Consider the following 55,124-nt stretch of genomic DNA (forward strand, 5'->3'; position numbering starts at 1 on the left):
GCTCAACTGGCTTCGAGCCGGCGTGCTCGGCGCGAACGACGGCATCGTCTCCGTCGCATCCCTCGTCGTCGGCGTCGCCGGTGCCGGCGCCGGCGTGCCCGCGATCCTGGCCGCGGGCGTCGCGGGGCTGGTGGGCGGGGCCATCTCGATGGCCCTCGGCGAGTACGTCTCCGTCAGCAGCCAACGCGACAGCGAGCGCGCGCTCATCGCGCAGGAGAAACGCGAGCTGCGGGAGATGCCGGAGGAGGAGCTGGCGGAGCTGGCACTGATGTACCGCAGACGTGGACTGACGGAGGCGACCGCCGAACAGGTCGCCCGGGAACTGACCGCGCACGACGCGCTCTCGGCGCATCTCGAGGTCGAACTCCACATCGATCAGGACGACCTCGTCAGTCCCTGGCAGGCCGCCGCCTCGTCCGCGCTCGCCTTCACCGTCGGCGCGCTCCTGCCGCTGCTGGCCATCCTGCTGCCCGCGCCGGAGTGGCGCGTGCCCGTGACGGCCGCCGCCGTCCTGGTCGCCCTGGCGATCACCGGAACGATCAGCGCTCGGCTCGGCGGCTCGTCCGCCCCCCGTGCCGTCGTCCGACTCGTCGTCGGTGGCGCACTCGCCCTGGCGGCCACCTACGCGATCGGTGCGCTTCTCGGGACGACGGGCGTCGTGTGACGCCCAGACCGCGTCAGTTCGAGGTGAATCCGACGAGCAGGCCGCCGCTCACCTTGACGGCGAGGTTGTAGATCCCCGCGATGACCGCGCCGAGCACGGTCACGACGATGAGGTTCAAGATGGCGACGATCGCAGCGAACGCCATCACCTGCGGCAGGCCGATGAAGGTCTTGATCGACACACCGCCGTCCGAGAAGCTCGTGAAGAACTCGTCGACCTGGTCGATCAGACCGGTCGTGTTGACGACCATGAACACCAGGAAGAACGACACGACGGTGACGATCGCGAGCGCGACCGCCGCGAGGAACGACAGCTTCACTGCCGACCAGAAGTCGACGTAGACCAGACGTAGGCGAACCTGCTTCGCGGTCGTCTTGTGCGTCGATTTCTTGGCGAGCTTGTCGGCTACCGTGCTCATTCGTCCGCGCTTTCCTCAGGTGTCTCGGTCGGCTCTTCGACAGACTCGGTTGTGGGCTCGGGAACAGGATCTGCGACCGCGTCGGCATCTCCGTCGGATTCGGATGCTTCGGCCAGGCCGCGCTCTCCGTTCCGGGCGATCGCGATGATGCGATCATCGCCTCCGGCACGTGCGAACACGACTCCCATCGTGTCACGACCCTTGGCGGGCACCTCGGCCACGGCAGAGCGTACCACCTTGCCGCTGGCAAGAACCACAAGGATCTCGTCGTCCGCGGAGGCGATGAGACCGCCCGCGAGATCGCCTCGATCGTCGCTCAGGCGCGCGACTTTGATGCCGAGTCCGCCGCGGCTCTGGGTGCGGTACTGGTCGACCGCGGTGCGCTTGGCGTACCCGCCCTCGGTCACGACGAAGACGAATCCGTCGTCGCTGACGAGCGACGCGGACAGCAGGCTGTCGTCGCCGCGGAACGACATACCCTTCACGCCTTCGGTCGCGCGCCCCATCGGACGCAGCGAGTCGTCGGTCGCGGTGAACCGGAGCGACATACCGTGCCGGCTGATGAGGAAGACGTCGTCACCCTCATCGGTGAGCAGGGCGCTGACGAGCTCGTCGCCGTCTTCTTCGTCCGCACCGCGCAGCTTGATCGCGATGACACCGCCCTGACGGTTGGTGTCGTACTCGGTCAATCGCGTCTTCTTGACGAGGCCGCCGCGCGTAGCCAGAACGAGGTACGTTGCGACGTTGTAGTCGCGGATGTCGAGGATCTGAGCGATCTCCTCGTCGGGCTGGAGGGCGAGCAGGTTCGCGACGTGCTGGCCCTTCGCATCCCGTCCGGCCTCGGGGACCTCGTAGGCCTTCGAGCGGTAGACGCGGCCCTTGTTCGTGAAGAAGAGCAGCCAGTGGTGCGTGGTGGTGACGAAGAAGTGCTCGACCACGTCGTCCGCGCGCAGCTGCGCGCCCTTCACACCCTTGCCGCCGCGGTGCTGCGAGCGGTAGTTGTCGCTGCGCGTCCGCTTGATGTAGCCCTCGCGCGTGACGGTGACGACCATCTCCTCCTCGGGGATGAGATCTTCGATCGACATGTCGCCGTCATACCCCGGCAGGATCTCCGTGCGGCGGTCGTCGCCGTACTTCGCCACGATCTCCGTGAGCTCGTCGCGGATGATGGAACGCTGACGGGCGGGGTCGGCGAGGATCGCCTTGAAGTCGGCGATCTGAAGTTCGAGCTCGGTCGCCTCGTCGATGATCTTCTGACGCTCGAGGGCGGCCAGACGACGCAGCTGCATCTGCAGGATCGCATCGGCCTGGAGACCGTCGATGTCGAGCAGCTCGATCAGGCCGGTGCGGGCGTCGTCCACCGTGGGGGAGCGCCGGATCAACGCGATGACCTCGTCGAGGGCGTCGAGGGCCTTGAGATATCCGCGCAGGATGTGGGCGCGCTCCTCGGCCTTGCGCAGACGGAACGTCGTGCGACGGACGATGACGTCGACCTGGTGGGCGATCCAGTAGCTGATGAAGCCGTCGAGCGGCAGAGTGCGTGGCACCCCGTCGACGATCGCGAGCATGTTGGCGCCGAAGTTGTCCTGCAGCTGCGTGTGCTTGTACAGGTTGTTGAGCACGACCTTGGCGACCGCGTCGCGCTTCAGCACGATCACGAGGCGCTGACCGGTGCGGTCGGAGCTCTCGTCGCGGATGTCGGCGATCCCGGTGATCTTGCCGTCGCGAGCCAGGTCGCGGATCTTCACCGCGACGTTGTCGGGGTTGACCTGGTAGGGCAGCTCGGTGATCACGAGGCACGTACGGCCCTGGATCTCCTCGACGTTGACGACGGCGCGCATGGTGATCGAACCGCGACCCGTGCGGTAGGCATCCTTGATGCCGCGCGTGCCGAGGATCTGCGCCGCGGTCGGGAAGTCGGGCCCGGGGATGCGCTCCATGAGCGCCTCGAGCAGCTCTTCACGACTGGCCTCGGGACGCTCGAGCGCCCAGAGCGCGCCGGCGGCGACCTCGCGCAGGTTGTGCGGCGGGATGTTGGTCGCCATACCGACGGCGATACCCACCGAGCCGTTGACCAGGAGGTTCGGGAAGCGGGCCGGGAGAACGACGGGCTCCTGCGTCTGCCCGTCGTAGTTGTCCTCGAAGTCGACGGTCTCCTCTTCGATGTCGCGCACCATCTCGAGCGCGAGGGGAGCCATCTTCGTCTCGGTGTAGCGCGGGGCGGCCGCACCCTGGTTGCCCGGGGAGCCGAAGTTCCCCTGTCCGAGGGCGAGGGGGTAACGCAGCGACCACGGCTGGACGAGGCGCACGAGGGCGTCGTAGATCGGGGCGTCACCGTGCGGGTGGTACTGGCCCATGACCTCGCCCACCACACGGGCGCACTTCGAGAACGACTTGTCGGGCCGGAACCCGCCGTCGTACATGCCGTAGATGACACGGCGATGCACGGGCTTGAGGCCGTCTTCGACGCGCGGCAGCGCGCGACCCACGATGACGCTCATCGCGTAGTCGAGATAGCTCCGCTGCATCTCGAGCTGCAGATCGACCTGGTCGATGCGGCCGTGGTTGTGCTCGGGCGTCGAGCGTTCTTCGTCAGCCATGTGTTCTTTCCGTTGATCGGTCCCTGAGCATGCCCCGGGGCGCGAGTGAACGCGTCAGATGTCGAGGAAGCGCACGTCTTTGGCGTTGCGCTGGATGAAGCCGCGACGCGACTCGACGTCTTCGCCCATGAGGACGGAGAAGATCTCGTCTGCTGCCGCGGCGTCGTCGATCGTCACCTGGAGGAGGGTGCGCGTCTGGGGATCCATGGTGGTCTCCCACAGTTCCTTGGCGTTCATCTCGCCGAGACCCTTGTAGCGCTGGATGCCGTTGTCCTTGGGCACCCGCTTGCCGCTGGCGATGCCCTCCGCGAGCAGCGCGTCGCGCTCGCGATCGCTGTACACGTACTCGTGCGGGGAGTTCGACCACTTCAGTCGGTAGAGCGGCGGCTGGCCGAGATAGACGAATCCCGCCTCGATGAGGCCGCGCATGTAGCGGAACAACAGCGTGAGAAGCAGGGTGGTGATGTGCTGGCCGTCGACGTCGGCATCGGCCATCAGCACGATCTTGTGGTACCGCGCCTTCTCGATGTCGAAGTCCTCACCGATGCCGGTGCCGAAGGCCTGGATCATCGCCTGGACCTCGTTGTTGCCGAGAGCCCGATCGAGACGGGCGCGCTCGACGTTCAGGATCTTGCCGCGGAGGGCGAGGATCGCCTGGATGTGCGGGTCGCGACCCTGCACCGCCGAACCGCCGGCCGAGTCTCCCTCGACGAGGAAGATCTCACTGATCTTCGGGTCTTTGCTCGTGCAGTCCTTGAGCTTGTCGGGCATCGATGCCGACTCGAAGACGCTCTTGCGTCGGGCGGTCTCGCGAGCCTTCCGCGCCGCGAGGCGGGCGGTGTTCGCATCCATCGCCTTGCGCACCACGTTCTTGGCCTGCGTGGGGTTGCGATCGAACCAGTCGCCGAGTCGGTCGCCGACGGCCTTCTGCACGTAGGCCTTCGCTTCGGTGTTGCCGAGCTTGGTCTTCGTCTGACCCTCGAACTGCGGCTCCGAGAGCTTGACCGAGATGACGGCCGTGAGGCCCTCGCGCACGTCTTCGCCGGAGAGGTTCTCGTCCTTCTCCTTGAGGAGGTTGTTCGCCCGGGCGTACTTGTTGACCAGGGCCGTCAGTGCCGCACGGAAGCCTTCTTCGTGCGTTCCGCCCTCATGGGTGTTGATCGTGTTGGCGAAGGTGAAGACGTTCTCCGTGTAGCTCGTCGTCCACTGCATCGCCATCTCGAGCGCGATCTTGCGCTCGGTGTCTTCGGATTCGAAGTCGATGATGACGTCGTTGACGACGTCGGCGCGGCGCACCTTGTTCAGGTACTCGACGTAGTCGACGAGCCCGCGCTCGTAGAGGAAGCTGTCGTTCGGGTGATGCGGCGTCTCTTCGCCGTCTTCGCCGGCCTCGACCGAGAGGTGATCCGGACGCTCGTCGCGCAGCGTGATCCGGAGCCCCTTGTTGAGGAAGGCCATCTGCTGGAAACGCGTGCGAAGGGTCTCGTAGTCGAAGTCGACCGTGTCGAAGATCGTGGCGTCCGGCCAGAAGGTGATGGTCGTACCGGTGGTGTCGCTCGGCTCCGCCTGAGCCAACGGGGCCTCGGGCACTCCGCCGTTGCGGTAGGACTGACGCCAGAAGTAGCCCTGACGCTGGACGGCGACCTCGAGACGCGATGAGAGGGCGTTCACCACCGATGAGCCGACACCGTGCAGACCGCCCGACACCGCGTACCCGCCGCCGCCGAACTTTCCACCGGCGTGCAGCACCGTGAGTACGACCTCGACGGTCGACTTGCCCTCGGTGCGGTGCATGTCGACGGGGATGCCTCGACCGTTGTCGACGACGCGGACGGCGCCGTCTTCGAGGATCGTCACCTCGATGGTGTCGCAGTACCCGGCCAGGGCCTCATCGACCGAGTTGTCGACGATCTCGTACACGAGATGGTGGAGTCCTCGGGCACCGGTGGACCCGATGTACATACCTGGGCGCTTGCGAACCGCCTCGAGGCCTTCGAGTACCTGGATCTCATCGGCGCCGTAGTCGTTGTGAACTTTCTCTGCGGGCCGGGATTCGGGTTCTTCAGGAACGCTGTCGGGGTTCACGGAGGTCATAGGTTTCGCGCGCTCCACATCGGTCATCGGTAACTCGGCCAGTCTACCCTGTGCCGACCACATCCCGACGCTTATACGCCTCTGTGGCGCGATGAAAAGGCCGTGACCAAGATCGGACCTGGCTCAACCGTAGGTATCGCGCGGACCACGGCCCTGAATCGCTCTGGGACCCCATTTCCAGGAGGGGACGTCAGGGCCGATGAAGCGGATGCTGTCGACCCCCGCCTCCGGGAACCTTCGAACGATCTCCGACAGGATCTGTGCACGCATGAGCTGGAGCTGCTTGGCCCAGGCCGTCGAATCGGCCTGCACCGTCAGCATCCCCGCGTCGAGGGCGACTGGACGGGTGTGTTTGGCCGTCTCTTCGCCGGCGACGTCGTCCCATGTGCGCACCAGGTCTTCGCGGGCGAGGGCGGAATTCCATCCGGCGGTGCGGGTCAGGTCTGCGAGCACGTCGCCGACACCGTGCGGATCGCGACCCGCGGTGAAGGGCACGTTCTCGTCGGAATCGGCCGAGCGTCGCTGGCGTCGCTTGCGCCGATACGGGGAGGGCTCCAGTCCGCGCAGCCGGAGGTAGGTCGCCATCGATTCCGGGAGCTCGGCCTCATCAGACATCGGGGGCCTCGACGATCCGGCCGGAATCGACGCGAACCAGACGCGCGCGCAGCGCGTCGGGGACATCTTCTTCTACGGCAGACGTGACGATGACCTGTTCGTAGCCGCCGACCAGGTCGGCAAGACGCGACCGACGACCGGCGTCGAGTTCGGCGAACACGTCGTCGAGGATCAGCACCGGGTCACCGAGACGGGACTCCGCGCGCAGCAGTTCCGCGGACGCGAGTCGGAGAGCGAGCGCGACCGACCAGGATTCACCGTGCGACGCATAGCCCTTCACCGGCAGGCCCCGCACACGCAGCACCAGGTCGTCGCGATGGGGTCCGACGAGGGTCAGCCCTCTCTCGAGCTCCGCGGGACGCCGCGCGGCCAGTGCGGTACGGAACTGCTCGGCCAACGAGCCGGAATCCGTCGGCTCGCCGTCGACCGACTCGTCGTCTTCGGGATCCCCGCCGCGCACCGACAGCGCCCAGTCGAGACGCGGATCGTGGTCGGCCCCGGCGATGGCGGTGTAAGCGGCGGCGACGGGCGCCGCGAGATCGCGAGCCAGCGAGAGCCTGGCCTCGATGACCTCGGTGCCGAGTGCGACGAGCTTGTCGTCCCACACGTCGAGAGTCGACAGAGCATCGCCGCGCACCCCGCGGGCCTTCGCGGACTTGAGCAATGCGGTGCGCTGCTTGAGCACACGGTCGTAATCGCCGAGCACACCCGCGAGACGGGGGGTGCGCTGCACGAGGAGCTGATCGGCGAACTTGCGCCGGGAGGACGGGTCTCCGCGCACGATCTGGAGATCTTCGGGGGCGAACAGGATCACCTGCGCATAGCGCGGCAGTTCGGCCGTCCTCACCGCCGCACCGTTGACCCGTGCCTTGTTGGCGCCCTGACGGTTGACCTGCAGTTCGAGGAGGACGCTTCTCTCACCGTGCACCAGACGTGCTCTCACGATCGCGGCCTCTGCGCCGTCGCGCACCAGCGGAGCGTCGTTCGACACCCGGTGCGAGCCGAGGGTGGCGAGGTAGGCGATCGCCTCGGCGAGATTCGTCTTCCCCTGACCGTTGCGTCCGACGAAGACGTTGGCGCCGGGACCGAGCGACACGTCGGCGACCGCGTAGTTGCGGAAGTCGACGAGACTCAGCTGCTCCACGATCACCGGGGAAGCCTACCCGCGACGTCCGACGTCAGCGCAGGAGGAGGTTCGGCTGCAGCAGGTACTTGAACGACTCCTCGCCGCCCGACGTCTGGGGCGTGACCAGCACGGGGCTGAGCTTGTTCGCGTTCTCGCTCGAGGTGAAGGTGACCCGTGCGAACTCGCTGCGGACGGCACCGAGCGACTCGAGCAGGTACTGCGGGTTGAGGCCGAGGGTGACATCCTCGCCGACGAGCGTGGCGTCGACCGACTCGGAGGCGCGCGCCTGCTCGGTTCCGGAGGCGTCCATCGAGACGCCGTCGGAGGTGAACGTGAAACGCAGCGGTGCGGAGCGGTCGAGCACGAGCGCGACACGACGAACCGCTTCGGCGAGCTCTGCGGTGTTGACCACCGCGTGATGCTCGGTCGCCTCGGGGAAGAGTCGGCGGACCGGTGGGAAGTTGCCCTTGATCAGCAGCGACGTCACGGTCTTGTTGCCCGCGGTGAACGCGATGATCTCGCGGTCGCCCGACCCGGAGAAGGCGATCGAGATGTCGCCGCCGTGTGCGAAGGTCTTTCCGACCTCCTGCAGGGTGCGGGCGGGGACCAGTGCCGTCGTCGGCTCATCGGAGGCTGACGTGCCGCCGTCCCACGGGATCTCGCGCAGCGCGACGCGGTAGCGGTCGGTGGCCACCAGGCTCAAACGTGTTCCGGACACCTCGAGCTGAACGCCGGTGAGAACGGGCGTGACGTCGTCGCGCGACGCGGCGAAGGCGACCTGGGCGATGGCCGTCGCGAAGTCTTCGGCGGGAACGAGTCCGGATTCGCCGTTGACCTCGGGAATGGCGGGATATTCCTGGACCGGCATCGACGCCAGCGTGAAGCGGGCCGAACCGCAGGTGAGCACGATCCCGCCGTCGTCGTCGACGACGATCTTGATTGGTGCGTTCGGCAGGCGGCTCGCGATCTCGGAGAGCAGACGCCCGTGGACGAGGATCGTGCCCGGTTCGTCGACCGTGGCCTCGATCGTGGTGCGAGCGGATGCTTCGTAGTCGAACGCGGCCAGCGACAGACCCTCGTCGCTCGCTTCGATCAAGACTCCCGCGAGGATCGGCTGCGGGTTGCGCTGCGGCAGGAGCTTGACGACGAACGACACGGCTTCGCTGAACACATCACGATTGATGTGAAATTTCACGGGTGCTCCCTCGACGTCGGGCTTGGGTTACTCATGCTAGTGCCCGCTCCCGGATGATCCGGAAAGCCCGCTTCCGCCGTAAAGGTGATCGACCCGGCTTGCTTAACAATTTTTGTTCTTCATCTTGTTAACAGCTGTGGAAACTGTGGACAACTCGGTGGATACCTGTCGCGACATGGGAACTACACGCGTGTGAGATGTGGAGTCGGTGAGGAAACCGCCCCCAACGCGAGGTCGTCGGGATGACAGCATCCGGCCCTCTGTCCACAGGTCTATCCGATCCGTACACATCCGTCGCACGGGAAATCGTAGTTATCCACACGTTTTCCACATGTGCAGAACGCCTCATGAGAGGGCTTCTGGGCGGCCGTCGACGCACGAAGAAGCCCCTGGGACCCGCGGAAGGGGTCACAGGGGCTCAGACGGAGACGGTCAGCGTGAGCGGCCGAGCTGCGTGGTGATCTCCGTCACCTGGTTGTAGATCGACCGGCGCTCCTTCATGAGGTCGCTGATCTTCTTGTACGCGTACATCACGGTCGTATGGTCGCGGTTGCCGAACAGCTGACCGATCTTCGGCAGCGACAGGCTCGTGCGCTCACGGCACAGGTACATCGCGATCTGGCGGGCGATCGCTATCGACTGGGAGCGGCTCGACCCGTAGAGATCGTCGACCGAGAGCTTGAAGTACTGCGCGGTCGCGGTGATGATGTCGGTCGGTGACACGACGTTCTGGTCGTCCTGGTCGATGATGTCGCGGAGCACCGTCTGGGCCAGCGACATGTCGAGTGTCGAGCGGTTCAGGCTGGCGAACGCCGAGACGCGGATGAGGGCGCCCTCGAGCTCGCGGATGTTCGACGAGACGACGGTCGCGATGTACTCCATGACCTCGTCGGGGATCTGGAGGCGTTCGCTCTGCGCCTTCTTTCGCAGGATCGCGATGCGCGTCTCGAGGTCGGGCGCCTGCACGTCGGTGATGAGGCCCCACTCGAAGCGGCTGCGCATGCGGTCTTCGAAGCCGGTGAGGTGCTTGGGCGGCACGTCGCTCGTGATGACGACCTGTTTGTCGTGGTCGTGGAGCGTGTTGAACGTGTGGAAGAACGCTTCCTGGGTCTCTGCGCGTCCCTGAAGGAACTGGATGTCGTCGATCAGCAGGATGTCGACATCGCGGTACCTGGCCTGGAACGCGGAACCGCGGTTGTTCACGATCGAGTTGATGAAGTCGTTCGTGAACTCCTCGCTGGAGACGTAGCGCACCCGGATGCCGGCGTACATGCTGACCGCGTAGTCGCCGATCGCATGGAGGAGGTGCGTCTTCCCCAGTCCCGAGTCGCCGTAGATGAAGAGCGGGTTGTAGGCCTTCGCCGGCGCTTCGGCGACGGCGACCGCCGCGGCGTGCGCGAACCGGTTGGACTGCCCGATGACGAAGTTGTCGAACGTGTACTTCGGGTTGAGGCGGGTGTCGTTGCGCGAGGCGGGTGAGGCCGACTCGGACGTGTCGTCCATGTTGGGGCGCGAGTGGGGCACCGTCGCGGGCGCGGGCGTCGGCGACGGTTCGTGGTCGATCTCGGGATGCGGCGAATTCGCCGGTGAGCTCAGGTGCGCGTCGATGAGGTCGGGGTTCACGGCGACGCGGAAGGATGCCGCGGGTTCGGGGGCGTCGACCCTGGTGAGGGCCTCGAGCAGAGGAAGACGAAGACGCTTGTTGATCTGCGCGGCGGTCAGATCGTTCGGTACGTCGAGATAGAGGACACCTGCGTAGACACCACTGGGGACGACGAGGTTGAGGAACCCCCGGAGCTGGGGAGTCACGCGGTCGTCGCGGTCGAGCATCTCGAGAACGGCGGGCCAGATGGGGACGTCGGCGACCTCGTTCGGTGACATCGTCCCCCCGGGAGCTCGCGCGTCTCAGATCGACGGGCGCGCCGAACCTGTGGATAACTATCGGAGACACACGTTAGTCAGCGGTCGTCACGAGAGCAAAACCCACTGTAGATCCGTGCGGCGTGTCATTGCCAGGGGGAACCCCACAGGTTGGGGATAATCGCTCTTTGGCCTCGAGTGGGTTTGAGTTCTCAGGAACTCCGGCTTAGTCTTAGTCGGTTGACTTATGCCCTCGAGGCAGTCCCCACCGTCTGGGCCCGGATGATCGCCCGGGCGGCATCCGATACCGGAGTTATCTCATGAGCAAGCGTACGTTCCAGCCCAACAACCGTCGTCGTGCCAAGAAGCACGGCTTCCGTGCCCGCATGCACACGCGTGCCGGTCGCGCCATCCTTTCGGCTCGGCGCGCCAAGGGGCGCACCGAGCTCTCGGCCTGACCTCACCCGGTCTCACCCACCCCGTGCTCGCGAAGCCGAACCGACTCACGCGCGGATCGGACTATAAAGCCATCGTCCGGCGCGGTGCTCGGTGTGCGGGAACGCACACCGTCACCTACGTCGGTGGTGGCGGAGATGCGCCGGCCCGGTTCGGTTTCATCGTGAGTCGGCAGGTCGGTTCCGCCGTCACGCGCAATCTCGTGCGTCGTCGCCTGAAGGCCGTCTGCGCCGAGGCCCTCGAGGGCGTTCGCCCCGGGGCCGATGTCGTCATCCGTGCCCTGCCCGGTTCGGCGACCGCGGACTTCTCGGAACTGCGAGACGACGTCGTCCGCTGTCTGAAGCGGAGGGCCGCGTGAGCACCTCCACTCTCCCCACCTCCTCTACGGGGAACGCGCACTGGGTCGCGACGGATGTCGTGCGCTCCGCTCCTCTTCTCCCACGCAACACCGCGCTGACCGTTCTTCATGCGTATCGCGCCACCATCTCCCACGTCTACGGCGACGTGTGCAAGTACTACCCCTCTTGTTCGGCGTACGCGGTTGGTGCGGTGCAGCAGCACGGGGTCGTGAAAGGCGTGGCTCTGGCGGCCGCGCGACTCGCCCGATGCCATCCCTGGGCTCAGGGTGGCATCGACGACGTGCCGCCTCACCGGGCCTTCCGCTATGAGCTCACCCGGCACGGTTTCGTCGTGCCCCCCGGAAAGGACTGACTCTTGGGCTTCGACCTGATTGGAACCATCCTCTGGCCGCTGAAGTGGCTGGTCGAACTCGTGCTGGTCGCGTGGCACTGGGTGTTCACGGCGATCGGTCTGGCGCCGGCAGCCGGTCTCACCTGGGTGCTGTCGATCGTCGGTCTGGTGATCGTCGTGCGGGCCGCGCTGATTCCGCTGTTCGTTCGGCAGATCAAGAGCCAGCGAAAGATGATGGAAATCGCTCCTGAACTGCGAAAAGTTCAGGAGAAGTACCGCGGCAAGAAGGATCAGCTCTCTCGTGAGGCCATGAGCCGGGAGACGATGGCGCTGTATAAGAAGCACGGCACGACGCCGGTGTCGAGCTGCCTGCCGCTCCTCGTGCAGATGCCGGTGTTCTTCGCGTTGTTCAGCGTGCTCAACGACGTGCAGAAGATCGCCGCGAACCCCAGCTTCAGTGGTGTCGGATTGCTCGACAACCGCCTCACGCAGGAGTTCTACGACGCGAAGCTCTTCGACGTCGCATCGCTGCACGTCAACCTCACCACCGCGTGGAGCCAGCCCGACGGTCAGGTGTCGGTCATCATCCTGATCATCCTCGTGGTGCTCATGATCGCGTCGCAGTTCTTCACCCAGCTGCAGATCATCTCGAAGAACCTCTCCCCCGAGGCCAAGACCGGCCAGGCCTACCAGATGCAGCGCATCATGCTCTTCATCCTGCCGCTGGGCTTCATCTTCTCCGGTGTGTTCTTCCCGCTGGGCGTCGTCATCTACTGGTTCGCGAGCAACCTGTGGACGATGGTTCAGCAGTTCATCGTCATCCGTGAGATGCCGACACCCGGGTCCGAGGCCGCCAAGGCCCGCGAGGAGCGCCTCGCGCGAAAGGGCAAGGCGATCGATTCGAACGGCAAGGTCGTTCCTCTCGAGAAGTACCAGGCCGAGCAGCAGCGACTGCTCGAAGAAGCGGAGCGCGCCCGTGCGGCAGCCCCGAAGCGTCAGCAGCCGGTCGGCAAGCAGCGTGCCAAGAAGCAGAGCACGAAGCCGACGGCGGCTCGTCCGGCAGCATCTCCGCCGCCGTCGACCGACGCTCCTGACGCCCCCACACCTCGCTGACCGCCTCACCTGAAAGACGATCATGACGACTTCCGAGCAGACCGAAGCACCCGTCCCCGCCACCGATGAGCAGCTCGAGCAGGAGGGCGACATCGCCGCCGACTACCTCGAAGCGCTGCTCGACATCGCCGACATCGACGGCGATCTGGCGATGGATGTGCGCGCCGGGCGCGCGTACGTCTCCGTCGAGGCGGATGCCGCGGGACCCATCGCGCGCTTGGCCGAGCCGGAGACGGTGCGGGCCCTGCAGGAGCTCACGCGTCTCGCGGTGCAGAACAGCACCGGGCGATTCTCGCGTCTGATCCTCGACGTGGGTGGATCGCGCGATGCGCGTCAGCGTGAGCTCGAGGTACTTGTCGATCGCGCCATCGCGCGCATCGATGAAGGTTCGACTCAGGCGTCCCTGCCGGCGATGTCGAGCTATGAGCGCAAACTCATCCACGACATCGCGGCCGACCGTGGTTACGCGTCGGAGTCGTTCGGCGAGGGTGCGGACCGTCACCCCGTCATTCGACGCGCCTGACGTGTTTCACGTGAAACATCCATGACCTCTCTCGAAGCTGAGCCGTCCTCCGCATCCCGGATCTTCGGCGTCAGGATCGATCTGGCCCGCCGGTTCACACGCAATCTCGCCGACCACGGCGAGGAGCGCGGTCTCATCGGGCCCCTCGAACTCCCCCGACTCTGGACGCGGCACGTGTTGAACAGCGCCGTCGTCGCTCCTCTCTTCTCTGGGCGCGTAGGTGACGTGGGCTCCGGGGCCGGCCTGCCCGGGATCGCGCTTGCGATCGCACGGCCGGATGTCGAATGGGTTCTCATCGAGCCGATGGAGCGACGCACCGCATGGCTGGCCGAACAAGTGGATGAGCTCGGACTCAGCAACGTCGAGATCGTTCGTTCGCGCGGCGAGGAATGGTCGGGTGCCGGAACTCTCGACATGGTCACCGCGCGGGCGGTCAGCGCGCTGAGGACGCTCCTCCCCTGGACGGCGCCTCTGGTGCGCGATGGAGGCGAGCTCATCCTCCTCAAGGGCGCGAATGCACAGAACGAGATCGGCGCCGCGACCAAGCAGCTTCGTGCCCACAGGGTGACGGACGCGCGCGTCGAGGTCGTCGGCTCGGACCTCCTGGATGAGCCGACGCGCGTCGTTCGCGCACGGGTTCGCGCATAGAACCCACCCGGCCCGTGTTTCACGTGAAACATCGGAGCGGGATGGGCTGGTGAAGACCGTCACACACCCTCACGCGATGTTTCACGTGAAACAACACGTCGAATAGTCGCTGTCGGGCCCCTGACGTAGACTCGAGCGGGTGTGCCGAACCGGCGAGAAGGAGAGAGTTTCACGTGAAACATCCCGATGACCGGTCGCCGATGGATGCTTTCGACGACTCGCCCATCGCCCGTGAGATAGCCAATCTCTCCGCCCGCCGACGCGCTCTCGAGGGGGTCGAGGTGCAGCTCTCGGGAGAGACCCGTATCATCACGGTCTCGAACCAGAAGGGTGGTGTTGGAAAGACGACAAGTGCCGTCAACGTCGCCGCTGCCCTGGCGCAAGTCGGCGCCCGGGTGCTCGTGATCGACCTCGATCCCCAAGGCAATGCCTCGACGGCTCTCGGGGTGCCGCACAATGCGGAGGTCTCCAGCATCTACGACGTTCTGATCGACGAGGTCCCTCTCGCGGAGATCGTCCAGAACAGTCCTGAGTCCCCTCATCTCTTCTGTGCTCCGAGCACGATCCATCTCGCCGGGGCGGAGATCGAGCTCGTCTCTCGCGTCGCACGCGAGCACCGCCTGCGTACTGCTCTCGACGAGTACCTGAACGAGTCCGACCACCGTATGGACTTCGTGATCATCGATTGCCCGCCATCCCTGGGACTGCTGACCATCAACGCGTTCACCGCGGCGCGCGAGGTCTTGATCCCGATCCAGTGCGAGTACTACGCGCTGGAGGGGCTGAGTCAGCTCCTCGGCAGTGTCCACATGATCCAGAAGCACCTCAATCCGAATCTCCGTCTGTCGACGATCCTCCTGACGATGTACGACGGACGCACGCGCCTCGCCCAGCAGGTGGCAGATGAGGTGCGAGAGCACTTCCCCGAGGAAGTGCTGCGTACGGTCATCCCGAGATCGGTGCGCGTGTCGGAGGCGCCGAGCTTCGGGCAGACCGTCATCGCTTACGATGGACAGTCGGCCGGCGCCATTGCATATCGCGAAGCGGCGATAGAGATCATCCGGCGCGATGCCGTTGACCGGAAGGAAGCCTGATGGCGAAGAGAACTGGCCTGGGCAGAGGGATCGGCGCGCTGATCCCCACGGCGGAGCAGAGCGAATCGCGTCCTGTCGACGTGTTCTTCCCCGACGGGCAGGCGCAGGCGGCGGCCGACCAGGCAGCGGTCGCGCGCGCCGAAGATGAGGCCGCCCAGCTCGTGAGCGTACCGGGCGCACGGCTGATCCAGGTCGACCCTCACCAGATCGTGCCCAATCCCCGGCAGCCCCGCACGAACTTCGACCCCGACGACCTCGCCGAGCTCGTGCACAGCGTCCGCGAGTTCGGCGTGCTCCAGCCCGTCGTCGTCCGTTCGCTGGATGACGGCACGTACGAGCTGATCATGGGGGAGCGACGCACTCGCGCGTCACGCGAGGCTGGGCTCGAGACCATCCCGGCGATCGTGCGCGAGACATCGGACGAGAATCTCCTGCGTGACGCTCTCCTCGAGAACCTCCACCGTTCTCAGCTGAACCCCCTCGAGGAAGCTTCGGCGTACCAGCAGCTTCTCGAAGACTTCGGGATCACCCAGGACGTACTCGCGACCCGCATCGGACGCTCCCGTCCGCAGATCAGCAACACCATCCGTCTTCTGCGGCTGCCGGTCCCCGTACAGCAGCGGGTCGCGGCCGGAGTACTCACCGCCGGACACGCGCGGGCGATTCTCTCGGTCGATGGACCCGACGCCATGCAGCGCCTGGCAGACAAGATCGTCAACGAGGATCTGTCGGTGCGTGCGGCGGAGGCTGCGGCGAAGACCCCCGAGCTCAAACGCGCGGCTCCGAAGGCGGGTGCTCGCCGTGGGCACCTCGACGAGGTCGCGGAGCGACTGGGTGACCGGTTGAATACGAAGGTCCGGATCGCGTTGTCGGCACGTAAAGGCCAGATCAGCATCGATTTTGCGACCATCCAGGATCTCAACAGGATTCTGGCGGAGATCGGTGAAGAGGGCTACGGCGCCTGAAGTGCGAGGGTCATCGCCCCTCTTCGCCACGGGCGGCGCCGGAGGGCGTTCTTGTTGCGTACCCTTGATGGATGGCCACGCATGACGACCAGCCCCGGAGGAGGGCGAGCCTCGAGCTGCTTCGCGCGGAGGCAGCCGATGAACTCTCGGTGCTCGTCCACGAAAGGCTCCGCGACGGCGAGGATCCGTGGGATTTCATGGAAGACCTGCCCACCGTGGATGAGCTCGTCGTTCTCATCCTGCGGGCCGAGAACATCGCTGAGAACGGTGGAGCGCGGCCGAATCGGGCGCGGCACTACCGGGTTCTCCGTCAGATCGCGCTCGACTACCCCCCACTGACCCGTGCCGTGTGGCGTCTCCTCGGCAACGAGGAGAACCATCGTCGATGGGATGCGGCGATCCGCCTCGACGCGCAGTGACTCGACCCGCGGGCAGGTGACCCCGGCCGACGGATGCCGGTGCGGGAATGCGAGAATCCCCCGCAACCACGAGGGTTACGAGGGATTCTCGGAGGCTTCGCGTATCTATATGCGCGAGTCGGTATTCGTCAGCCGATGAACGCTGCGAGGTCCTTCTCGAGAGCGAACTTCGGCTTCGCACCGATGATGGTCGTCTGGACCTCGCCGCCCTGGAAGACCTTCATCGCCGGGATCGACGTGATCTGGTACTTCATCGCCAGATCGGGGTTCTCGTCGACGTTGAGCTTCAGAACCGTGATCTTGTCAGAGTTCTCGGACTGGATCTCGTCGAGGATCGGTCCGACCATGCGACACGGGCCGCACCACTCCGCCCAGAAGTCGACCAGGACGGGTCCGTCTGCGTTCAGGACGTCCTGCTCGAATGTGGCGGACGTCGTCGCCTTAGCGCTCATTGCATCTCCTTAGTGAAAAGTTCTGCTCGTGATAACGCCGATCAGGGCCCGAATGTTCCTCAGGCCGCGTCGGCGTCGGGGAGGTCTTCGATCTGGTCGGCCGTGACTTCGGGGGCGCCGGCCTCGCCGCGCGCCGCCAGGTAGTGCTCGACGTCGAGGGCGGCGATCGTTCCCGTGCCGGCAGCGGTGATCGCCTGACGGTAGGTCGGGTCGATGACGTCACCGGCGGCGAACACTCCCGACACCGACGTGCGCGACGAGCGTCCGTCGACCCAAATGGTGCCTTCGGGTGTGAGGTCGAGCGTGCCGTGCACGAGGTGGGTGCGCGGATCGTTGCCGATGGCGACGAACAGTCCATCGAGATCGAGGTTGCGGGTCGAGCCGTCGACGGTGTCTCGGAGTTCGACGCCGGACACCGCGTCCTCACCGAGGATGTCGGCGACCTCGGTGTTCCAGATGAACTCGATCTTGTCGTTCGCGAAGGCGCGCTCCTGCATGATCTTCGAGGCGCGCAGGCTGTCCTTGCGGTGGATGATGTAGACCTTCGACGCGAACTTCGTGAGGAACGTCGCCTCCTCCATCGCAGAGTCGCCGCCGCCGACGACGGCGATCGTGCGGTCGCGGAAGAAGAACCCGTCGCACGTGGCGCACCACGAGACGCCGCGTCCGGACAGGCGCTCCTCGCCCGGCAGGCCGAGCTTGCGGTACGCGGAACCGGTCGCATAGACGACCGAGTACGCCTCGTACTCCTTGCCGCTGCCGAGGGTGACCTTCTTGATCGGTCCGTTCAGGTCGAGCGACACGACGTCGTCGTAGAGCACTTCGGCGCCGAAGCGCTCGGCCTGCTCCTGCATCTTCGTCATGAGATCGGGACCCTGGATGCCCTCGGGGAACCCGGGGAAGTTCTCGACGTCGGTGGTGTTCATGAGCTCGCCGCCGGCCTCGACGGAGCTCGCCACGACGAGCGGCTCCAGGTTCGCTCGAGCTGCGTAGATCGCGGCGGTGTATCCCGCCGGGCCCGATCCGATGATGATGACGTGACGCACGTGCGTCGCCCCCTTCGTTGGTCCTACGGCGTAAGAACTCATCGTAGCCCGGCGGTATTCCGTCCCCGGCAGTGCCCATCCGCGCAGCGGAAGAGCGTGTGTCGGCGACCTCAGCGCCGGGGGAGGAATCGCTGGACGATCGCGACAGCCGGGCGCAGCTCGGGCGCGCGGAAGATCGCCAGCACCGCCCCGTAGACCGCGAGAGTGACGATGCCGATGAGCGCTGCGCCGAGCGCCCCGAAGATCTTGTCGGTCGTCGTCCACCCCTCGTTGCCGCCGGTCAGGAGGAAGACGCCCCAACCGGCCGCCGCGGCCGGAACGGCTGCGAGCGCGAAACGTGCGATCGACGACATCCAGGAGCCCACGCCGATGCCGCCGAGCCGACGGTTGAGCAACCAGGTCGCCACGATCACCTGCGCGATGCTGGCGAGCGACTGCCCCAGGGCCACTCCGATGGCGACATGCTCCGGCGGCAGGGTCGCGCCGGCGACGAGCGCGGACGAGACGACGAGAACTCCCTGGAACAGAGTGAAGAAGAACGGCGTGCGGGTGTCGTTGTACGCGTAGAAAGTGCGCTGGACCACGAACAAGACGGCCAGCGGCACGAGCGAGACGAGATACGCGATGAGGACGGCGCCGACGGCGGGTGCCGTCGTGGCCTGGTCGGTGAAGATGCGAGAGGCGGGAACGGCGGCGACGGCCAGAGCCGCGGCGGCGACGACCGTGAACAGGCCGAGGATACGGATGCTGCTGACGATGTCGGCCCGCACCTCGTCGTGCCGACCGGCGTTCGCGTGCTCGCTCAACCGAGTGAAGTAGGGCGTACCGATCGACAGCACGATGATCGAGTACGGGAGCATGAAGACCAGCCACGCGTTGGCAGAGGCGAAGTTGGCCACGGCGTTCCCTGACGCGGGTGCTAGGACGTTCGATTGCACGATGCCGGCGATCTGGCCGACGACGACCATGAGGAACGTCCATCCGGCGAGGCGGCCGATGTGGCGCAGCCCCACTCCGCGCCACCGGAAATCGGGGCGGATCCGCAACCCCGCACGACGCCAGAAAAGGACCAGCACCAGGCATTGGATGACGATGCCCGCCGTCGCGGATCCTGCCAGGACGGCGATCATCGCCGGGGTCCACTCCTCGACGACCGTGATGGGACCGCCGAAGAGGGCGATGAAGATGAGGAAGCCGGCGATCGACACGATGTTGTTGACGATCGGGGCCCAGGTGTACGGGCCGAACACCCGCCGAGCGTTCAGAATCTCGCCGAGGAGGGCGAACAGACCGAAGAAGAAGATCTGGGGCAGCAACCAGTAGGCGAAGGCCGTGGCGAGGGCGTGCTGCTCCGGGGGGAACTCGCGTGCGTAGAGGCCGACGAGGAATGGCGCGACGAGCACCGCGACGCCCGTGGCCGCCACGAGGATCGTGGCGCCCAGGGTGAACAGCTTCGAGATGAACGCGTGGCCGCCGTCGGAATGAGACGCCGCCTTCACGATCTGCGGCACGATCACCGCGGTCAAGAGCCCCGTCGAGATGATCGCGTAGGCGCTGTTGGGCAGCGAGTAGGCGACGGCCCAGGCGTCAGCGGCCTGGCTGACGCTCCCGATCGCCGAGACGAGGACGATGGTGCGGAGAAGACCGGTCAGGCGCGAGATGATCGTGCCCGCTCCGATCAGGGCGCTGGCGCGTCCGAGGCCGCTCATTCGCTCACCTCCGTCTCGTTCTCGGTAGTGGCCCGGGCAGCCCTGCGGCGCCGGAGCACGGTGCGGACGATGCCCGCACCGACGAAGATCACGAGAGCCGCACCCAGGATGGCGAGGCCGATGTTCTCCCAGTCGGCATGCACCTCCACGGCGATGCTCGTCGGTGTTCCGATCGGCTCACCGGTGGGACTGACCAGGCGCATGTCGACGGTCACGGTTCCGTTGGCGATCTGCGCCTCGACGGGGACGGCGACACGGGTGTTGCTGTCGGCGGGCAGAGATGTGGCGTCCGTGCGGGTCTGCACGATGAGCCGCGGGTTGTTGGGCTGCGCGATCAACGTCACGTTGATCGGCCAGGGGAGGCCGTTGCGGACGTACGGGCGGTAGTCCGCGCCGTAGCTGAGGAGGTTCACGTCGGAGGCCAGGATTCCGACGGAGTCGAGCGTGGCCGTCGTCGCGGATCGATGATCGGCCACCGCTGCCTGGGCGGCCGCAGCATCCGCTCGCCATGCCGTGCTCAGCAATTGCAGGATCTCCGCCCGCTGGCGTCCGGTCAGAAGCGTCGGGTCGTCGAGGATCGTGGCGAACCGGCCGATCGTCTGCTCCTCGGCGAGGAGGGTGGTGAGGTCGGCGACACGTGCATCGTCGGCCGGCGCGTCGGTGATCTCGACGGCAGCGGTGGCCGGCGACGCGACGATCTCGTCGAGTGTGGCGGGCACTGCGCCGGGCGCTCCCGTCGCCGCCAGGATCGTGGCGCGGAGGTTCGAACGCGATCGGTCGGTTCCACGATCCACCGTCACGAGCAGAGGCGTCGACGCGTCGACGAACGCGATCTGCGCCGTCGCCTGGGCGAGGGATGCGTCGCGCTGGACGGAATCGTTCGCGTCGCTCGCGGTGCGCAGCAGATCGGAGATGGTCGAGTCGTAGGCGAGCAGGGCGGATGCCGGCGAGTCGACCCTCGCGCCGACGCGGGCGCCGCCGGCACCGGCCGACGTGCTGGAGGAGGGCACGAGTGTCAGCGCCGGCTCTTCGGCCGTACCCAGCGCACCGAGGGTCGCCGCGACGCTCGGACCGGCGGTACCCGTCGCGGGCCAGTACACGTTGCCCCGCGCATCTCCGATGTCGGTCGGGGCGACGGTGGCGGCGGTGCCGGACTCGGTCGTGGTGGGTGTGGGCGTGGGTGTCTCGGGCGTCGTTCCGTCTGGCACGTACGACACGAGGGAGAGCGGGTCGAGGGGGTCGGTGAGTCCTGCCTGCACCTGCGTGGCGAGGTCGGCGTCGCCGAACTGCAGGGCGAACCGCGAATTCGGCAGGTTCATGAGCCGGTCGAGCCAGGCCCGTGCGGTGCCCGGAGCAGCATCGCCCAGCACGCGGATCGCGGCGGGGATGGCGGGGTCGATGGCCAGGATCGCGGTGGTGCCGGCGACCGCATCGAGCTGCGCGGTGAGGTCGCCGTCGGCCGCGGTGAGCTCGGCGAGCGCGTCGGAGGTCAGCAGTCCGCGCGAGATGGCGGGCCCGGTGATCGGCACCACGACGCCGATGCTGACCGGGGCGCGCGGGCCGAGGACGACGACCGCGCTCGTGGAGACGAGCGTCGCGCCGCTCGCGGTGGTGGTCGTCGCGACGATCGGGTAGACCCCGGCCGGACGGTCGAGCAGAGCGGGGTTCGCCGCCGCGACGCGGATCGGGGCGCTCGCCGAACCGGTCGTCCCCTGCGCGTCGATCGCCACCGACCCGACGTCGGCGACATCGACCCCGTCGCGCTCGCCGCCGGTCCACCTCGTCAGGGCCGCGCGGTCGGCCAGCGGCTGAGCCCCGATGGCCAGGGACACGGTCGAGGGGCCGCCCCCGGCGGTCAGCGAGACCGTCACGGCGAGATCGGCCCCCGGCGCGAGAACCCCGTTGTCGGCGGGGACGAGCGTGAGGGCCGGCGCGGGCGCCGCGGTGGCGGTCGGCTCGGGCGTCGCGGCCGCGAAGGCGGGCACCGCCCCGCCGAGCACGAGGGCGAGGATCGCGCCGGTCGCCGCAAGACGCCGCAGGGGTCGGCGGCGCGACGCGCGAACGCGCGGGACGTGAGGAGTCTCGATCATGCGGGGCTTCTGCTCGGGTGCGGATGGAGGCCGCACCGGTGCGATTGTACGGTCCACGGCTCTGCGAGCCCTGCGCGCGCGACGGGAAACGGGAGAATGGACGGATGCTTCCCCACCCCGATCCCGTCGCGGTTCCCGCGCTCGCCGCCGATCTCGCCGCGGCGGGTTTCACGACCGACGCGGTGCGCGGTGCGTGGGGCGAGGAAGCCGACGACGCCATCGCCCGGGGCCTGCGCACACCGGCCCTTCGAGCACTGGGCTCACGCGACGACGCGCTCGCCGTGCTCGCCCGTCTGCTCGCGCTCGGCATCCCCCAGCCCGTCGCCCATGTCGATGCCGCCCTCCCCGTCACCCGATCTGCCGGGCTCGTCGGGCTGGGCCTGGCGACCGTGGAGGACGACACGGTGCGTCCCGCGGTGCTGGTGCGACCGCAGTCGTTCTCCGACGACACCGGCGACGGCGAGTGGTGGATCGCGAGCGACCTCGACGAGGCGGCCCTGGGCGGGGCCCTGCCGGAGGATCACGTGCTCGGCGTGGGCGGAGCGTCGCTGACCCTGGCGCGCCTGCAGTCGGTCGCCCCCGCAGCATCCGGTCTCGACATCGGCACGGGGTGCGGCATCCAGGCACTGCGCATGCGGCGAGTGGTCGACCGCGTCGTCGCCACCGATGTGTCGGTGAGGGCCCTCCGCTTCGCGGAGCTGAATGCGCTGCTCAACGGGGTAGACGGCATCGAGACGCGTCTGGGCAGCCTCTTCGACCCGGCGGGCGACGACGTCTTCGATCGCATCGTCTCCAATCCGCCGTTCGTCATCACGCCGCGGGTGACCGGCGTGCCCGCGTACGAGTACCGGGACGGCGGCATGGTGGGCGACGCCCTGGTGTCCACGTTCGTCCAGGGGGTCGGAGAGCGACTGGCGCCCGGCGGTGTGGCACAGCTGCTCGGCAACTGGGAGACCCGCGACGGCGTGGAGGGACTCGACCGCGTGCGCGAGTGGGTGGCCGCCTCGCCCGTCGCGCTCGATGCGTGGGTGGTGGAGCGGGAGTGGCTCGACCCCGTGGCCTACGCCGAGCTCTGGATCCGCGACGGCGGCACGCTGCCCGGCTCGCCCGGCTTCGCCGGTCTGGTCGACGCATGGCTCGACGACTTCGCGGCACGGGGTGTGACCGGCATCGGATTCGGCTACATCGTGCTGCGGCGGGCAGCTGCGGGTGCGACGCCCCTCGCCCGGTACGAGACGGCCTTCGGTGCGGGGGACGGCGCGCTCGGCGCCCATGTCGACGCGGTTCTCGCCGCCCACGACCGCCTGGCAGCGCTCGACGACGACGCGCTCGCCGGTGAACGACTGGTCGTCGCTCCCGACGTCACCGAGGCGCGCCACCACCGACCGGGTGACGAGGAGCCCACGATCATCGAGCTGCGTCAGGGCGGCGGCTTCGGCCGTGCGCTGTCGGTCGATCCCGGGCTCGCGGCGCTCGTGGGAGCGTGCGACGGCGATCTTCCGCTCGGCTCGCTGATCGACGCGATCGCGCAGCTGCTCGAGGTCGACGCGGTCGCTCTGCGAGCCGACCTGCTGCCGCGCGTGCGCGAGCTCGTGCTCACCGGCTTCCTCGGCTGGGCCCGCGGATAGGCTCGTTCAATGCTCAACATGGCCGAGGGCGTCGCGCGTCTGGGTGCGCTCGCCACCTCTCCGACCGTCGCGACTCTCGCGCGCGCCTTCGCCGACGCCGGTTTCGAGCTGGCGATCGTGGGCGGGCCCGTGCGCGACGCGCTCATCGGTCGCGCGGTGAACGATCTCGACTTCACCACGAACGCCCTCCCCGACGACATCCTCCGCATCATCACCCCGATCTCGACCGCGCGATGGGACATCGGGCGCGATTTCGGCACGATCGGCGCCCGCGTCCGACTACCCGAGGGCGGAACCGAGCAGGTCGAGGTCACGACCTACCGCGCCGACAGCTACGACGGGGTGACACGCAAACCGACGGTCGAGTTCGGTGACACCCTCGAGGGCGATCTCGTGCGCCGTGACTTCACGGTCAACTCCATGGCGCTGCGGGTTCCGGCCCAAACCTTGGTCGACCCGACCGGCGGCGTCGAAGACCTCCTGGCGAGAACCCTGCGCACTCCTGCCGATCCCGCCGTGAGCTTCGGCGACGACCCGCTCCGGATGCTGCGCGCCGCCCGATTCGCGGCGCAGCTCGGGTTCGACGTCGCGCCGCCGACGCTCCACGCGATGGCGGAGCTCGGCGAGTCGCTGAGGATCGTGAGCCCGGAGCGCATCCAGGGCGAGCTGGTCCGACTGCTGCAGAGCGACGATCCGGTGCGGGGTATCCGCATCCTCGACGAGACGGGCCTCCTCGCGCGCTTCCTGCCGGAGGTTCCGGCGCTCCGACTCGAGGTCGACGAGCACCACCACCACAAGGACGTCTACGAGCACTCGCTGACGGTGCTCCGGCAGGCCATCGAGCTCGAGCGGTCGCGGCATCCGGATTCTGCGCCCGACGTTCCGCTGCGTCTCGCGGCCCTGCTGCACGACATCGGCAAGCCGGCGACCCGCCGACTCGAACCCGGCGGCGGCGTGACCTTCCACCACCACGACGTGCGCGGCGCGCGCCTCGCGCGCAAGCGCCTGCAGGAGCTGCGGTTCGACTCCGACACGATCGGCGTGGTCTCGCGGCTCGTCGAGCTGCACCTGCGGTTCTTCGGCTACGCCGAGGGTGCGTGGACCGACTCGGCCGTGCGCCGGTACGTGCGCGATGCGGGCGACGAGCTCGAGCGGCTGCACATCCTCACGCGCGCCGATGTGACCACGCGCAATCGCCGCAAGGCCGACCGCCTCTCGTTCGCCTACGACGACATCGAAGCGCGCATCGCGACCCTGCGCGAGCAGGAGCAGATCGACGCGATCCGCCCCGAGATCGACGGCAACCGCATCCAGCAGATCCTGGGGATCGGCCCGGGTCGCGAGGTCGGCGAGGCCTACCGGTTCCTGCTCGAACTCCGGCTCGACGAGGGTCCGCTCGGCGAGGATGCCGCGGAGCAGCGTCTTCGCGAATGGTGGGCCGCCCGCGGCTGAGGTCGGCCACCGGCGTCGGAGGATCGCGCGGGTGTCGGAGGATTCCTGGCCGAGGCTCCGACGCAGATGCGATTCTCCGACCCTCGCGGAAGGGGCGGATGCTGCGGTCGCGGGTTACGGCGCCGGGGACGCCGTGGGGTCCGCATAGACGGTCGCCTGCGGAGCGGGCGATGCGCTCGCGGAGGGTTCGCTCGTGCTCACGGCGGGCACCTGCGGGAACGGGAACGTCGGATCCACGGCGTCGTCGATCGCGGGTTCGCCGGTGAGCCAATCCTCGGCGGGGACCTCCTGCAGCGGGAAGACGTTCCACACCGGCTGGCGACCGATCTCCCTCTCGCCTACCGGCGTCGGTCCGCCGCCGCCGTAGAAGTACCAGTCGAACTCGTCTGTCTGGCCCGTCTGACCGACGGTGGTGAGCGGCCGCCCGCTCTGGTCGAACAGCTGCACCTTCTGGATCGGGTTGCCGTCGGCGTCGTAGGCGAAGACGTTGCGCACGCGCTCGCCGTCGATCGCGAGGCCCGGGGTCCACGGCTGAGAGCCGACGTAGGCCGACGAGCTGTAGTCGCGCCACTGGGCGTAGGTGGTCATCGCGCCGAAGACCAGCAACGGCAGGAGCACCCACGCGGCGAGGTTGACGGTCGCGAGGATGCCGCGGCCCCACGCGGCAGGGAGCCACCGCCCGCGTCCCCACTGGACGCTCACGATCACGGAGGCGACGAGGATCACCACGCCCACCAGATCGAGCTGCAGCCACTCGCCGCGGCCGAAGACGGTGATCGCCTCGAAGACGACCACCGCGCGGAAGAGCCACCACGCCGGGCGCACCGCCGCGAGGAAATCCCACGTCGCGGATGCCGCGGGGTGGGCGCGCAGCCGGCTCGTCAGCGTCCGCGACCGGCGCGCGGCGCGCTCCACGAGACCCGGATGACGACCGGGCTCCGCGCGCGGCGGAAGGCCCGCGGCCGCACGAAGCTCGTCGGCGTAGGCCGCGGCATCCGGCAGTGCGAACTCGGCACCGCTGTCGGCGGCCTGATCCGCCATGTCGGCCGGGAGACCGTCGACCAGCTCGTCGACCTCGTCGGCCGGCAGATCGTCGAGATGACGGCGCACCGACGCGGCGAACGTCGCGATGTCGGCCTCGACGGGTGTGATGTCGATCGTGCTCATCGGGCTTCTCCGATCGTGCGCAGTTTCGTGGGGGCTTTCTCGTCGAGGAGGCGTGTCATGGCGATGCTGAAGTCGGTCCAATCGCTGCGTTGGGCGGCGAGCATGTCGCGGCCCTGCGGCGTGACGGCGTAGTACTTGCGGTGCGGGCCGCCGTCGGAGGGGACGACGTAGCTCGACAGCGCCCCGGCGCTGTACAGCCGGCGGAGGGTGCCGTAGACCGAGGCGTCGCCGACGTCTCCGAGCCCGGCGTCGCGGAGGCGTCGGACGATGTCGTAGCCGTACCCGTCGTCGTGCTGGACGACGGCGAGCACCGCCGCGTCGAGCACCCCCTTGAGCAATTGCGTCGTGTCCATGCGGCTCCTCTCGATCGAACGGTACCACGCACTGCGTAATAGCGGAATGGTGGCGACCTAGCCGAGCGTCGGGGCCCCGCCTACACTGGCGGCAGCCCCATCACCGTTGATCGGAGCATCTTGTCCTCATCGTGGTCTCCCCGGCCGCACGTGGCGCCCGACACCTCGCGGCTGCTCATCGAGCGCGCTCATGAGGAGTTCCTCGCCGGCAACCCCGGAGACCGCAGGGTCGGCGACGTCCGCGGCATCGTGCGCGAATCGTGGAGCCGTTCGCTCGCGTCGCTCGTGGGGGCGGAGGCGCTGCCCCGCCTGGAGCTCGTGGGCGCCGAGCTCGAGGCCTACCGCCGCACCCACCCGCTCGCGAGCGTGATGGAGATGGTGCGGGCGCTGCTGATGCCCGGCACGGCGGAGGAATCGGGGGTGGTCGTCGCGGTCGGCGACGCCGCCGGCCGACTGCTGTGGGTCGAGGGCGATAAGCACGTGCGATCCCTCACCGGAGACATGGGGTTCGTGGAGGGGACGAATTGGGCGGAGGACGCCGTCGGCACCTCGGCCCCTGGAACGGCGCTCGCTCTCGGCCGCTCGGTGCAGATCCGCGGTGCGGAGCACTACAACCGCCTCGTGCAGCCGTGGTCGTGCACGGCGGCCCCGGTGCACGATCCGGAGACGAGACAGCTGCTCGGAGTGATCGACGTGACCGGAGGGGTCGAGGCGGTCACACCGCAGGCCCAGCTGCTCGTCGACGCGACGGCTCGGGCTGTCGAGGGCGAGCTGCTCGTCGCCCGCCTGCGGGCGCGGGCGGCGGCCGGCGGTCGCGCACCCGTGAGGCGTCGGCCGCCGGTGCGCCAGGACGCGATGCTGCGCACCCTCGGGCGCGATCGGGCGCTGCTGGAGGTGACGGGCGACGGCATCGAGACGGCAGTCGAGATCTCGGCACGGCACGCCGAGATCCTCCTCATGCTCGCGGTGCACCGTGAAGGGTTGTCGGCCGAGGCCCTGAGCGAGCTCGTCTACGACCACGCGACGACCGAGACCCTGCGTCCGGAGATGGTGCGCCTGCGGCGCGTGCTCGAACCGATCGCACCGGGTCTCGTGCCGACCTCACGGCCCTACCGCCTGCCATCACCGCTCGAGACCGATGCCCACCACGTCCTGTCGCTCCTCGACCGCGGGGCGCACCGGGTCGCCTTCGCCGCCTACCGCGGGCCCGTCCTCCCCGACTCGACATCGCCCGGCGTCTCCGAGGTGCGCGAGTCGGTGCGGCTCGCCCTTCGGGAGGCGCTGATCGCGGAGGCGGGCGTCGACGTCCTCCTCGCCTACGCCGACACCGCCGACGGACGGGACGACGACGAGGTCCTGCGCCTGTGCCTGGCTCTGCTGCCCGCGCGCTCGCCCAAGCGCGCCGGACTGGTCGCGCGGATCGAACGACTCGGCCAGCCCTGACCGCCGTACATCGCCGGGGAGCCGTCAGCGGCGGTCGTTACGCTGAACCCATGGACGAACAGACCCTCGACATCTTCTCGGCCGCCCGTGCTCGCCGTGACGTCGCCCGCATCCGCGAGGCGCTCGCCGAGGTGCGCTCCGGCGACGTCGCCCGGGTGATCGTGCGCTCGCCGCGCTACGGGCTGTACGCCGTCGAGGGTCCGGTGCGCATCGGGGTGGGCGGTCAGCCGATCGTCGGCGACGTGATCCTGGCGACGAGTTCCGAGATCCAGCGCATCGAACTCGGGGTGGCCGCTCCCGAGGCCGACGCCGATGCGGAGGTCGTCGACCCCGGCTCGCTCTCCCACGGCACCCCGGTGCGCGCCATCCTCCAGACGCCCACGCACGGGGTCTTCGCGGTGACCGGCCCCGTCACCTCCGGCAACGACGCCTTCCTCCTGGTGGGCAGCTGGATCGTCGCCGACGGCGGAGCCATCGCGCCCCGCGTGGTCTCGATCGAGCGCCTCGACGGCGTCGACCTGCACGAGGGCAACGTGCCGCCGCTGCGGTCCGTGCTCGTCGACGCCGAGGTGTAGTCGGCTCTCCGGATGCCGCGGCGTGCCCGTCGCAGCATCCGTTCGTCTCCTCCGTATCCGCGCAACCCGATGCAACCTGCGCGGACGTACCGTCGGGGCATCGCCGCCGTGAAGCCGACGCGGCGACTCATGACCGTCGAAGGAGACACAACATGACCATCGTCGAAGAGGGCGTCTCGAGCGTCTACGCAGCCCCCGGCCAGCGCGGAGCGCTCGCCGAGTACCGCAACCGGTACGGCCACTACATCGGCGGCGAATGGGTCGCCCCGGTCAAGGGCGAGTACTTCGAGAACATCACCCCCATCACGGGGAAGGCGTTCTGCGAGGTCGGTCGAGGCACCGCCGAAGACATCGACCGGGCCGTCGACGCCGGGTGGAAGGCGTTCGCGAGCTGGGGCAAGACCACGCCCGCCGAGCGCAGCATCATCCTCAACAAGATCGCCGACCGCATGGAGCAGCATCTCGAGTCGATCGCGGTCGCCGAGACGTGGGAGAACGGCAAGCCGGTGCGCGAGACGCTCGCCGCCGACATCCCGCTCGCGATCGACCACTTCCGCTACTTCGCCGGCGTGCTGCGTGCCCAGGAGGGCACGCTCAGCCAGCTCGACGAGAACACCGTCGCGTACCACTTCCACGAGCCGCTCGGCGTCGTCGGCCAGATCATCCCGTGGAACTTCCCGATCCTCATGGCGACCTGGAAGCTCGCCCCGGCGCTCGCCGCGGGCAACTGCGTGGTGCTCAAGCCCGCCGAGCAGACGCCGGCGTCGATCCTGTTCCTCTTCGACCTCATCGGCGACCTGCTTCCGGCCGGCGTCGTCAACATCGTCAACGGCTTCGGCATCGAGGCCGGGGCACCGCTGGCCTCCCACAAGCGCATCCGCAAGATCGCGTTCACCGGCGAGACGACGACCGGTCGCCTGATCATGCAGTACGCCTCGCAGAACCTCATCCCGGTCACGCTCGAACTCGGGGGGAAGAGCCCGAACGTGTTCTTCGAAGACGTCGCGCGTTCGACCGACGACGCCTACTACGACAAGGCGCTCGAGGGGTTCACCCTCTTCGCCCTCAACCAGGGCGAGGTCTGCACGTGTCCGTCGCGGGCGCTCATCCAGCGCTCCATCTACGACGGGTTCCTCGCCGACGGGCTCGACAGGGTCGCGAAGGTCAAGCAGGGCAACCCGCTCGACCCCGAGACGATGATCGGCGCGCAGGCCTCGAACGACCAGCTCGAGAAGATCCTGTCGTACATCGACATCGGCAAGCAGGGCGGTGCGAAGCTCCTCACCGGTGGTGAGCGGGTCGACCTGGGAGGCGAGCTCTCGGGCGGCTACTACGTCGCGCCGACCGTCTTCGAAGGCACGAACGACATGCGGATCTTCCAGGAGGAGATCTTCGGGCCGGTGCTGTCGGTGACCTCGTTCGACGACTTCGACGACGCCATGTCGATCGCGAACGACAGCCTCTACGGGCTGGGCGCCGGTGTGTGGAGCCGCAACGGCGACACCGCCTACCGAGCGGGTCGGGCGATCCAGGCCGGACGCGTCTGGACGAACACCTACCACCAGTACCCCGCGCACGCGGCGTTCGGCGGCTACAAGCAGTCGGGCATCGGGCGTGAGAACCACCTGCGGATGCTGGACCACTACCAGCAGACGAAGAACCTGCTCGTGTCGTACGCCGAAGGCGCGATGGGCTTCTTCTGATCAGCCACGCGTTCGATGTCCCACTTGCGCCGGGTAAGCGCGGGTCATTCCCGGCGCGAGTGGGACATCGGGGAGGAATGGAGACGAGTATGACCGACTATTCGCGGGTCGACGTGACGGAGGCCGCCGCCTCGCTCCTGCGCGACCTCACGAAGCAGCACGGTCCGCTGATGTTCCACCAGTCGGGCGGATGCTGCGACGGCAGTTCGCCCATGTGCTACCCGGTGGGCATGTTCCTCACCGGGTCGGGCGACGTGCATCTCGGAGCGATCGACGCCGGGCTCGACGATTCGATCGAGGTGTACATGTCGGAGTCGCAGTTCGAGTACTGGAAGTACACGCACCTGACCATCGACGTCGTCCCGGGCCGCGGCGCCGGCTTCTCGGTCGAGGGCCCGACGGGCATGCGCTTCCTGATCCGGTCGCGGATGCTGGAGCCTGCCGAGCTGGAGGCCTTCGGGCTCGCGAAGGGCTGAGTCCGCAGCATCCGTTCGTCGGAGAGACGCACCGAGGTCGGAGGTTTCACGTGAAAACCTCCGACCTCGATGCGGTGCTCCGACGGCGGTGCGTCAGGGGACGACGACGGCGCGGCCGCGCACCTCGCCGTGGTGCAGCTTGCGGTACGCCTCGACGGCCTGGTCGAGGTCGTAGCGCTCGACGTGCACGCCGACCGACCCGGTGCGGGCGAGGTCGAGCACCTCGATGAGCTCGCCGCGCGTGCCCCAGTAGGGCGCGCGGACGGCCGCGCCCATCGGCGTGGAGAAGAAGCCGGTGGGCAGGATGCCCCCGCCGATGCCGACGATGTGGATGAAGCTGTTGATCGCGGCGACCTCGCGCGCGAGGTCGATGGTGGGCTGCACGCCGACGAAGTCGAACACGGCGGACGCGCCGAGGCCGTTCGTCAGTTCACGGATGCTGTCGGCCGCACCCGGACCGGAGACCACCGTGTGGTGCGCGCCGACCTCGGTCGCGAGCTCGAGCTTCTCCTCGCTCACGTCGACGGCGATGACCGTGACCTGTGAGATCGCGCGCAGGATCTGCACGCCGACGTGACCGAGTCCTCCGACGCCGATCACCACGGCGACGCCGCCCGGGTAGAGCTTCTCCCGGGCCGAGACGATCGCGTGGTACGGCGTGAGGCCGGCGTCGGTGAGCGACACGGTCTCGACCGGGTCGAGGTCGCCCAGCGGCACGAGATGGCGCGGGTCGTCGACGATGACGTACTCGGCCATCGCGCCGGGCGCACCGAGTCCGGGAGGGGTGATGCCGAGCTCGGCGGCATAGGGGCAGTAGTTCTCGGCGCCCTGGGCGCAGGCGTGGCAGCGACCGCAGCCCCACGGTCCGTAGATGGCGTAGGGGTCGCCGACCTTCAGGCCCTCGACGCCGTCGCCGAGCTTGTCGACGACGCCGGCGCCTTCGTGGCCGAGGGTGAGCGGCAGACCGTAGGTGTACTGCTCCTCGGGAAGGTCCATCAGGAACCAATCGGAGTGGCAGAGCCCCGCCGCGGTGACCTTGAGGCGGATCTGACCGGGGCCGGGTTCGGGGGTATCGATCTCGACGACCTCGGGTCCTTTGCCGATCTCGCGATACTGCACTGCCTTCATGGTCTCTCCTTCTCTGGGGCGGTACCTCCACTCTGCACCCGCGACGCACCGGCGTCACGGGGGTGTCGCATCTCCGGACGGTCAGCGACCGAGGATCGCGGTCCAGCCGCCCAGGACGGTGAAGAGCCAGCCCGCGCCGAGCACGCCGAAGATGATCAGCGCGACCCAGGGCACGCCCGTCTTGAGCCGGCGGCCGGATGCGGCGACCCCGGGCGGCGGCGGAAGGAGGACCGGGGTCGGTCCGGGCTGCGCACCCGGGATGCCCGAGGCGACCGCGTCGAGCGCGGGGGGCGCGAGCCGGTCGTCGCGCCAGCGCGCCCACTGGGCGAGTTTGTCGAGCAGGGCGGCGACGACGGTGAAGAGCCATCCCCACGTCGCCGGGTCGAGAGTCGACAGGTCGCGCTTGGCGTAGAGGAAGAGCCAGTCGTCGACGATCTCGACGTCGAGCTGCGCGGCGTTGTCGATGAAGCGCGCCATGATGTCGGGCGTGAAGAGGTACAGCGCGTCGCGCTCGTAGCCCTGCGGGCAGTACAGCGCGAAGTGCCGGTCGAAGTCTCCCTCCAGGCTCAGCCGCTGATCGCGGTCGTAGACGGCGGGGAGGTTCGAGGCGCCGAAGAGGCCGTTGTTTCCGATCGCGTCGAGGATGATGTGCGGCAGGGGCACGTCGAGCTTCACTGCCACGTAGCCCCAGCGATGCGTCGTGCGGTTCTTGCCGCTCCCCGTGGTGTAGCGGTAGTTCGCGAACTCGACGAAGCGGGGCTGCTCCCCGCGCAGCAGGTCGCTCGAGGCGCGACTGCTCCCCCGGTGGAAGATCATGCCCGGCAGCAGCGGGTCGTCGAGCTTCGGAACGTAGGTGAGGCCGTTCGCGCGGGCGAACCGGTCGAGTCGCATCCAGCGCACGGCCTGCCCTCGGATGCCGCGCACGACGAAGAAGGCGATGAGGCCGAAGAACGCGATGACCGCGATCGCCGGGAGGGCGGCGGCGCCCCCGAGCCCGCCCCGCACGAGAGCCGTCACGACGCCGAGGCCGACGGTGAAGAAGGCGAAGACCACCACGAGCGCGCCGATGACCGCGATGACGATGCCCGCGGCGTTCGATGCGGGCGCACGACCCTCCGCCTTCATCTGCCGGGCGTAGGCACGAGCCGCGCGCGCGTCGGCCGGTTCGGTCAAGGGTCGCGCGTCGAACGCCACGCCACTCATCGGGTCTCGGCTGTCCGCTGCATGACGCCCACGCTACTCACGCGACCTCGGCGCGCGTGGAACCGCGAGACGTCAGTCTGGCTACGAGACTTCGCTCCTTGGACGCAGTCTCGTGCCCAGGATGATGTCTCGAGGGTTGGGGGGGCGACCGGGCGAGGGAGCGCGATTCGTGGGAGACGAGGCATCCGCTACACTGAGGAGGTTGTCTGGCAGCGGTCTGTCCGCGTGAGTCCCGATGACGTGCACACACCCTCCTGCTTCCGGGAAATGCCCGGAAGCCGTTCTAGTCCGAAGGAGGTGGGTTAGTGACGCACCAGTACGAACTCATGGTCATCCTTGATCCCGAGGTCGACGAGCGCCAGGTCGCTCCGAAGCTCGATGGTTTCCTCAAGGTCATCACGAACGACGGCGGCTCGATCGACAAGGTCGACATCTGGGGCCGCCGGCGACTCGCTTACGAGATCCAGAAGAAGAACGAAGGCATCTACGCCGTCGTCAGCTTCACCGCCACGAGCGAGGCCACGCAGGAGCTCGACCGTCAGCTCAAGCTGAACGAGCAGATCATGCGTACCAAGGTCCTCCGTGCCGAGGAAGCGATCGCGATGATCGCCTCCGAGAAGCAGCGCTCCGACGAGAAGGCTGCCCGCAAGGCAGCGCGCCCCGCCAAGCAGGACGCGTAGCGCCATGGCCGGTGAAACGATCATCACGGTCGTCGGCAACCTCACCGCCGACCCCGAGCTGCGTTACACGCAGAACGGGCTGCCGGTGGCGAACTTCACCATCGCGTCGACCCCCCGCACGTTCGACCGTCAGGCGAACGAGTGGAAGGACGGCGAAGCGCTGTTCCTCCGTGCATCGGTGTGGCGCGAGTTCGCCGAGCACGTGGCGGGTTCGCTGACGAAGGGTGCACGGGTCGTTGCGACCGGTCGCCTCAAGCAGCGTTCCTACCAGGACCGCGAGGGCCAGAACCGCACCTCGATCGAGCTCGAGGTCGACGAGATCGGCCCCTCGCTGCGTTACGCGACCGCACAGGTCACGCGCGCAGCGTCGGGCGGCGGAAGCGGCCAGACCGGTGGCGGGCAGTCCCGTCCGCAGGTCGCGGCCGACGAGCCGTGGTCGACGCCCGGATCCTCGACCGGAGGCAGTGCTCCTGCCGCCGGCGGAGCCGACGCGTGGAGCACGCCCGGCAGCTACGGCGACGACACCCCGTTCTAAATGCCCGCCGATCGGCAGCGCGGTGAGAACCGCACGATGCCGAGAGACAGCATCCACATTTCACAGTAAGGAAGCACTATGGCTGGAAAAGCCACCGGCGACCGCCGGAAGCCGCGGAAGGGCGCGAAGAACGCGGCCCCCGCGAAGGCGATCCGCGTCGGCCTCATCGACTACAAGGATGTCGCCACCCTCCGCAAGTTCATCTCGGAGCGCGGGAAGATCCGCGCCCGCCGTATCACCGGTGTCTCGGTACAGGAGCAGCGACTCATCGCCCGCGCGATCAAGAACGCGCGCGAGATGGCTCTCCTGCCTTACGCCGGCGCCGGCCGCTAAGGAGCAACCATGTCGAAGCTCATTCTCACGAACGAGGTCACGGGGCTCGGTAGCGCCGGAGACGTCATCGAGGTCAAGGACGGCTACGCCCGTAACTACCTCATCCCCCAGGGATTCGCTGTGGCGTGGACCCGCGGTGGCGAGAAGCAGGTCGCGTCGATTCGCGCGGCCCGTGAATCGCGCGCGATCCACGACCACGAAGAGGCCGTCGCCCTGAAGGACACCCTCGAGTCGAACAAGGTCAAGCTCGCCGTCAAGGCCGGCAACGAAGGCCGCCTCTTCGGCGCCGTCAAGACCGGCGACGTCGCGGACGCCGTCAAGGCAGCCGGTTTCGGCGACCTCGACAAGCGCAAGATCCAGATCACGTCGCCGATCAAGTCGGTCGGCGAGCACGAGGCGACCGTTCGCCTGCGTGACGATCTCACCGCCGTGATCACCCTTCAGGTGGTCGCTGCGAAGTAGTACCGAACGACGGTCCTTCGAGACCATCGGATGCCGCGGACCTTCAGGGGTTCGCGGCATCCGTCGTTCTACGGCGGCGCGCTGATTCCTCGTCTGCCGAGCGACTCCTCCGGTCGCCCATGTCAAGTTTTCGCGGAAGTTATCCCCGAAGTTGTGCACATGTGGCACAACGTTTCGCAGAACCTTCAACCCACACTTCAAGTCGTCTGGGGAAGGCGGCATGTGGAAACACAAATGCCAGATCAGAGGTTATAAAAGCATCTCAAGTCAGTAGTTCTCATCTGATTCTCCACAGGTGTTGTACACAGGCCGCTCGGCGTTTCTCGACATCTCTCCACAGAGTTATCCACAGGCTGGTTTGCGAGGCGCTGATCGCCTCCATAGCGTGGGGGCAGCCCACCGAAGAAACCCCGTCGAGACGCACGATCACCGGTCGTGTCGGAGGTTGGTGGTGACATCTCTCGAAGCGGATCGCAGCTCGTCCGCCTCGTTTTCGGTGCGTCCCGCGCGCCGATGCGCACAACCTCGCGGAGCCCATGAACGGAGACCACGTGTCGATCGCCGACATCTCGGAAGACCGCCTGGGCGGACCCCGCAAGCACGAGCGCACGCCCCCGCACGATCTGCTGGCCGAGCAGAGTGCGCTCGGCGGGATGCTGCTGTCGAAAGACGCCGTCGCCGATGTGATCGAGACGCTGCGAGGCGCCGATTTCTACGTTCCGAAGCACGAGCTGATCTTCGACGCCGTGCTGACCCTCTACTCGCACGGCGAGCCCACCGACGTGGTCGCGGTCACCGACGAGCTCATCAAGACCGGCGAGCTGCAGCGCGCCGGCGGTGCCGACTACCTGCACACGCTGACGTCGATCGTGCCGACCGCCGCGAACGCCGGCTATTACGCATCCATCGTCGCCGAGCGGGCCCTCCTTCGCCGGCTCGTCGAGGCGGGCACGCGCATCGTGCAGATGGGCTACAACGGGCAGGGCGATGCCCTCGACCTGGTCAACAACGCCCAGGCCGAGATCTACAACGTGTCGGGCGCCGAGACGGCCGAAGACTACGTGCCTCTGACGATCGCCGTCGACGCCGCCGTCAACGAGATCGAAGCGGCCCGCGGTCGCGACGGTCAGATGACGGGGATCCCCACGGGGTTCAGCGGACTCGACCAGCTCACCAACGGCCTCCACCCGGGGCAGATGATCATCATCGCCGCGCGACCCGCCATGGGTAAGTCGACGCTCGCGCTCGACTTCGCCCGCGCCGCGGCCATCAAGCACAACATGCCGACGATCTTCTTCTCGCTCGAGATGGGGCGCAGCGAGATCGCCATGCGTCTCATGAGCGCCGAGGGCGCGATCCCGCTGCAGAACATGCGCAAGGGAACCCTCGACTCCCGCGACTGGACGACGATCGCCGCTACGCGCGGCCGCATCAACGAGGCGCCGCTCTACATCGACGACAGCCCCAACATGACGCTCGTCGAGATCCGCGCGAAGTGCCGTCGACTCAAGCAGCGCGAGGGCCTGAAGATGGTGGTCATCGACTACCTGCAGCTCATGACGAGCGGTAAGCGCGTCGAATCGCGTCAGCAGGAGGTCAGCGAGTTCTCGCGTGCGCTCAAGCTGCTCGCCAAGGAGCTCGGTGTGCCGGTCATCGCGCTGTCGCAGCTGAACCGTGGCGCCGAGCAGCGCGCCGACAAGAAGCCCGCCCTCTCCGATCTCCGAGAGTCGGGCTCGATCGAGCAGGACGCCGACATGGTGGTGCTGCTGCACCGCGAGGCGGCGTACGAGAAAGACAGCCCGCGTGCCGGCGAGGCCGACCTGATCGTGGCGAAGCACCGTAACGGTCCGACCGACACGATCACCGTGGCCTTCCAGGGCCACTACTCCCGCTTCACCGACATGGCCGTGGGGATGTAGAAGCGCTTGTAGTTCCCCGCGGAAGTTGTCACATTCCCGCTGCACATGTCCCGAGAGGGATTGCCCCACCGTCAGACGGCCAGTCACGTCCCCGCAAGTGGATTGCTTTACGGTGTGATCTTCCGCTTCAGTTCCGATGCGATCGCATGTGGATTTGTGAGCGGAACGTCGTGGGCCGAGCCTTCCACCGTTCTCAGACTGCTCCCGGGCAGTGCGGAGGCGGTCAATGCGGCTGAGTCGTGCATCAGTTTGCGTTCCCGTGCTCCGACGAGGATGCCAACCGGTCCGCGGTACTCGCTCCACGTTGCAGGCAGAGTAAATCGGATGTTCTCTCCGACGCTGGCGATGAGGGTATCGCGGGAGGTGGATGCGCTATCGCGAAGGTACTCATCCCAGAACTGTTCGGGGATGCCGAGCTGACGCGCCTGGGCCCTGGCGAACCATCGCTGACGCGACAACGGGGCCGCGAGGGCTAACAGCGCGAGTGTGTAACCGGGTAGTGGGGCGGGTTTCGTTTCCGCACTGACCACCGTCACGCTGCGCACCAGCTGCGGGAACTCGGCCGCGAGGAGAATCGCGAGCTGCGCGCCGAGCGAGAATCCGACGACGTGCGCACCGTGGGGCGCATGGCGCTCGAGGATGCCCCGCAGTTCTCCGACTGTCGCTGTGTGCGATACGTAGGGAAGGTTCGCGCTACGACCGAACCCGGGCAGGTCGGGCACGATGGCTTTCATACCGGGAGGGAGAAGGGCGCGCACGGGCTCCCACATCCAGCCGCTTACCCCAGCACCATGGAGCATCAGAACCGGCTCATCACCCTCACCCGCATCTACGTACATCTCGCCATCCTCGCAGCGCTCGACGGATCAGTCCGGGCGAGAGCGGCCGCAGAGTTATCGGCCTAGCCGCAGTTCAGGTGTCTCTCGTCGCGATACCCGGGTACTCGATGACGAGTCCTGCTCGGTCGTACGTCAGCGTGCACTCGAATCCGAAGGTCGACGACTCGTAGTGGAACAGCAGGCGCTCCGGGGATGCCTCGATCAGGGTGTATCGCTGCTCAAGCCGTTCCACCCGAAGATCGCCGGCTCGAACGAATGCCGCCGGCACGTCGACACCCCTCCCCACTGTGAAGTCCAGCCGATGGATCGGAAGGGTGTTCGTGACGGCGGACGATTCGAAATCGACGTCGACACAACCGTCGAGCTCAGGCCGTGGTTCACCATCGACCGTCCACCGGTCTGCCATATCCCGTGTCAGCCTCACCTCGCGAACCCCGGCGTCGGTCCTGCTCGATGCTCGCACCGCGACGGTTCGCCAGGAGGGGTCGACGGTCACGCGGTACCCCACCGACCACAGCGCCGCGGACTCGTTCGCGGTCGTGTGACCGGCCAGACGGTGACCGCCGTTCCGGTCGCTGAGGAAGACAACCTCGAAGCCCACCCGCGCACCGCGGTGGTTCCAGCTCGCTGAAACGGGCGGCGGTGCGAGTTTCATGAGTCGAACCTCGTTCGAGACAGGTCGTTCACGGGATCAGCCGCCGTCATCCGGAATCTGCGGCATCGCTCCTCGTGACATCGCGTTGACGTGATGAAGTGAACTCTAGGACATGACTTGTGACACCACCCCGGCCCGGACTGCGTGCTCCCGGAATGGTCACGAGCACGCCCTCGAAGCGGCTGGCAGACTGGTCGCGCCGACCAGGAGGAGGTCCCAGGCATGACATCATCGCGGCCCCGCACGCTCGCTCTCGCCGTCGGCATCGCGCTGGTCGCCGTTGCCCTCGCGGGGTGCTCCGCTCCGGCCGCACCGGGCGGGGCGACCTCGACGCCGCCCCCGCCGGCCTCGACCCCAGCGGCCACCTCCGACGCGTATGCGATCTTCTGCGAGGCGAATCGCACGGCGGCCGCCGCCAAGGCCGGAACGGTCGGCGAAGACCTCGAAGCAGTGACGGCCCAGGCTTCCGCGATCCGAGCGATCCTGCCGCTGTCGGATGTGAGCGCCCAGGTCGCTGCCGGTGCGGAGGTCTTCGCGACCTCCGCCGAAGAGACGGCGGCGATCCTCGCGCAGTTCCCCGCCGACAGCCTGGTCTCCGATGTCGGCCTGGACCCGAGGTTCACCGAGTCCGACGCGGTGCGCCGCGCCGCGACCGATCCCGACTATCAGGCCTTCATCGCGTGGACGATCGAGACGTGCGAGCTGGCTGGCGGCTGACGGCGGGCTGAACGCCGCTCAGGAGGGGTTCCGGGTGTCGTAGCCGGCGCGCTCCGGGCGGCGTCCGTGTCCGTCCTTCGTGACCACAACGGCGGTGCCGGCGATCATTCCGCAGGCCAAGAATGCGAGTGCGGCGAGCAGGATCGTGGTTTCCATGTCTTCCTCCGAAACCCATCGTCTCGACAGACATGCTTCAGCACCAGTTAGTGTTTGCATGCCAATCGTGTAACTGTGGCTTCATGATCGATCCCGTCAGCATCCGTGCTCTGATGGCGGTGGCAGACCATGGCTCCGTCGTGGAGGCCGCGCGAGTGCTCGGCTACACGCCGCCCAACGTGTCTCAGCACATCCGCAAGCTCGAGCTCCACTTCGATACGCCGCTGCTCGAGCGGGTCGGGCGAGGGGTCGTGCTCACCCCTGCCGCGATGACCCTCGTGAGTCGGGGTCGCCCGCTCGTCGACGGGCTGGAGCAGCTGCGGCGGGCTCCGCTGCACGATGACGAGGTGACGGGTGTGCTGCGCGTCGGCGCCTTCCCCACCGCGGTCTGCGGGCTGCTCATCCCGACGATCACGCGTGCCGCGGCGAAGTACCCGCAGCTGCGCATCGAGCCGTATGAGATCGAGGCGGATGCTGCGCTGACCGCCCTGGCGCGAGGGACGCTCGACGCGGTCATCCACAAGAGCTGGGGCGCCAACGAACCGGACGAGTTCGAGCCGCGAGCGCTTCGCCGGACGGAGATCGGAACGGATCAGCTCGACGCCCTCGTTCCGTCGACGCATCCGCTCGCCGGGCGCGATCGGCTCTTCCTCCGCGAGCTCGCCTCGGATCAGTGGGCGATCAGTCCCGTCCATGACCCCTACGGGCGCTGGATCGCCTCCCACGACCCCGCACTGCTCTCGACGCTGGGTCACGCGTTCGAAGCCGCCGAGTTCCAAACCCTCACCCGGTACGTCGAGGCGGGTCTCGCCGTGACGGTGATCCCGCGGTTAGGGCGGGGCGTGCTGCCCGACTCGGTGCGAGCGATCCCGCTCGCCGACCCCGACGCCTACCGCAAGATCCACCTGTACCTGCGACCCATCACCGCTCGTTCGCAGGTCGCCGGCGCCTTCGCGGCGATGATCGGCGAGGCGCTGCGGAACGAGGAGAGCAGCGACTGACGGAGGAGGTCAGCCCAGTTCGTTCTCGAGCGCGGTCAGCACCTCGAGAGCGCCGTCGAGATCGACCGTAGCGGGGAGGGCCGCGCCGAGCTTGCCGCTCCACTCCGCACGCAGTCGCGCGATGCTGACGTGAGCGTCGGCGGTCAGCGTGAAGTGCGCGGCCCGGCGGTCCGACGGATCCTCCGTTCGCGCGACCATCCCCTTCTCGACCAGGCCGCGCAGGATCGTGCTGGTGTTGCTCGCCCGAAGCTCCAGGTTGGCAGCGACGTGCGACGACGTGATGCCCGGGTGGCGATCGATGTGGCGCACCACGAGAGCCTCCAGCGGGCTCAGGGGCACGATCGTGGTGTCGGCGAAGCCCCGCGCCGTGAGGAGCCGCGCGACGTGCACGATCCGGTCGGCGATGTCTGCCAGCGCCTCATCGCGCGAAGCGGGCTCACTGTCGTCGGGCATCGGGGCGGACTCCTCGCTTGACGTCGGGATTTAGTTATGATTTCATAACTTAATGCTTTCGACGGACACGGTCCTCACCACCACACCAGCAGATCGGCCGAGTTCGGCGACCGACACGGCACTGCGCGCCCCCCACCGCCCGATCGGCGGGGCGACGTTGATCACGCTGGCCGTACTGGCGGCGATCGCGCCCTTCGGGATCGATCTGTACCTGTCGGCCTTCCCGGCGATGACCGCCGATCTCGCGACGACCGCGACGGGCGTGCAGCTCTCGCTCACCGCCTTCCTCGTGGGGGCAGGGCTCGGACAGGTGGTCTTCGGTCCGTGGTCGGATCGCGTGGGTCGCCTGGCTCCGCTCCTGACCGGGCTGGCCGTGTTCCTGGTCGCCAGCGTCGTGGCTATGCTCGCGGGCTCCATCGAGGTGCTCGTCGCGGCGCGGCTGCTGCAGGGCATCGGCGGCGCGGCGGGCATGGTCATCGGGCGAGCGATGATCGTCGACCGCGAGGAAGGCCCGCGCGCGGCGCGGGCGCTGAATCTCATGATGATGATCGGCGGCATCGCCCCCGTCATCGCCCCCCTCACCGGCAGCGTGCTCGGGGGCGCGATCGGATGGCGGGGGCTCCTCGCCATCGTCGGCGGCGTCGGTGCGGTCGCGGCGATCCTGACGCTCCTCTTCGTTCGGGAGTCGCTGCCTCGCGAGGTGCGCGTGGCACGTGCGGCCCGGGAACCCGGGGGCTGGCGCGTGCTCCTCTCGCGCACGTACGTCGGGAACGTCTTGGCCTTCGCCTTCGGGATGGCGATCATGATGGCCTACATCTCGGCCTCGCCCTTCGTCTATCAGGACATGGTCGGCCTCGACGCCCTGGGATACGGGATCGCTTTCGCGATCAACGCGGTCGGCCTCGTGGCCGCGACGGGACTCGCGGCCTTCCTCGCCCGACGGATCTCCCCTCGTGCGTCCGCGCTGATCGGGCTCGGCACGAGTTTCGCCGCGGTCGCGGTGATCCTCATCCTCACCGTCGCGGGCGCTCCGGCCGCGTGGTTGATGGTGCCGCTGTTCTTCGCGATCGCGCCGCTCGGACTCGTACTCGGGAGCACGACGGCGCTGGCGCTGTCGTCGGTGCCGCACGCGGCGACCGGATCGGCCTCCGCGATCCTCGGGCTCCTCCAGTTCGTGTTGGCGGGCACCGTCGCCGGTCTCGTCGGCGTCGCTGGGGAGCACACCGCCCTCCCGCTCGCGCTGACGATGTTCGCCGCGGCGCTGCTCGCCCTCCTCGCGCTCGCCGTCGGGCGGGAACGCACCGTCACGCCGGCGCGGGTACGTCGTCCCTGACCGCCGCGCCCAACGGCAGCGAGACCACGAACCTCGCGCCGTCGGCGTCGCGCTCGCAGACGACGTCGCCGCCGTGGGCCCGGGCGATGCCTCGGGCGATGGGGAGACCGAGGCCCGCGCCGGTGCGGGCCGCGCGAGCCGGATCGAGTCGCACGAGTCGCTCGAAGATCCGCTCGCGGTCGGCGTCGGGAACGCCCGGCCCGTCGTCGACGACACTCACCGCCGCCGTATCTCGGGAGCCCGCGACGAGCTCGATCCGCACCCGCCCGGCGCCCGCCGTGGCGCGGGCGGCGTTGTCGACGAGGTTCGCCACGACCTGTGCGATGCGGTCGGCGTCGACGACGACGGGCACGGGTTCGGAGGGCGCTCGCAGGTCCACGCGCAATCCGGGGTGCACCCGCCGCATCCGCTCGGTCTCGGCCGCGAGCAGCTCGCGCAGATCGACGCTCCGCGGACGCAGCTCGAGGCCCTGGTCGACACGAGCCATCGTGAGCAGGTCGTCGACGAGGCGCGACGCGCGCGAGGCCTCGTGCACGACGCGAGTCGCGAGCAGCTCGCGATCAGGACCGTCGAGGTCGGCGCGGATGAGGGTCTCGGCCGCGGCCCGCATACCGGCCACGGGCGTGCGCAGCTCGTGAGCGGCATCGGAGAGGAATGCCCGCAGTCGCGTCTCGGCGTCGAGCGCGGCCTGCTCGGCGCCCACCACGTCGTCGAGCATGTCGTCGAACGCGGCGGCGACCCGACCGATCTCGGTGTCGGGCCGTGTCGGGCGCAGGCGCCGATCACGGTCGCCCGCCGCGACCGAGCGAGCCGCGACCGACATGCGATCGAGGGGGCGGAGGGTGCCGCGCACGATGAGCACGATCGCCCCCGCGCCGAGGGCGAGGACGGCGACCGACGCGACGCCCATGACCCACCGCACCTGGGTGAGCGTTTCGTCCACCCCGGCAGTGGAGGCCGTGAGTGTCACGGTCGATCCGTCGCTCAGGGTGGAGCGGAGCGTCACCAGCTGTTCGTCGCCGCTGACTTCCGACGCGGTGACCGTCTCGCCCGACGCGCTCGTCGACGGCGAAGACGCCAGGGGCTCGGGCGGACCGGCCGGTCCGGGCCCTCCCGGGGGCCCGTCGCGCAACTGGTCGGGACTCGGGCCCGCGACCACCGAGCCGCCGCCGGCATCGTCGATCCGCACCGAGAGTCCCTGCGCGGAGAGGCGCTCGGCGAGCTCTTCGGCGTCGACCGTGCCCACGAGCGACGCCGCCGCAGACGCGCGGTCACGGAGGCGATCCTCGATCTGGCCGCGGAGCCGCGCCCCGAGCACCACGTCGACGACGATCACCAGCACGATCAGCACCAGCGCGAGAAGAGCGAGCACCGCGACGATCGTGCGTCGGCGGAGCGACCCGGTGCGCAGCGCCGCTACGGCGGTCACGGCGCGACGCTCAGACGGTAGCCGAGGCCGCGCACGGTGTGGATCATGCGAGGACCCCGGGTCTCCATCTTGCGGCGGAGCGCGCTGAGGTGGACCTCCACGAGATTCGGGTCGTAGTCGTCGTAGCCCCACACCTCCGTCAGGATCTGCGCCTTCGACAGGGTGCGGCCCCGACTCTCGACGAACAGGCGCAGCAGTCGGAACTCGGTGGCCGTCAGGTCGAGGGCCTCCCCGCCGCGGCGCGCGAGCGCAGCATCCGGGTCGACGACGAGGTCGCCGACCTCGATGGTCGCGGGCAGACGGCCCCGACGGCGGAGCACGGCGGTCGTTCGCGCGACGAGCTCGGCCATCGAGAACGGCTTGACCACGTAGTCGTCGGCGCCCTCGGCGAAGCCGCGGAGGCGGTCGTCGACCTCGTCCCTGGCGGTGAGCATGATCACGGGGGTGTCGCCCGCCTCGCGGATCACGGGCAGCAGGCGGATGCCGGTGGGCCCGGGCATCATCCAGTCGAGCACCAGGAGATCGGGCCGGAACGTCGCGAGCCGCTCGGTCAGGTGACGCCCATCGGCATCGCCCTCGGCGATGAGACCGTCGGCGCGCAGAGCCGTCACGACAGACAGGCGGATGGTCTCGTCGTCGTCGAGAACGAGCACGCGGGCGGGGGCAGGCATTCTCGGCACGGTACGCCGCGGGACTGGGCGGCTCTTATGCGTTCGATAGGCGGATGCTGCGTGCGCGGCGACTTCAGGCCCGCTTCAGACAGCGATCACAGGCTGGAGATCGAAGCCGGAGGAGCGTCCCCGGCGGAGAGGATCACCATGAACGACGACCGCATTCCCCCGGCACCCGACGACCACGACGACCGGAACGACACGTTGCCGCTGACCCGCCCGACGGTGACGGAGGAACCGCAGCCGCGTCGATGGGTGCGACCGGCGCTGATCGTCGGGGCGGTGATCGTCGCGGCCGGACTCGCCGGCGGAACGGCCGCCGTGGCGGCCCAGTCGAGCGCCGCCCCGTCGTCGGTCTCGTCGACGACACCCCGCGCCGACGGGACGGCGCCGACCCCGGGCGCCGACGGGACAGCGCCGACACCCCCGGCCGACGGCACCGGGCCCTCCCCGCGCGAGGACGGGACGGCCCCGACCCCTCCGGCCGGGCCCGGTGGACCGGGTGCCTGCGCCGACGGCGAGGGCCCGGGAGCGCGCGACGGGCGCACCCCGCCGACTCCGCCGACAGACGGGACGGCACCCACCCCGCCCGCGGACGGGACGGCGCCCACCCCGCCGACGGGTGCGCCCACGCCTCCCGCCGAGACACCGGGGTCCTGACGGGAGATCCGCGCAGAGCGGTGGCTCTCGTCGGCGGTGCTCGCCGGGTCGGCCGAGGTCAGGTCGCGGCGAGCACCGCCCGCTCGCGAAGGGCGGGGTAGGCCTGGAACACCATCTCGACGAGCTGGTCGATCGGCCGCGTCAGCGGGTCGGTCGCCGGCACGCCGAATTCGAGCTCGTACTCGTCGATGGCGTCGGTGACCTGCTGGTCGGTCATGTTCTCGTGGTTGATCGTGACGCCGATCACGCGGGTACGTGCGAACGCCTCGATCAGGGCGATCTCGCTCGCCGCGGTCGGCATCGGGATGGCCGGGTAGTCGCCGAGCGTGCCGCGCAGAGGTGCGTGCTGCACGATGACGCCGTCGGGGCGGGCGCCGCGCAGGATGTAGGCCGACGTCAGGTACGCCGGGTGGCTGAGCGCTCCCTGGCCTTCGACGACGATGATGTCGGGGTTCTCGTCGTGGAACGCCGAGACGACCTGGCCTTCGACCTCGCCCGAGCAGTACTGCGGAACCGTGGCGTCGAGAGCGACGGCGTAGCGGGCGCCCTGGATGAGCGCGGTCTGACCGGTGCCGATCATGACGGCCTTGATGCCGCGGGCGATGAGCGCCTCGACCAGCAGGGTGGTCGTTGTTCGCTTGCCGATCGCGCCGTCGGTTCCGAGAACGGCCACGCGAGGACAGGTCACGTCGAAGATCTCGCCGGTGAACAGGCGCAGATCCTTCTTGTCCTTCGTCCGTCGTACGTCGGTGATCGTCACCCCGGCGAGAAGGGCGGCCGAGGCGAACTCCGCATCGTCGTTGAGGAACTCGTGCAGCCCGTTGACGAGGTTCATGCCCGACGCGATGGCGTCGAGGAGGTCGGTGCGCTGGGTGGGGTTCAGCAGTCCGCCGGCAGGCGCCATGCCGAAGATCATCGTGTCGGGGACGCGCCCGGCGTGAACGATCGCGTCGCCGAGATCGGCGACGACGGGGATGCCCGACACGGGATCGCCGAGCGCCACGCCGGCGTCGCTGCCGGCGAGAGTGCTGTCGATCACGCTGACGATCTCGTACTTCTCCGAGTGACGCACGAGGCCGTTGGCCGTCTTGCCGTCTTGGCGCCCGAAATTGCCCTCGCAGTAGACGACGGCCGTGGCGGAATGAGTCATGATGCTCCCCTGATATCTCAGAGGAGGCGACGAAACCGAGCTGTCTTCCCTGACGCCCGCGAGATGCCGACCCCTGGACCGTACCAACCCTTCCTGTGTAACGGGGGGCGACGAGACTTTCGTATGCGCGGGAATAGACCCGACCGTTCGCTGTTCCACACCATGGCGCATCAGCGCCGATCGCTCGACGGGGCGCGATTCAGACGACATGGCCCGAGGAGCACGTCATGAGCACCGACACCATCACCGATCGCGCCGCCCGCACCGATACCCCCATCCTTCCCGTCCTGGCCGAGCGCTGGAGCCCCCGCTCGTTCGTCGCCGACGAGACGATCGACGAGCAGAAGCTCGCCGCTGCCATCGAGGCCGCACGCTGGTCCTCGTCCGCAGCGAACTCGCAGCCCTGGCGCTTCATCGTCGCCCGCCGCGGAACCGAGGCCTTCGCCCGGATCGCCGCCACCCTCGCCGGATTCAACGGGGTCTGGGCGGGCTCGGCGGGAGCGCTCGTGGTCGCCGCCTACGAGCAGGCCGGCCCCGAGGGCGAGCCCCGTCCGTGGGCGCAGTACGACCTGGGGCAGGCCATGGCCCACTTCAGCATTCAGGCGCACGCGAGCGGGCTCCACGTGCACACCATGGGCGGCTTCGATGCCGACGCGGTGTCGGCCGCGTTCGATCTGCCCACCCGCATCCGCCCCCTCACGGTCACGGCCGTCGGTGCGCTCGCCCCGGCGGAGGCCCTGGGCGATGAGACGCTGATCGCGCGGGAGACCGCGCCGCGCGTGCGTCGCCCGCTGTCGGAGATCGTGCTCGTCGACCAGTAACGGCAGGGGCGTATACCCCACGCGCACGGATCGCGCACGAGGGCTTGCATCGTCGTTCCTCACCCGGTCGAGTAGCACGATGACCAACGACACCACCGCCACCGAGCCCGCAGCGCCGTCTGGCCTCAAGCGGGCAGTCGGCACCCCGTTGCTGTTCGCGTTCATCGTCGGAGACACGCTCGGCGCGGGCATCTACACCCTCGTCGGTTCCATGGCCGGTGATGTCGGCGGAGTCATCTGGCTTCCGCTGGTCGTCGCGCTGATCATCGCCCTGCTCACGGCGGGCACCTACGCCGAGCTCATCACGAAGTACCCGCACGCGGGCGGTGCGGCGCGCTACGCCGATCGGGCGTTCGGGGTGCCGTACGTGTCGTTCCTCGTTGGCTTCCTCATGATGGCCTCGGGCATCACGACTGCCGCCGCGCTGGCGAACGCGTTCGCCGGCGACTACCTCGCCGCGATCATCGACGTGCCTGCGGCACCGACGGCCGTGGTGTTCATCATCCTGCTGACGCTGATCAACCTCCGCGGCGTCCGCGAATCTCTCGGCGCCAACCTCATCGCGTCGGTGATCGAGGTGTCGGGCCTCGTCATCGTCATCGTCCTGGCCGCCGTCTTCATCGGTGGTGGAGGAGGCGACCCGGCTCGCCTCCTCGAGTTCTCGCCCGACAAGGCGCCCGTGGAGGGCGTGTTCGCGGCATCCATCATCGCGTTCTTCTCCTTCCTCGGATTCGAGGCGGCCGCGAACATGGCCGAAGAGGTGAAGAACCCCTCCAAGGCCTACCCGCGCGCCCTGTTCGGCGCGATCGGCACCGCTGCGATCGTCTACCTGCTGATCGCACTCGGCGCGGCGATGATCCTCCCCGCCGCCGACCTGGCGTCCTCGACCGGACCCCTCCTCGACGTGGTGGCCGCGACCGGCATCGCGCTGCCCCCGTGGCTGTTCGGACTCATCGCGCTCGTCGCGATCGCCAACGGCGCGCTGCTGTTCATGGTGATGGCCAGCCGTGTCGGGTACGGCCTGGCCGAATCCGGTCTGCTCCCGAAGGCGTTCTCGCGCGTGCTCCCGAACCGTCGCACCCCGTGGGTGTCGATCGTGGTCGTCGCCGTGGCGACGATCGGCCTCACCTTCCTGGGCGATGTCGCGACGTTGGCCGAGACGACGGTGCTGCTGCTCCTGCTGGTCTTCCTCTCGGCGAACGTCAGCGTGCTCGTGCTCAAGAAGGACAAGGTCGACCACAAGCACTTCTCGGTACCGCGGGTCGTGCCGGTGCTCGCCATCATCGCGAGCATCGTGCTGCTCACCCAGCAGACCGGCGTGGTGTGGCTCGGAGCCCTGGCGTACATCGCGATCGGTTCGGTGCTCTTCTTCGTCGCCCGCGCCGGGCGCAAGCGCGAAGAGCGCAAGGCCGACGCCGGCTGAGGCGGATGCGGCGCGGCGTCAGGCGCCCGGATCCTTCCCGGCATCACCACGTTGCGCGGGGACGAGTTTGAGCCCGACGACGGCGACGGCGATGCCCGCGATGAAGATCGCTCTGCCCCAGGACAGCGGCTCCTCGCCGGTGACGGTCGCCCACCCCACGGTGAGCACCGCACCGATGCCGACCCACACGGCGTAGGCCGTGCCGATGGGGATGCGCTCCGAGGCTTTCGCGAGCCCGATCATGCTGGCGACGAGCGCGACGACGAACACGATCGTCGGGAGCGGCTGCGTGAAGCCTTCGGATCGGCCGAGGGCCGTGGCCCACACGGCTTCGAGGACGGCGCTGGCGATGAGGATCGACCACGCCATCTCAGCTCACCGCCTTCAGGCCGATGACCGACGCGACCAGCAGGAGGATGAGCAGGATGCGCGCGGTCGAGGCGCGCTCCTTCCTGGTCACGATGGCCCAGAGCACGGTGAGACTGGCCCCGATTCCGACCCAGACGGCGTAGGCGGTACCGGTGGGCAGGTCGTTCATCGCGAACGCGAGCCCCACCATGCTGATGACGAGCGCGACGACGAACAGGATCGTCGGCCGGGGCCGACGGAAGCCCTTCGACGCGGCCAGCGCCGACGCCCACACCGCCTCGAGAACACCGGAGGCGACCAGAATGATCCACGACATGACGAACCTTCCGAGTCAGTCTTGTCGCTCAGCGGGTACTGCTCCCTCGTCCGCGCCCGCCATCGGGTCGCCTCGAGGCTATCGAGCAGACCTGGGCACTCCCGGTGCAGGGGGCGGATGCTGCGCCCGACCGGCCCAACGTAGAATCTCGTGTGCCCTCCGATGCCCCTGACGACCGCCAGCCGAGCGGAATCGACCCCGCCGAACTCGCGGTGACGCTCGATGTGCTCGCGCGGATGGCCCGGATCGATCAGACGCACCCCGACTTCATCCAGGTGCGTCGGGCCACGGCCCACATGTTCAAGGCGGTCAAGAAAGAGCGTCGGCGCGAGATCCGCGAAGCGATCGCCGAGGCCGACCGCAGCGTGATCGCCGCGACCGCCACCGGGGCACCCGATCGCATCGACGACGAGACCCGCGGCATCCCGATCAGCACCGCGACCACGGCCCCGACCGCGGGAACCCTGCTCAAGGCCCGCGGATGCTACATCTGCAAGCAGCCGTACACGCTGGTCGACGCCTTCTACCACCAGCTGTGCCCCGACTGCGCGGCGATGAGTCACGCCAAGCGCGACGCCCGCACCGACCTCACCGGGCGACGGGCGCTGCTCACCGGCGGCCGGGCGAAGATCGGCATGTACATCGCGCTGCGACTGCTCCGCGACGGTGCGCACACCACCATCACCACCCGGTTCCCGCGCGATGCGGTGCGGCGGTTCAGCAGCCTCCCCGACTCGGGCGACTGGCTCCACCGTCTCAAGATCGTCGGCATCGACCTCCGCGACCCCGCTCAGGTGATCGGACTCGCCGACGACGTCGCCGCATCCGGCACCCTCGACATCCTCATCAACAACGCCACCCAGACGGTGCGCCGTTCGACCGGCGCCTACCAGCCGCTCGTCGACGCCGAGCTCGCACCGCTCCCCGACGGACCGCTGCCCGAGCTGGTCACGTTCGGGCACACCAACGACCAGCACCCGCAGGCCCTCGAGCGCTCCGTCGCTGCGCACCCCGTGCTCGCCGCCGCGGCCTCGCGGGCCGACGAGCTCACCGAGCAGGCCATGGCGGCAGGATCCAGCTCGCTCGAACGGCTCGCGGCGGGCACCGCGATCGATGCCGGCGGCCTCGTGCCCGACCTGCACGACGTCAACTCGTGGACCCAGCGCGTCGACGAGGTCGACCCGCTCGAGATGCTCGAGGTGCAGCTCGCCAACACCACGGCCCCGTTCCTGTTGATCTCGAAGCTGCGCGCGTCGATGGCGGCGAGCCCCGCGGCCCGCACCTACATCGTCAACGTCAGCGCCATGGAGGGCGTGTTCGGCCGCGGCTACAAGGGCCCCGGCCACCCGCACACCAACATGGCCAAGGCCGCCGTGAACATGCTCACCCGCACGAGCGCGCGCGAGATGTTCGAGACCGACGGCATCCTCATGACGAGCGTCGACACCGGGTGGATCACCGACGAGCGACCCCACCCGACCAAGGTGCGGCTCGCCGAGGAGGGTTTCCACGCCCCGCTCGACCTCGTCGACGGTGCTGCGCGGGTCTACGACCCGATCGTGCGCGGTGAAGCCGGCGAAGACCTCTTCGGCGTCTTCCTCAAGGACTACGCGCCCGGCTCGTGGTGAGGCTGCCCGCCCCGGGCAACCGGGTGGTGGTGCGCTACCTGCTCCCGACCGGGCAGGCCACCGACGCGCTCGGCGAACTGCTCAGCGCAGACGCCGACACCGTGGTCGTCGACGGCAAGCGCGGCGTCGAACGGATCGCGGTCTCCGACATCATCGCGGCCAAGCCCGTTCCGCCGCCGCCCGCACCGCGCCCGCGCTGAGGGGTCAGCGCGCGGCCCGCTCCACGAGCCGGGTGATCTCCTTCTCCACGGCCGGCGACCAGCCCGCCACCGCGAACGACGTAGGCCAGAAGTCGCCGTCATCGAGCGCCGCCGTCTCCTGGAAGCCGAGGGTCGAGTAGCGGGTCTTGAACTTCGACTTGTCCTGGAAGAACAGAACGACCTTGCCGTCTTTCGCCCAGCCGGGCGAGCCGTAGAAGGTCTTCGGGGCAAGACCCGGAGCGACCGCGCGCACGATCTCGTGCAGGCGCAGAGCGATCTCACGATCCTCCTCGGCCATCTTGTCGATCGCCGCCAGCACGGCCTTCTCGGCGTCCTCGCCCTTCTTCGCGGCTTTCAGCTCGCGCGCGTGCTCTCGTATCGCGGCGCGCTCCTCGGGTGTGAACCCCGACTTCGTCGATTCGGCCATGACGATCTTCTCCCCGGATGGATGGTGATGTGGGACTCAGGGTAGGGCGCAACGTCCGCACGTGCTTCTCGATTCGTGATCGACGGATGGCAGGCATCGGTCGGCATCTGTCCGAGGTGCGGTCAGCCGGCGCCGACACGGAGCCCTAGCGTGGGCTTCATGCCCGAGAACACCCGCCGCATCGTCGACCTGAGCCACCCCATCCGAGCCGGGCTCGTGACCTACCCCGGGCTGCCCGCGCCGGTGATCACCCCCCACATGACGCACGAGGGCTCCCGCGGGAAGTACGCGCCCGGCACCGAGTTCGCCATGGACATCGTCACGATGATCGGAAACACGGGCACCTACCTCGATTCGCCCTATCACCGCTATTCCTCCGGCTCCGACCTGGCCGGCCTCGACCTCGCCACCCTCGTGGGTCTGCGGGCAGAGGTGTTCCACCTCGAAGACGCCTGGGACGCGCAGAACCGCGGCATCGGGGTCGCCGCGCTCGCCGACCGCGATGTGCGAGGTGCCGCGGTGCTGCTCCACACCGGGTGGGACCGCCTCTTCGGCACGCCCGACTACGCCGTCGGGTCGCCCTACCTCACCGCGGACGCGACGCGGTGGCTGATCGAGCAGGGTGCGACCCTCGTCGGCATCGACGCGCTCAACATCGATGACACGGAGTCGGGCGGCGAGCGACCGGCCCACACCCTCCTGCTCGGCGCGGGCATCCACGTGGTGGAGCACCTGACCCGCCTGGGCGACGTGCCCGAACAGGGCGCGCGCTTCACGGCCGCGCCCCCGGCGTTCGAAGGGTTCGGCACGTTCCCGGTGCGCGCGTTCGCCGAGATCGGGTCGTAGCGCTTCGACGTCGACGGACCTCCCGACGTCGCGATGGCGCGCAGACGTAGACTGGGGGTATTCTCTCCGCCTCTCCTGGATCTGCCGTGACCCCTGCCGCATCCGCCCGCACGCTCGACGTGCGGCATCTTCAGCTCGCCCGCGCCGCCTTCGCGGCGATCGCGGCGATCATGGTGACCTTCTCGCCGGATCACTCGTCGGCGGTAGGCCTCGCGGTGTTCAGCGGTTTCGCGATCGCCACGGGAATCGTGTTCGCCGTCGCGGCGTGGCTCGTCTTCCCCGCCGGGCAGCGGGGTGCGTCGGTGCTGCTGGCCGTGCTCACGCTGCTCGCCGGGCTCGCCGCGAGCATCGGCCCGTGGCGCAGCACCGCCACCTTCTTCGCGATCGTGATCTCGTGGGCGCTCGTCACCGGCATCGTCGAGGCGGTCGTGGCCTACCGCGGACGAGCGGATGCTGCGCGCTCCGCCTCGCGCGACGGTCTGACGATCGGTGTGCTCACCATCGTGCTCGGGCTCGCCCTGCTGCTCGTGCAGCCCGGGTACGCCCTCGACTACTACATCGAAGACGCCGGGCGATCGTTCACCCTGACGGGAATCACGATCGCGGTGGGCGTCTTCGGCGGATACGCCGCGATCGTCGCGGTGTTCCTCGGCATCGCGGGGTTCTCACCTCGCCGGGCGCCTGCCCCGAGCCCGGCCGATAGGAGCATCCCGTGACCGACCGCCCCACCCGTCGCGACCTCATGAAGCCCGTGCAGCTGCTCGGACTCGCGTTCGTCTGCGCCCTCTTCGCCGGCATCGTGACGCTCGTGTCGATGGGCTTCTTCCAGTCGAAGCCGGGCGATCAGATCGAACGCGCTCTCGTCATCGCGGCCATCGCCGCGGGAGTGACGTTCATCGTGGTGCTCGTCGTCGTGGCGCTGCTGCTGCTCGCGGTCGACCCGGCTCAGGTCGGCAAGACTCTCGATCGTCCTGTGCTGCTCCCGCCCGACGACGAGAAGACCTCGCCCGCGTCCGACGCGCCGGAGGGCGACAAGCCCCGCACCTGACCGCGATACCGCGTCCGCGCGCCGAGACCCGGTCGGAATGTCGGGGTCTCGCCGCGCGGACGGGGTCTCGCGGTCAGCGTCCGAGCGTCAGAGCCGGTCCACCGTCGAAGAGGCGAGGCCGGTGTAGGTCGCGGGGGTGAGGTCGAGCAGGCGCGCCTTGGCGGCATCGCCGATATCGAGGCCGCGCACGAAGTCCGCGAGATCCGCCGCGCCGACGCGGCGCCCGCGGGTGAGATCCTTCAGCAGCGCGTACGGGTCGGTGATCTGCGAGCGGCCGGCGGCGATCTCGGCGCGGACGACCGTCTGGATCGCTTCGGCGAGCACCTCCCAGTTGGCGTCGAGGTCGGCGAGCAGCACGTCGGGCGCGAGCGAGATCTCGCCGAGCCCGCGCTGGAGGTTGTCGAGCGCGAGAAGGGAGTGGCCGAAGGCGACGCCGATGTTGCGCTGCGTCGTCGAGTCGGTGAGGTCGCGCTGGAGGCGCGAGGTCACGAGCGTCTGCGCGAGGGTCGCGAAGAGCCCGCCCGCGATCTCGAGGTTGGCCTCGGCGTTCTCGAACCGGATCGGGTTGATCTTGTGCGGCATCGTCGACGAGCCGGTCGCCCCGGCGACGGGGATCTGCGTGAAGTAGCCGAGCGAGATGTAGGTCCACACATCGGTCGCGAGGTTGTGGAGGATGCCGCCGGCGTGCCGCGCGCGGTCGTAGAGCTCCACCTGCCAGTCGTGTGACTCGATCTGGGTCGTCACCGGGTTGGCCGAGATGCCGAGCGACTCGATGAACGCCGTGGTCAGCTCGGGCCAGTCGACGGCGGGGTCGGCGGCGACGTGGGCCGACCAGGTGCCTGTCGCACCGGAGAACTTCGCCAGGTAGTCGGATGCTTCGATCTGACGCGCGATGCGGCGCAACCGCCACGCGAACACGCCGATCTCCTTGCCCATCGTGGTGGGGGTGGCGGGCTGGCCGTGCGTGCGCGCGAGCATCGGTGCGTCGCGGTGGGCGGCGGCCATCGCCGTCAGTGTGTCGATCACCGCGTAGAGCTTCGGGAGCCACACCCGGGTGACCGCGCGCTGCACCGTGAGGGCGTACGACGCGGAGTTGATGTCTTCGCTGGTGCAGGCGAAGTGCGTGAGCTCGGCGATGCCGTCGAGCCCCAGCGTCGCGAGACGGTCGCGCACGAGGTACTCGACGGCCTTCACGTCGTGGCGGGTGACGGCCTCCCGCTCGGCGAGCCAGTCGATGTCGTTCTGGCCGAAGTCGACGTAGAGCGCCCGCAGACGGGTCTTGTCGGCCTCGGAGAGCGGCGAGGTGCCGAAGAGCGATCGGTCGGTCAGTGCGATCAGCCACTCGACCTCGACCTCGACGCGCGCGCGGTTCAGGCCGGCCTCGGAGAGGTAGTCGGCGAGGGGGGCGACGGTCTTCTGGTAGCGGCCGTCGAGGGGGCTCAGCGGCTGTGGGGGCAGAGAAGTCACGAGAGGCTCCGAGAGTTCGAGCGAGCAGAGGGGCGGGCGATGGAGCGGCCGGGCGTTCAGACCGCGGAACGGATCGCGGGTTCGAGCTGGCGGAAGAGGGCTCGGCTCGCGCCCTCGATCATACCGAGCACCTCATCGAACATCGCCGGGCCCGCGTAGTAGGGGTCGGGGACGTCGGTCGTCTTCGCCGCCGGGTCGAACGTCATGAGGAGGGACACCTTCCCGGCCTCCGACTCGTCGTGCGCCCAGCCGCGGAGGATGCGCTCGTGCGTGTGGTCGAGGGCGACCACGAGATCGTTGTCGGCGAAGTCTGCGGCGGTGAACTGCCGGGCGCGGTGGCGGGCTCCGTCGTACCCTCGCCGATGAAGCGCCTCGATCGTGCGGTGGTCGGCCCGTTCGCCCACGTGCCAGTCGCCGGTGCCCGCGCTCGTGGAGACGATGCGATCGCCGAGACCGGCGGACTCCGCCAGCTCACGGAAGACCTCGGCGGCCATGGGCGAGCGGCAGATGTTGCCGCTGCACACGAAGACGACGCGGAAGGTCTGGGCGTCTCGGGCACTCACCCCTCCATTCTGGTGCGCGCCTCGCCTCCTGCACAGGCGACCTTCCCGCGTCAGCCCTCCCGATAGCGCCGGTCCCGGGCTGGCGCGACGGCGCGACGCGCCACCCTGTACGGATGTT

The 55,124-nt window shown here is 68.6% G+C and carries 60 protein-coding genes and 1 riboswitch (2 of these 61 cut by a window edge); of the genes, 33 read left to right on the top strand and 27 right to left on the bottom strand.

From position 1 onward, the window contains the following. A protein-coding gene (locus FVP77_RS11765) for a VIT1/CCC1 transporter family protein (RefSeq protein WP_147894795.1) crosses the window boundary here: on the top strand, nucleotides 1-664 show its 3' portion. 59 nt of this gene lie to the left of the window's left edge; 664 of the gene's 723 nt are visible here — the last part of the coding sequence; the start codon falls outside the window, past its left edge; it ends in the stop codon at nucleotides 662-664. 13 nt (nucleotides 665-677) lie between these two features. Here the strand turns inward: FVP77_RS11765 and FVP77_RS11770 are convergent, their stop codons facing one another. From FVP77_RS11770 to dnaA, 7 genes are all read right to left on the bottom strand, one after another. Then, entirely contained in the window at nucleotides 678-1,082 is a 405-nt protein-coding gene (locus FVP77_RS11770; protein WP_116646968.1) for a DUF3566 domain-containing protein, read from the bottom strand. Next, entirely contained in the window at nucleotides 1,079-3,682 is a 2,604-nt protein-coding gene (gene gyrA / locus FVP77_RS11775) for a DNA gyrase subunit A (RefSeq protein WP_147894796.1), read from the bottom strand. The genes FVP77_RS11770 and gyrA overlap by 4 nt, the downstream gene beginning before the upstream one ends. Before the next feature lie 54 nt (nucleotides 3,683-3,736). Then, a complete protein-coding gene (gene gyrB, locus FVP77_RS11780; RefSeq protein WP_147895648.1) occupies nucleotides 3,737-5,776 on the bottom strand; it encodes a DNA topoisomerase (ATP-hydrolyzing) subunit B in 2,040 nt (679 codons plus the stop codon). Between the two features lie 123 nt (nucleotides 5,777-5,899). Then, a complete protein-coding gene (locus FVP77_RS11785) occupies nucleotides 5,900-6,391 on the bottom strand; it encodes a DciA family protein (RefSeq protein WP_147894797.1) in 492 nt (163 codons plus the stop codon). Further along, nucleotides 6,384-7,541: a DNA replication/repair protein RecF gene (recF, locus tag FVP77_RS11790; protein ID WP_147894798.1), complete on the bottom strand. Its 1,158-nt coding sequence runs from the start codon at nucleotides 7,539-7,541 to the stop codon at nucleotides 6,384-6,386. Before recF ends, FVP77_RS11785 begins: the two co-directional genes overlap by 8 nt. Before the next feature lie 28 nt (nucleotides 7,542-7,569). Next, a complete protein-coding gene (dnaN, locus tag FVP77_RS11795) occupies nucleotides 7,570-8,712 on the bottom strand; it encodes a DNA polymerase III subunit beta (protein ID WP_147894799.1) in 1,143 nt (380 codons plus the stop codon). A gap of 432 nt (nucleotides 8,713-9,144) precedes the next feature. After that, complete coding sequence (gene dnaA, locus FVP77_RS11800) at nucleotides 9,145-10,593, bottom strand: chromosomal replication initiator protein DnaA (protein WP_147894800.1); 1,449 nt, start codon at nucleotides 10,591-10,593, stop codon at nucleotides 9,145-9,147. Between the two features lie 299 nt (nucleotides 10,594-10,892). On the opposite strand from dnaA, the gene rpmH reads away from it, so the two are divergent. From rpmH to FVP77_RS11845, 9 genes are all read left to right on the top strand, one after another. After that, a complete protein-coding gene (rpmH, locus tag FVP77_RS11805; protein ID WP_026302947.1) occupies nucleotides 10,893-11,030 on the top strand; it encodes a 50S ribosomal protein L34 in 138 nt (45 codons plus the stop codon). A gap of 23 nt (nucleotides 11,031-11,053) precedes the next feature. Continuing rightward, nucleotides 11,054-11,386 carry a ribonuclease P protein component gene (gene rnpA, locus FVP77_RS11810; protein WP_147894801.1) on the top strand — a complete coding sequence of 111 codons (333 nt, stop codon included), beginning with the start codon at nucleotides 11,054-11,056 and terminating at the stop codon, nucleotides 11,384-11,386. Next, nucleotides 11,383-11,739 carry a membrane protein insertion efficiency factor YidD gene (gene yidD, locus FVP77_RS11815; RefSeq protein ID WP_187266920.1) on the top strand — a complete coding sequence of 119 codons (357 nt, stop codon included), beginning with the start codon at nucleotides 11,383-11,385 and terminating at the stop codon, nucleotides 11,737-11,739. The genes rnpA and yidD overlap by 4 nt, the downstream gene beginning before the upstream one ends. Before the next feature lie 3 nt (nucleotides 11,740-11,742). Continuing rightward, nucleotides 11,743-12,831, top strand: a complete 1,089-nt coding sequence (gene yidC / locus FVP77_RS11820; protein WP_147894802.1) for a membrane protein insertase YidC — start codon at nucleotides 11,743-11,745, stop codon at nucleotides 12,829-12,831. Between the two features lie 22 nt (nucleotides 12,832-12,853). After that, nucleotides 12,854-13,354 (top strand): Jag family protein, encoded by a 501-nt coding sequence (locus tag FVP77_RS11825; RefSeq protein ID WP_147894803.1) that lies wholly within the window; start codon nucleotides 12,854-12,856, stop codon nucleotides 13,352-13,354. A gap of 21 nt (nucleotides 13,355-13,375) precedes the next feature. Continuing rightward, entirely contained in the window at nucleotides 13,376-14,002 is a 627-nt protein-coding gene (gene rsmG / locus FVP77_RS11830; protein WP_147894804.1) for a 16S rRNA (guanine(527)-N(7))-methyltransferase RsmG, read from the top strand. A gap of 200 nt (nucleotides 14,003-14,202) precedes the next feature. After that, nucleotides 14,203-15,096, top strand: coding sequence for a ParA family protein (locus FVP77_RS11835; RefSeq protein ID WP_147895650.1), 894 nt, complete (start codon nucleotides 14,203-14,205; stop codon nucleotides 15,094-15,096). Next, complete coding sequence (locus FVP77_RS11840; RefSeq protein ID WP_147894805.1) at nucleotides 15,096-16,061, top strand: ParB/RepB/Spo0J family partition protein; 966 nt, start codon at nucleotides 15,096-15,098, stop codon at nucleotides 16,059-16,061. The genes FVP77_RS11835 and FVP77_RS11840 overlap by 1 nt, the downstream gene beginning before the upstream one ends. Nucleotides 16,062-16,132: 71 nt before the next feature. Further along, complete coding sequence (locus tag FVP77_RS11845; RefSeq protein ID WP_116646954.1) at nucleotides 16,133-16,480, top strand: tryptophan synthase subunit alpha; 348 nt, start codon at nucleotides 16,133-16,135, stop codon at nucleotides 16,478-16,480. A 128-nt stretch (nucleotides 16,481-16,608) separates the two neighbouring features. Here FVP77_RS11845 and trxA read toward each other — a convergent pair whose 3' ends face one another. From trxA to FVP77_RS11865, 4 genes are all read right to left on the bottom strand, one after another. After that, on the bottom strand, nucleotides 16,609-16,932 hold the full coding sequence (trxA, locus tag FVP77_RS11850) for a thioredoxin (protein ID WP_147894806.1): 324 nt from the start codon (nucleotides 16,930-16,932) through the stop codon (nucleotides 16,609-16,611). A 59-nt stretch (nucleotides 16,933-16,991) separates the two neighbouring features. Then, nucleotides 16,992-17,978: a thioredoxin-disulfide reductase gene (trxB, locus tag FVP77_RS11855; protein ID WP_187266921.1), complete on the bottom strand. Its 987-nt coding sequence runs from the start codon at nucleotides 17,976-17,978 to the stop codon at nucleotides 16,992-16,994. A gap of 110 nt (nucleotides 17,979-18,088) precedes the next feature. Then, complete coding sequence (gene murJ / locus FVP77_RS11860; RefSeq protein WP_147894808.1) at nucleotides 18,089-19,687, bottom strand: murein biosynthesis integral membrane protein MurJ; 1,599 nt, start codon at nucleotides 19,685-19,687, stop codon at nucleotides 18,089-18,091. Further along, nucleotides 19,684-21,777, bottom strand: a complete 2,094-nt coding sequence (locus FVP77_RS11865; protein ID WP_147894809.1) for a DUF6049 family protein — start codon at nucleotides 21,775-21,777, stop codon at nucleotides 19,684-19,686. Before FVP77_RS11865 ends, murJ begins: the two co-directional genes overlap by 4 nt. Nucleotides 21,778-21,881: 104 nt before the next feature. Here FVP77_RS11865 and FVP77_RS11870 point away from each other — a divergent pair, with 104 nt between their 5' ends. Both FVP77_RS11870 and FVP77_RS11875 read left to right on the top strand, forming a co-directional pair. Beyond that, entirely contained in the window at nucleotides 21,882-23,405 is a 1,524-nt protein-coding gene (locus FVP77_RS11870) for a DUF7059 domain-containing protein (protein ID WP_147894810.1), read from the top strand. A 9-nt stretch (nucleotides 23,406-23,414) separates the two neighbouring features. Beyond that, nucleotides 23,415-24,857 carry a CCA tRNA nucleotidyltransferase gene (locus FVP77_RS11875; protein ID WP_147894811.1) on the top strand — a complete coding sequence of 481 codons (1,443 nt, stop codon included), beginning with the start codon at nucleotides 23,415-23,417 and terminating at the stop codon, nucleotides 24,855-24,857. 114 nt (nucleotides 24,858-24,971) lie between these two features. On the opposite strand, the gene FVP77_RS11880 is transcribed toward FVP77_RS11875, so the two are convergent. Both FVP77_RS11880 and FVP77_RS11885 read right to left on the bottom strand, forming a co-directional pair. Beyond that, the gene (locus FVP77_RS11880; protein ID WP_147894812.1) at nucleotides 24,972-26,024 is read right to left on the bottom strand and encodes an NHL repeat-containing protein; all 1,053 of its coding nucleotides are present in this window, start codon (nucleotides 26,022-26,024) and stop codon (nucleotides 24,972-24,974) included. Continuing rightward, nucleotides 26,021-26,377: a PadR family transcriptional regulator gene (locus FVP77_RS11885; protein ID WP_116646946.1), complete on the bottom strand. Its 357-nt coding sequence runs from the start codon at nucleotides 26,375-26,377 to the stop codon at nucleotides 26,021-26,023. Before FVP77_RS11885 ends, FVP77_RS11880 begins: the two co-directional genes overlap by 4 nt. 120 nt (nucleotides 26,378-26,497) lie before the next feature. Between FVP77_RS11885 and FVP77_RS11890 the strand changes: the two genes are divergently transcribed. The 4 genes from FVP77_RS11890 to FVP77_RS11905 all read left to right on the top strand — a co-directional run bounded on the left by FVP77_RS11890 (nucleotide 26,498) and on the right by FVP77_RS11905 (nucleotide 30,574). After that, nucleotides 26,498-27,820, top strand: coding sequence for a GAF domain-containing protein (locus FVP77_RS11890; protein ID WP_147894813.1), 1,323 nt, complete (start codon nucleotides 26,498-26,500; stop codon nucleotides 27,818-27,820). Between the two features lie 50 nt (nucleotides 27,821-27,870). Further along, nucleotides 27,871-28,395, top strand: a complete 525-nt coding sequence (locus tag FVP77_RS11895) for a hypothetical protein (RefSeq protein ID WP_147894814.1) — start codon at nucleotides 27,871-27,873, stop codon at nucleotides 28,393-28,395. A gap of 152 nt (nucleotides 28,396-28,547) precedes the next feature. Continuing rightward, complete coding sequence (exaC, locus tag FVP77_RS11900; protein WP_147894815.1) at nucleotides 28,548-30,098, top strand: acetaldehyde dehydrogenase ExaC; 1,551 nt, start codon at nucleotides 28,548-28,550, stop codon at nucleotides 30,096-30,098. 89 nt (nucleotides 30,099-30,187) lie between these two features. Continuing rightward, on the top strand, nucleotides 30,188-30,574 hold the full coding sequence (locus FVP77_RS11905; RefSeq protein ID WP_147894816.1) for a DUF779 domain-containing protein: 387 nt from the start codon (nucleotides 30,188-30,190) through the stop codon (nucleotides 30,572-30,574). A gap of 93 nt (nucleotides 30,575-30,667) precedes the next feature. On the opposite strand, the gene FVP77_RS11910 is transcribed toward FVP77_RS11905, so the two are convergent. Next, nucleotides 30,668-31,702, bottom strand: a complete 1,035-nt coding sequence (locus tag FVP77_RS11910) for an NAD(P)-dependent alcohol dehydrogenase (protein WP_147894817.1) — start codon at nucleotides 31,700-31,702, stop codon at nucleotides 30,668-30,670. 81 nt (nucleotides 31,703-31,783) lie between these two features. Further along, the gene (locus tag FVP77_RS11915; RefSeq protein ID WP_425463139.1) at nucleotides 31,784-32,875 is read right to left on the bottom strand and encodes a hypothetical protein; all 1,092 of its coding nucleotides are present in this window, start codon (nucleotides 32,873-32,875) and stop codon (nucleotides 31,784-31,786) included. A 335-nt stretch (nucleotides 32,876-33,210) separates the two neighbouring features. Here FVP77_RS11915 and rpsF point away from each other — a divergent pair, with 335 nt between their 5' ends. The 5 genes from rpsF (at nucleotide 33,211) to dnaB (ending at nucleotide 36,834) form a co-directional block, all read left to right on the top strand. After that, a complete protein-coding gene (rpsF, locus tag FVP77_RS11920) occupies nucleotides 33,211-33,585 on the top strand; it encodes a 30S ribosomal protein S6 (RefSeq protein WP_116646939.1) in 375 nt (124 codons plus the stop codon). 4 nt (nucleotides 33,586-33,589) lie between these two features. Further along, nucleotides 33,590-34,120 carry a single-stranded DNA-binding protein gene (locus FVP77_RS11925; protein WP_147894819.1) on the top strand — a complete coding sequence of 177 codons (531 nt, stop codon included), beginning with the start codon at nucleotides 33,590-33,592 and terminating at the stop codon, nucleotides 34,118-34,120. A gap of 78 nt (nucleotides 34,121-34,198) precedes the next feature. Then, the gene (gene rpsR / locus FVP77_RS11930) at nucleotides 34,199-34,453 is read left to right on the top strand and encodes a 30S ribosomal protein S18 (protein WP_116646937.1); all 255 of its coding nucleotides are present in this window, start codon (nucleotides 34,199-34,201) and stop codon (nucleotides 34,451-34,453) included. Nucleotides 34,454-34,462: 9 nt separating this feature from the next. Beyond that, a complete protein-coding gene (gene rplI / locus FVP77_RS11935; RefSeq protein ID WP_116646936.1) occupies nucleotides 34,463-34,915 on the top strand; it encodes a 50S ribosomal protein L9 in 453 nt (150 codons plus the stop codon). A gap of 536 nt (nucleotides 34,916-35,451) precedes the next feature. Beyond that, a complete protein-coding gene (dnaB, locus tag FVP77_RS11940) occupies nucleotides 35,452-36,834 on the top strand; it encodes a replicative DNA helicase (protein WP_147894820.1) in 1,383 nt (460 codons plus the stop codon). A gap of 107 nt (nucleotides 36,835-36,941) precedes the next feature. On the opposite strand, the gene FVP77_RS11945 is transcribed toward dnaB, so the two are convergent. Both FVP77_RS11945 and FVP77_RS11950 read right to left on the bottom strand, forming a co-directional pair. Continuing rightward, complete coding sequence (locus tag FVP77_RS11945; RefSeq protein WP_147894821.1) at nucleotides 36,942-37,673, bottom strand: alpha/beta fold hydrolase; 732 nt, start codon at nucleotides 37,671-37,673, stop codon at nucleotides 36,942-36,944. Between the two features lie 73 nt (nucleotides 37,674-37,746). Beyond that, complete coding sequence (locus FVP77_RS11950; protein ID WP_147894822.1) at nucleotides 37,747-38,328, bottom strand: putative glycolipid-binding domain-containing protein; 582 nt, start codon at nucleotides 38,326-38,328, stop codon at nucleotides 37,747-37,749. Nucleotides 38,329-38,550: 222 nt separating this feature from the next. Between FVP77_RS11950 and FVP77_RS11955 the strand changes: the two genes are divergently transcribed. Beyond that, nucleotides 38,551-39,045: a hypothetical protein gene (locus FVP77_RS11955; protein WP_147894823.1), complete on the top strand. Its 495-nt coding sequence runs from the start codon at nucleotides 38,551-38,553 to the stop codon at nucleotides 39,043-39,045. A gap of 18 nt (nucleotides 39,046-39,063) precedes the next feature. Here FVP77_RS11955 and FVP77_RS16855 read toward each other — a convergent pair whose 3' ends face one another. Next, on the bottom strand, nucleotides 39,064-39,201 hold the full coding sequence (locus FVP77_RS16855) for a hypothetical protein (RefSeq protein ID WP_187266922.1): 138 nt from the start codon (nucleotides 39,199-39,201) through the stop codon (nucleotides 39,064-39,066). A gap of 83 nt (nucleotides 39,202-39,284) precedes the next feature. On the opposite strand from FVP77_RS16855, the gene FVP77_RS11960 reads away from it, so the two are divergent. Further along, a complete protein-coding gene (locus FVP77_RS11960) occupies nucleotides 39,285-40,202 on the top strand; it encodes a LysR family transcriptional regulator (RefSeq protein ID WP_187266923.1) in 918 nt (305 codons plus the stop codon). A gap of 9 nt (nucleotides 40,203-40,211) precedes the next feature. On the opposite strand, the gene FVP77_RS11965 is transcribed toward FVP77_RS11960, so the two are convergent. Next, on the bottom strand, nucleotides 40,212-40,655 hold the full coding sequence (locus FVP77_RS11965; protein ID WP_147894825.1) for a MarR family winged helix-turn-helix transcriptional regulator: 444 nt from the start codon (nucleotides 40,653-40,655) through the stop codon (nucleotides 40,212-40,214). Between the two features lie 52 nt (nucleotides 40,656-40,707). On the opposite strand from FVP77_RS11965, the gene FVP77_RS11970 reads away from it, so the two are divergent. Next, nucleotides 40,708-41,988 carry a multidrug effflux MFS transporter gene (locus FVP77_RS11970; RefSeq protein ID WP_147894826.1) on the top strand — a complete coding sequence of 427 codons (1,281 nt, stop codon included), beginning with the start codon at nucleotides 40,708-40,710 and terminating at the stop codon, nucleotides 41,986-41,988. On the opposite strand, the gene FVP77_RS11975 is transcribed toward FVP77_RS11970, so the two are convergent. Then, nucleotides 41,960-43,417 (bottom strand): sensor histidine kinase, encoded by a 1,458-nt coding sequence (locus FVP77_RS11975; protein ID WP_147894827.1) that lies wholly within the window; start codon nucleotides 43,415-43,417, stop codon nucleotides 41,960-41,962. The two genes, FVP77_RS11970 and FVP77_RS11975, sit on opposite strands and share 29 nt — an antisense overlap. Continuing rightward, entirely contained in the window at nucleotides 43,414-44,088 is a 675-nt protein-coding gene (locus tag FVP77_RS11980) for a response regulator transcription factor (RefSeq protein WP_147894828.1), read from the bottom strand. Before FVP77_RS11980 ends, FVP77_RS11975 begins: the two co-directional genes overlap by 4 nt. Before the next feature lie 147 nt (nucleotides 44,089-44,235). Between FVP77_RS11980 and FVP77_RS11985 the strand changes: the two genes are divergently transcribed. Continuing rightward, on the top strand, nucleotides 44,236-44,748 hold the full coding sequence (locus FVP77_RS11985; RefSeq protein WP_147894829.1) for a hypothetical protein: 513 nt from the start codon (nucleotides 44,236-44,238) through the stop codon (nucleotides 44,746-44,748). A 58-nt stretch (nucleotides 44,749-44,806) separates the two neighbouring features. On the opposite strand, the gene FVP77_RS11990 is transcribed toward FVP77_RS11985, so the two are convergent. Next, nucleotides 44,807-45,898 carry an N-acetyltransferase DgcN family protein gene (locus FVP77_RS11990; RefSeq protein ID WP_147894830.1) on the bottom strand — a complete coding sequence of 364 codons (1,092 nt, stop codon included), beginning with the start codon at nucleotides 45,896-45,898 and terminating at the stop codon, nucleotides 44,807-44,809. Nucleotides 45,899-46,125: 227 nt separating this feature from the next. On the opposite strand from FVP77_RS11990, the gene FVP77_RS11995 reads away from it, so the two are divergent. Beyond that, entirely contained in the window at nucleotides 46,126-46,719 is a 594-nt protein-coding gene (locus tag FVP77_RS11995) for a nitroreductase family protein (protein WP_147894831.1), read from the top strand. 79 nt (nucleotides 46,720-46,798) lie between these two features. Next, on the top strand, nucleotides 46,799-48,142 hold the full coding sequence (locus FVP77_RS12000; RefSeq protein WP_147894832.1) for an APC family permease: 1,344 nt from the start codon (nucleotides 46,799-46,801) through the stop codon (nucleotides 48,140-48,142). Nucleotides 48,143-48,160: 18 nt separating this feature from the next. Here FVP77_RS12000 and FVP77_RS12005 read toward each other — a convergent pair whose 3' ends face one another. Further along, entirely contained in the window at nucleotides 48,161-48,511 is a 351-nt protein-coding gene (locus FVP77_RS12005) for a DMT family transporter (RefSeq protein ID WP_147894833.1), read from the bottom strand. A 1-nt stretch (nucleotide 48,512) separates the two neighbouring features. Next, nucleotides 48,513-48,827, bottom strand: a complete 315-nt coding sequence (locus FVP77_RS12010) for a DMT family transporter (protein WP_147894834.1) — start codon at nucleotides 48,825-48,827, stop codon at nucleotides 48,513-48,515. Between the two features lie 9 nt (nucleotides 48,828-48,836). Beyond that, nucleotides 48,837-48,899, bottom strand: a riboswitch (guanidine-III (ykkC-III) riboswitch). An 80-nt stretch (nucleotides 48,900-48,979) separates the two neighbouring features. Here FVP77_RS12010 and FVP77_RS12015 point away from each other — a divergent pair. Both FVP77_RS12015 and FVP77_RS12020 read left to right on the top strand, forming a co-directional pair. Then, nucleotides 48,980-50,455: an SDR family oxidoreductase gene (locus tag FVP77_RS12015; protein ID WP_147894835.1), complete on the top strand. Its 1,476-nt coding sequence runs from the start codon at nucleotides 48,980-48,982 to the stop codon at nucleotides 50,453-50,455. Further along, entirely contained in the window at nucleotides 50,449-50,655 is a 207-nt protein-coding gene (locus FVP77_RS12020; protein WP_187267016.1) for a putative acetyltransferase, read from the top strand. The genes FVP77_RS12015 and FVP77_RS12020 overlap by 7 nt, the downstream gene beginning before the upstream one ends. Nucleotides 50,656-50,659: 4 nt before the next feature. Here FVP77_RS12020 and FVP77_RS12025 read toward each other — a convergent pair whose 3' ends face one another. Continuing rightward, nucleotides 50,660-51,082 (bottom strand): iron chaperone, encoded by a 423-nt coding sequence (locus FVP77_RS12025; RefSeq protein ID WP_147894836.1) that lies wholly within the window; start codon nucleotides 51,080-51,082, stop codon nucleotides 50,660-50,662. A gap of 159 nt (nucleotides 51,083-51,241) precedes the next feature. Here FVP77_RS12025 and FVP77_RS12030 point away from each other — a divergent pair, with 159 nt between their 5' ends. The 3 genes from FVP77_RS12030 to FVP77_RS12040 all read left to right on the top strand — a co-directional run bounded on the left by FVP77_RS12030 (nucleotide 51,242) and on the right by FVP77_RS12040 (nucleotide 52,976). Beyond that, on the top strand, nucleotides 51,242-51,928 hold the full coding sequence (locus FVP77_RS12030; protein WP_147894837.1) for a cyclase family protein: 687 nt from the start codon (nucleotides 51,242-51,244) through the stop codon (nucleotides 51,926-51,928). 86 nt (nucleotides 51,929-52,014) lie between these two features. Continuing rightward, nucleotides 52,015-52,644 carry an acyl-CoA synthetase gene (locus tag FVP77_RS12035; protein ID WP_187266924.1) on the top strand — a complete coding sequence of 210 codons (630 nt, stop codon included), beginning with the start codon at nucleotides 52,015-52,017 and terminating at the stop codon, nucleotides 52,642-52,644. Continuing rightward, nucleotides 52,641-52,976, top strand: coding sequence for an amino acid transporter (locus FVP77_RS12040; protein WP_246134092.1), 336 nt, complete (start codon nucleotides 52,641-52,643; stop codon nucleotides 52,974-52,976). Before FVP77_RS12035 ends, FVP77_RS12040 begins: the two co-directional genes overlap by 4 nt. 87 nt (nucleotides 52,977-53,063) lie before the next feature. On the opposite strand, the gene purB is transcribed toward FVP77_RS12040, so the two are convergent. Together purB and FVP77_RS12050 are read right to left on the bottom strand one after the other, a co-directional pair. Beyond that, nucleotides 53,064-54,443, bottom strand: a complete 1,380-nt coding sequence (gene purB / locus FVP77_RS12045; protein ID WP_147894839.1) for an adenylosuccinate lyase — start codon at nucleotides 54,441-54,443, stop codon at nucleotides 53,064-53,066. Nucleotides 54,444-54,499: 56 nt separating this feature from the next. Beyond that, complete coding sequence (locus FVP77_RS12050) at nucleotides 54,500-55,006, bottom strand: low molecular weight protein-tyrosine-phosphatase (protein ID WP_147894840.1); 507 nt, start codon at nucleotides 55,004-55,006, stop codon at nucleotides 54,500-54,502. A gap of 113 nt (nucleotides 55,007-55,119) precedes the next feature. Here FVP77_RS12050 and FVP77_RS12055 point away from each other — a divergent pair, with 113 nt between their 5' ends. Next, nucleotides 55,120-55,124, top strand: the beginning of a protein-coding gene (locus FVP77_RS12055; RefSeq protein WP_147894841.1) for a hypothetical protein. The gene runs 289 nt beyond the window's last position; the window shows 5 of its 294 coding nt (coding positions 1-5); it begins with the start codon at nucleotides 55,120-55,122; its stop codon lies beyond the right edge, outside the window.

Source organism: Microbacterium hatanonis (genome assembly GCF_008017415.1).
GTDB classification, from domain to species: Bacteria; Actinomycetota; Actinomycetes; order Actinomycetales; family Microbacteriaceae; genus Microbacterium; species Microbacterium hatanonis.

Coding starts and splice junctions, on each gene's coding strand:
- dnaA (WP_147894800.1), bottom strand. CDS start 10,593: ATGTCACCGAACGAGGTCGCCGACGTCCCCATCTGGCCCGCCGTTCTC.
- FVP77_RS12025 (WP_147894836.1), bottom strand. CDS start 51,082: ATGGCCGAATCGACGAAGTCGGGGTTCACACCCGAGGAGCGCGCCGCG.
- FVP77_RS11840 (WP_147894805.1), top strand. CDS start 15,096: ATGGCGAAGAGAACTGGCCTGGGCAGAGGGATCGGCGCGCTGATCCCC.
- rsmG (WP_147894804.1), top strand. CDS start 13,376: ATGACCTCTCTCGAAGCTGAGCCGTCCTCCGCATCCCGGATCTTCGGC.
- FVP77_RS12010 (WP_147894834.1), bottom strand. CDS start 48,827: ATGTCGTGGATCATTCTGGTCGCCTCCGGTGTTCTCGAGGCGGTGTGG.
- FVP77_RS16855 (WP_187266922.1), bottom strand. CDS start 39,201: ATGGAAACCACGATCCTGCTCGCCGCACTCGCATTCTTGGCCTGCGGA.
- FVP77_RS11985 (WP_147894829.1), top strand. CDS start 44,236: ATGAACGACGACCGCATTCCCCCGGCACCCGACGACCACGACGACCGG.
- FVP77_RS11895 (WP_147894814.1), top strand. CDS start 27,871: ATGGACGAACAGACCCTCGACATCTTCTCGGCCGCCCGTGCTCGCCGT.
- dnaB (WP_147894820.1), top strand. CDS start 35,452: ATGAACGGAGACCACGTGTCGATCGCCGACATCTCGGAAGACCGCCTG.
- FVP77_RS11970 (WP_147894826.1), top strand. CDS start 40,708: ATGCTTTCGACGGACACGGTCCTCACCACCACACCAGCAGATCGGCCG.
- FVP77_RS12000 (WP_147894832.1), top strand. CDS start 46,799: ATGACCAACGACACCACCGCCACCGAGCCCGCAGCGCCGTCTGGCCTC.
- gyrA (WP_147894796.1), bottom strand. CDS start 3,682: ATGGCTGACGAAGAACGCTCGACGCCCGAGCACAACCACGGCCGCATC.
- FVP77_RS12005 (WP_147894833.1), bottom strand. CDS start 48,511: ATGGCGTGGTCGATCCTCATCGCCAGCGCCGTCCTCGAAGCCGTGTGG.
- FVP77_RS11825 (WP_147894803.1), top strand. CDS start 12,854: ATGACGACTTCCGAGCAGACCGAAGCACCCGTCCCCGCCACCGATGAG.
- FVP77_RS11995 (WP_147894831.1), top strand. CDS start 46,126: ATGAGCACCGACACCATCACCGATCGCGCCGCCCGCACCGATACCCCC.
- FVP77_RS11960 (WP_187266923.1), top strand. CDS start 39,285: ATGATCGATCCCGTCAGCATCCGTGCTCTGATGGCGGTGGCAGACCAT.
- FVP77_RS12030 (WP_147894837.1), top strand. CDS start 51,242: ATGCCCGAGAACACCCGCCGCATCGTCGACCTGAGCCACCCCATCCGA.
- FVP77_RS11845 (WP_116646954.1), top strand. CDS start 16,133: ATGGCCACGCATGACGACCAGCCCCGGAGGAGGGCGAGCCTCGAGCTG.
- FVP77_RS11880 (WP_147894812.1), bottom strand. CDS start 26,024: ATGAGCACGATCGACATCACACCCGTCGAGGCCGACATCGCGACGTTC.
- gyrB (WP_147895648.1), bottom strand. CDS start 5,776: ATGACCTCCGTGAACCCCGACAGCGTTCCTGAAGAACCCGAATCCCGG.
- FVP77_RS11770 (WP_116646968.1), bottom strand. CDS start 1,082: ATGAGCACGGTAGCCGACAAGCTCGCCAAGAAATCGACGCACAAGACG.
- FVP77_RS11945 (WP_147894821.1), bottom strand. CDS start 37,673: ATGTACGTAGATGCGGGTGAGGGTGATGAGCCGGTTCTGATGCTCCAT.
- FVP77_RS11925 (WP_147894819.1), top strand. CDS start 33,590: ATGGCCGGTGAAACGATCATCACGGTCGTCGGCAACCTCACCGCCGAC.
- FVP77_RS11835 (WP_147895650.1), top strand. CDS start 14,203: ATGGATGCTTTCGACGACTCGCCCATCGCCCGTGAGATAGCCAATCTC.
- FVP77_RS11955 (WP_147894823.1), top strand. CDS start 38,551: ATGACATCATCGCGGCCCCGCACGCTCGCTCTCGCCGTCGGCATCGCG.
- rplI (WP_116646936.1), top strand. CDS start 34,463: ATGTCGAAGCTCATTCTCACGAACGAGGTCACGGGGCTCGGTAGCGCC.
- FVP77_RS11870 (WP_147894810.1), top strand. CDS start 21,882: ATGCTTCCCCACCCCGATCCCGTCGCGGTTCCCGCGCTCGCCGCCGAT.
- FVP77_RS11875 (WP_147894811.1), top strand. CDS start 23,415: ATGCTCAACATGGCCGAGGGCGTCGCGCGTCTGGGTGCGCTCGCCACC.
- FVP77_RS11885 (WP_116646946.1), bottom strand. CDS start 26,377: ATGGACACGACGCAATTGCTCAAGGGGGTGCTCGACGCGGCGGTGCTC.
- FVP77_RS11905 (WP_147894816.1), top strand. CDS start 30,188: ATGACCGACTATTCGCGGGTCGACGTGACGGAGGCCGCCGCCTCGCTC.
- FVP77_RS11865 (WP_147894809.1), bottom strand. CDS start 21,777: ATGATCGAGACTCCTCACGTCCCGCGCGTTCGCGCGTCGCGCCGCCGA.
- FVP77_RS11950 (WP_147894822.1), bottom strand. CDS start 38,328: ATGAAACTCGCACCGCCGCCCGTTTCAGCGAGCTGGAACCACCGCGGT.
- FVP77_RS11910 (WP_147894817.1), bottom strand. CDS start 31,702: ATGAAGGCAGTGCAGTATCGCGAGATCGGCAAAGGACCCGAGGTCGTC.
- FVP77_RS11965 (WP_147894825.1), bottom strand. CDS start 40,655: ATGCCCGACGACAGTGAGCCCGCTTCGCGCGATGAGGCGCTGGCAGAC.
- FVP77_RS11990 (WP_147894830.1), bottom strand. CDS start 45,898: ATGACTCATTCCGCCACGGCCGTCGTCTACTGCGAGGGCAATTTCGGG.
- FVP77_RS11980 (WP_147894828.1), bottom strand. CDS start 44,088: ATGCCTGCCCCCGCCCGCGTGCTCGTTCTCGACGACGACGAGACCATC.
- FVP77_RS11785 (WP_147894797.1), bottom strand. CDS start 6,391: ATGTCTGATGAGGCCGAGCTCCCGGAATCGATGGCGACCTACCTCCGG.
- exaC (WP_147894815.1), top strand. CDS start 28,548: ATGACCATCGTCGAAGAGGGCGTCTCGAGCGTCTACGCAGCCCCCGGC.
- rpsR (WP_116646937.1), top strand. CDS start 34,199: ATGGCTGGAAAAGCCACCGGCGACCGCCGGAAGCCGCGGAAGGGCGCG.
- murJ (WP_147894808.1), bottom strand. CDS start 19,687: ATGAGCGGCCTCGGACGCGCCAGCGCCCTGATCGGAGCGGGCACGATC.
- trxA (WP_147894806.1), bottom strand. CDS start 16,932: ATGAGCGCTAAGGCGACGACGTCCGCCACATTCGAGCAGGACGTCCTG.
- rpmH (WP_026302947.1), top strand. CDS start 10,893: ATGAGCAAGCGTACGTTCCAGCCCAACAACCGTCGTCGTGCCAAGAAG.